Raw genomic sequence first — 51549 nt, 5'->3', positions numbered from 1 at the left:
TTCTACTGTGTCACTAAAGACGTTTGATGCTCGGATGCGCCATGCCGCAGCAAGGACATCGCGCCAACTGTCGTGCGATCAGGCGGGCGAGACGAAAGTGTACGGTCGCGATCGAGAGCGGTTGATGGCGCTGCATCGGCCCCAGCCCCACGCGGGCGGAAGCCTTCGGGTACGGCAGGCGCCTTGAATCGTGCACGGTTTTTTTTACTGCCACGCAAGCGCTCCAACGTCAGGAAGCCGTAGGCCGCGATACACAGGCTGGCGTGATGATGAAAGCCGCGCCAGTTGCGCCCCTCGTAGTGACCCAAGCCGAGTTCTTGCTTGAGTTCCAGGTAGTCCCGCTCGATGCGCCAACGGCCCTTGATGGTGCCGACAAGGGCCTTGAAGGTCGTCGCTTTCGGCAACGTCGACAACCAGTAGCGTAGCGGTTCGGCGTCGCCGCCAGGCCATTCGATGACCAGCCATTCGGGCGCGCGATCGCGGTCGTCGTGGGCGGCGACCACGCGTACGCGGGCGAAGCGGCCGGACAAGGGTTCGGCGGAGCCCTGCCGCCAGGTAATGGTGCGGTACGCCCGCGCCGGCAACGCCTGCGCCAGCGCACGCACACTGATCGGCCGGTGCGCCGCATCGCGGCATACCCGCACGCGGGGGCGTCCACCACCCGTCGCAGGCGGTGGTGGCGTGGCTGGTTGATGCTTGCCCCACCACACCGCCGTGAGCGGCCTGACGCCCAGCGCGTAGATCAGGTCTTGCGTGCTCAGCGCATCGCGAAGCGTGCTGTCATCGCCGTAGGCGGCATCGCCCAACACGACGCCTCGCGGCACGCCCGCCGCGACGGCGGCGCGGATCTGCGCCACCGCAATCTGGTTCTTGGTCAGAAAGCCGACTGATGCGGGCACCCCAACAGCGGCACATCGCTGCGGGTCGTCGGTCCATTCGGCCGGCAGGTATAGCTGATACGCCAACGGCAGGCTGTTGGAGTCCGTCGCCAGCGACAAGCTCACCGCCACCCGACAGTTGTCGGTCTTGCCGGTCTGCCCGCAGTACTGCCGGGCTACGCCCACCGAGTGCCTACCCTTCTTCGGAAAGCCGGTGTCATCAATGATCCAGAAGCACGGTGTGGTTCCGCCGTGCGTCAGCACGGGCAGCACCTGTTCGGCTACGGCGGCCAGCAAGGCATCGTCGTTCCATGCCGACGTCGACACCAGGTGATGCATCGACTGGTGGGTCGCCCGTACATCTTGCGGCCGCACCCGTGCCGCCATCGGCTCCACGCTCTTGCGGCCGCCAGGCAGCATCAAACCCTGCAGATACCAGCGCGTGGGCGCCACCCGATCCGCGTGCCCCATGGCGATGACCATCGCTTCGCCATACCGCTCAAAGCGGCCTTCCAGACCGATGCCCATGACCCACCTCCTCGCAGGTTGCTAGAAGATGCCGTGATCATGCCATATATTTATTGACACAGTAGAACTAAGAAATAGTCCTTGTACAGCAGCTCGGTCACCATCTGGTTAACCGTATCCGCCACCTTGGCGACGGCGTTGTCTGACAGATTACGCTGCGCAAACGCCCCGGCCACTGCGCCACTGCTCACGGAGGCAGTGGTGACCGCATTAGCTGCGTCTCGGGCCTGACGGATTTGCTCGGTGGTTTTGTGCATACGATCGAAATCGGCCGCAGCGCGGACGGCGTCCTGCGTGGCCTGCTGATAGGCCGCGTCTTTCGCGGTCACCGCCGCCTGCTCCGTCGGCCATGTTGCTTGATTCGGCGATGCCTTCTTTGCCGCCTCCAAAGCAGCGTTGGCAGTTTCCAACTCTGTCTTAGCCTCGTCGCGCGCCGTCACAGCACTATCACTCTTCGCCTTGTACGTCGCCTCGGCCGCTTCGGCGGCATTGAGCGCCTCGGTGTTGGCGGTCAGTGAGGCAAGGGCCGAGGAGCTACCACCGGTCGTAAGCATGACCGCAGGCGCTGCAACCGACCCGGTGAGCTGCTCGGTCGCCAGGATCACCGCGGTCAGATCCTGACTGCGCGACATCAGGACGGCGACCTGTTCGTCCGAGAGCGTGTTATTCAGCCGCTCCTCGCAAATCCGATAGAGCGTGTCGCGCATCAACGTAATCGACTGCGTCCGCAGCCCGATCGAGCCAGCGACGCTATTTAGCGCCCCAGACGCGGCAAGGGCCTTAGACGGCAGTTTCGGGGCGCTAAACCCAAGAGCTGCGGCGTAGGCGGCAAGGGCGTCCGGGCTGGGCTCCGCGCAGTAGCGGGTCGCGGTGAACACAACCAGGCGCTGCTGTGCGTCTAGATGAACCGCCTTGCCACCGGTACCGGTTGGCACCGAGGTTGAGCGGCTGATTGTTTCAAGATTGGCGCAGCCAACGATTCCGCACAGGACCGCAAGGAGTACCACTGCACACGCACCACGTGACATGTCCATCTCTGGCCCCCGTGTACGTCAAGCGACCGGCGAGATCTCGCCGCCCGCAGCCCCCCGCGCCTCCTCTACAAGAGTTCATCCGCTTTTGTGACGGCGCCGTGAAGGCTCCAGGGTCGGAGTTAGGGTCACGCACACCCGGAGCCACCGAGAGAACCACGGCACCGGATTGCCAGAATGGAAATAATCATTTCCATCCGGACAACTCCCATGGGTTCTACCCCGTTTCCATGGACGGTTTGAGTAATGCTTAAGACGCGCTCAGCAGTGAGCTGCACTGGCCTCTTTCATGCCAGAAGATTGGCCTTCACTACCTACTGCAACGGTTGTTGATCGCCCACCCTACCCCCGATAACCCCATCTAATCGTATACGAATGCAGTGGCGTGCCAGTGTTCCGATTTATGCGCAACGTCGTGGTATCGCTCTGATAGCCGGTTGCGGTCGAGGCAACGGTCCTAGTGGATCTTTCGCAGCGAGCCGGACGATAGCATGAAGATTTGAGGTGGCATCGCGAGGCCATCCGCAACGCCGAAATGAGCTGAGATTTTTCCCACAACCAGGACGGAAAGATCGGCCCCCTGCCCTGTTCCCTCGGATCCGGGGTGCGATTGTCGCCTGTGAGGATGTTGCCCCCTCCCCCGCGCGTCACGACGGGTGCATCCAGAAGAATTGTGCGGCTGGTAACTTGGTGGCCCTACTGCCCGCATACTGTGAATTCCATACAGCAGGTCATATGAGATGCCGATCCAGCGCCGCGTACTGAATGCCTACACGGGGACAACCTATTAAGAAGGCCTTGCTCGATATCCGCGACCGAGACGTCACGCTCGCCTCAGCATTCGGCGTGTCGCGCCTCGAGGTTGATCTGCTGCGAGAACTTGCCAACAGGAACCAAAAGGTAGTCTTCATCGTCGGCACCCAGGGGGGCTTTACCTCTCCCGACTTCATCAAAGCGGGCCGCGAACTGGCGCTCGAGCTCCCCAACTTGGAGTTCATTGTCGACTTCCAGCTCGGCGACAGCATCCACCACAAATGGGCGCTGGCCTCCCCAGACACTGTGCTCCTGGGCAGCTCCAACTTTACTAGGAAGGGACTTGATGGCACCTGCGACTTGATGGGCACTGTGGCCGACAAGGTCCTGTATCGCTCCATCCAGGCTGACCTAGCGAGGGTTCGTAACCTTAAGGGCGTCTTTGCCGCCGACGATCCGAGGTTCGTCGCGGCCCAAAAGGCCTACGAGCTTCGGGCAAATCGCCTCCAAGACATCGAGCTTCAGAAAATCGCCGCCGGCATCAAGCGCAATCCGTATAAGGTCAACTTGCAACTCCCGAGCCTCGCAGAGTGGCTCGATAGCGATGACGCTCAGTCGCTCCGAATATTCGGGTATGAGCGCCCCTTGAACAAGAAGGAGATCAGCGTCGATGCTGGCGTTCGGAAGGCTGCAGAGGAACAGAGCCTTCCTCTGGGGGGAGTCGCCTCATACTGTCCTGATCGCGCGTTCGGCGGCCCGTTCCTCGACGTCAACGGAATCACGAAGGCTCGCCAGTCGATTCATCCTGCCCAAGTGCTTACCTCTGGCAAGTCCCGCGGCGTCACAGTGGTTCTGGCGCGCCGAGTGCCCTGGAGGGATTTCGGCTTCCGCATGACACCCGCAGAGGTGAAGCTGATCGCAGCAATCGCGGTAGAGAAGTCCGAGGGCCGGCTTTCGGTCTCGGAGATGCGCGCGGCGCTAAAGCCGCTCGCTGCAGCCCGCAAGCGATGAGACGTGTTCCACCCACCGGTCAAGTTTGGTTAGCAAGCGGGCATACAACAAGATCGCGCCTTTGCCCCCAAAGGCAGCTTCGGGCTAGCCATGTCGCTCTTGGATGAAGCACGCATGGAGTCGAAAATTGCCTCCTCTATCCCCGATAACACCGACTAATCCCTGACCTTTTCTGACGGAACGCCCGTATATATGTTGCCGTCGTCTATGATTATCGCGCCTGAACCGCCACGAACTCAGAACAGTTGAATACGCACCGCTCTTACTTCCGTTAGCGGCTCTCGTGGATTCGCCAAACAGAATGCATGAATCATCCATTCGGTCTTAGCCTGAGCAAGGAGGATCATGGCTGGGCTCGGACAACGGGCTTCGGGACTTTCGGCAATAGTCCTCATTGTGCGTATATCGAGCGGGCTTAAGATAGGTGGACCTTGAGGGTGGGTATGCCAGTCTCCTAGATAGACGGTCCCTCCCTTTGATTCCAAAAAAATGCGGTGCATCTGCTCCGTTTGATAACTGTGATCAGGCAAAAACGTCTCGCGGTGATGCTGAGCCTGTGGGCCAGGCCCGACTATTTCTGTAACCACTGCTGACTCATTACTCAGGTAGCCAGCGAGGATACCTCCAACCTCAAGAGGAAAATACTCATCTGCCAGCTCTTTCAGCTTGCACCCAATCGTCCGAGATATCCAAACGCTGTTAATGATTGGGGCAGTTCGCATGCGGCGGCAACCTATAGGCCTTCCACGCCGGAAGCTGTGGAAAACCGCTCTTGTCGCGCAACTGCAGTGTCGCGATGCTCCATGTATATGCGGGCTGCCCGCCGCTTACGCTCGCCGTGACCTGATCCATGACCACCCTAGTAGCTTGCAATGCGGTCTCTGTGAGGTCCACCTGTGAGCCTGTAAACGTAGGATCCAAACAACCAGGCGGCTGAATAAGGTCATCTTCCGGCGCGAGCGACAATGCTTCGATCGTGCCGTCTTCCAAGTAATACAGGTGGCACATCCAGCAGCATTTGGCAGAATCGGGACTGGCTATTCCTACGAGTCCTCCCCACGCCCCGTTTGTGGCGTGCATCCATACATATGGAACATGGTGGATCTGCGCCATCTCTGCGAGATACTGATTGACGCGCGTGGACGCCGTAGCGTCAAGAATGCAGGTCGAACCTTTGAAGATCGCCGCGTCAAGGTGGGCGCTATTCGCCGAATCCTGGTTCGGGTCACCAATCTTCATGAATTGCGACTCGACCTTCGTGTACGGAAAGTTGTTGGCGATCATCGAGTGCAAGCCGTGGACCTTCGGGTACCCGGCAGCTGTGCGTCCAATCTCCCATCGGATGGTGTTGCCGGCCTCGAGAACGTCGCCATCAAATAGTCGTAATGTGCCCACGCCAGCCTGCGCCAGGAGCTTCGCGGCGGGTGAGCCTATGCTGCCGGTGCCGACAAGGGAAACCACCCCTTGATTCAAACTTCTTGAAGAGGGGTTGCGTAGAAAGTAGTTGTCGCGACTTTCCAATTCCGCACGAAGAAGGCGCTTCTCCACTTTGCCCCTCTTGCCATCTGCGCCCATCTCTTGCGTCTTGGCAACAACGATTACGTTTCCGGCAATGCCGCGCCAAGTCATTTCATCTTCAAACAGAAATGCGACCAGGTCAATGCGAGGTCCTTTCTCTCCCCAGGGCTTTTGCCAAGCTGGCTGCTCCAAATCGGGATACAACTCAACGGCCCGCTGGTAGTAGAACGCGGCATCACCACAGGTAGGGCGCTGAGGTAGTTTGATCCACCGCCCCTGAGCGACTAGCGGGCCAGGATAGGACGCGTGCTGACGTGCGTCCGAAAGCGCAACCAGTTGTCCATTGGCATTGGTGACCTCCAGTGTGGTCGCCCGAAATGGACGGAAACTCTCCATGCCAATACGCAAGATGCCGCGTGCGCCCAATGCATCAAGCGAGAATGCCGGAAAGCCCACGAACGAGCCGAGCTCAGGCGTGAGGTAGACGGTAATCGGCTCCCCTTCCTTGGCTTCGAAAAGCTGGTCGCCGTCGGGCTCAGCCGGCTGGGAGGCGAGTAGCTCAGGAAGCTTCTCAGCGAGAAGGCTCGCCAGGGTGTCGGTCGCCGGAAGCCAGCGGTCGCCGCCGCGGTCAAGAAGACAAAGTTGCTTAGTTCCTGGTGTCTGGTGCCTTCGGAGCTCAAGGTTCGGGGCCACCACCATGGGAGGAAAGTAAGGGTAATTTGCTGGGTAGGTGCAGCGCAGTTCTATGGGGCGTTCTGCAGGAAAGGCAGTGAGATGCAGAATCAATTGCCCGGCAGCGAAGGCTGCCGGGTCGCTCTCGAAGAAAATGCCTCGGTCGCGGAGCGCTTGCTGCTCTTGCTCCCATCGCACGGGGTAACGCTCCCACCAAGGTGCCATCGCCTTCAACCTACGGGTCGATGACCGGGAGGAGACGGAGGGTTATGCGGCGGCTTGCCATGATCGGGCGGTCCCGGCGGCTTTCCCGGGTGCGAGTGATCGGGGTGCTCGGGGTGTCCGGGATGTCCCGGATGCGGGTGTTCGTGCTCATTCGCCATTTGAACGATTCCTCAACCGATGACACCTCAAGCGGTCGGTTCCTCGGGCGAGGTGTGGACCCGATGTAATCAATATTACATGGCTGAGTCTCACCACTTGAGACCCTCGATCTTTAGCTTGTGGCCCCTGCCCTACCTTCGATAACTTGGCCTAATCACGAAGCTCACGCTGCGCCTCCGCTTTGGCTATCCGTCATCGCTGCATTTGACGAAAGGCGACACCGACCGTGCCGGCGCTCGTACCCGAACGGTAAGGTAGCTATACACAGAAAATGTGACACGCTGGACCGGATCACGATGCGTCTCTCTCTGACTTCTTTCCTGCGCTGGTTCCGTCAACGCCTTCATCGAACGCGTTGGCAATGAATCGGACGAGCCTATCAACCCGTCCTGAACGAACCATATCTTGGGGTGATATGTCGCCCAGCAGGGGATTGCTGACGCTGAACCACTTCGCTGCCTTATCGACATCTCCCCCAAAAAATTCGGCGACGAGGTTGCACGCATTGCCGAGTTCGTTGAGCTGGTCATAATCGACCACAAGAGGCGTGTCTTCAGTCGAAATCTGAAGGAACTGCAAGACTCGGTCGGGATGGAATTGAGCACCGCATCCGAAGCTAAGGTAGTCTCGTTTCGGAGTGTTGTGGACTCGATCAATATCCGCCATACGAAATCATCCTCCGAACCACTTAAACTGAATGGTCGACTGAATCACCCCGAAAATCACAGAGTGACGCGAAACCTGGACACGCACCTCGCTCGTACCTAACCTCGATGTACACCTCCGGAGAGCCAGCGATCCATGATGACGCGCCACCCGGCGGGCCATGAGTGTGACCGACCTTGAAGCCAATCCAAGGCTTTTTGAGGGAGGCATGGCAAAACTCGGTGCCAACCCCACGATGGTTGCCGCTTCAAACCCACGATGCGCTCACCAGAAACTTCGAACATTGCATCCATGGCCGCAATGAGGCAGACCCGCCGAGCCGAGGGATTGATCATGGTTCGAAATGCATGTAACTCGAGGTCCGGCTCGGCGCACGGCGGGACACTGTGGCAGCGAAAATAGGCGGACCCGGTGATCAAGGACGAGGGCAACGCCTGAGTGGCTACTGGCGGCGCCGTCACGGTGTCCCACGACGATGCACTGAACGCCAGCAAGTCCCGCCAGACAACTATAGAGCCGGACGCGTCGAGTCGGCCCTGTCCGTTGGAGTAGTGCTCGTGCCAGGCGTCCATGATCCGTACCTCGGCACCAAACACCGCCTCCCTCACATAGGCCGGTACCCTCTCCCAGTCCTCAATCAGACGAGCTACCTGACGATCGGGTCGCCTCATCAGGCTACCGTGTAGCTTTCGACTGGCCCGTGACAACAAGGCCCATGCCCCGCCGACCGCAGGCACCTCCAGGAGCGGTACCTGATGGACGGCACAGGTAGTTCTCCAACTTTGCAGCCAGTGCTCCTGCACACACTGGGCCGTGACGTAAGGCGCTTCGGACAGGCAGATGAGACAAGCGCTTCGCCGGCATCCTGGCATCAGAAACCACGGCGACGACGGCCACCCAACCGCCTGGAGTGCCATCGAAGAAACACCTGTCAGGTTTGCCATGGCGAGACGCCATGAGCGCCCCTCAGGGAAGTCCGGATCCTTGGCGAGGGCGGCCGCCACCTCGGGATAGCGGTGAGCCAGGGCATCATCAAATACGCGGCGCTCCATGCCCAGTTGGCTTAGTCGAAGAAACAGCCAGGATGAAAGCACCTCTCCTTTCCGTGGGAGACGATCAGTGGCGTTTTCATGCATGCCCCACTTCCTCAGCGGCCGGTGCGCTACTGTTCGTCGGCCCCGTCATCGTCGTTTCCACGTAATGGCTCGAAGTCCGACTGAGTTCCTGCAATGCCTGACGAAGGAGGTCGACCGTAATCTTCTCGATCCCCTCGACCACTGCCCACTCCGCAGCCTGTCGGATCAGGTTGATCATTCGGCGCATGTGTCCGTTGGAGAACCTAACCAGCAGAGGCAACAGATCCGGGCCGGCGAAATTCGACGGGAGTTTCAGCGGGAGACGTGATTCCAATGTAGCCAGGAAATTACGCAGTTCCTCCGTCTCCTCCCATGGCGTCAGCCAGTGCCGCGTGAAGCGCTGCTCCAACTGATCGTCGGCCAGGACGCAGGCCTCTACCGACTTGATTCCAGCGCCGATGACGGAAATGGGAATATTCGCGATATCCCGGATCGCCACCATGTGCTCGGAGAGGTGCGTCATCTTGGGACCAAGAAAGTTGTGAAATTCGTCGATCGCCAAAGCCCGCGTCTCGGAATCGCGCAACGCGTCGATAGTTTGCTCATGAAGGAACTCGGGCTTATCCGAGATGCAAAACGGGATACCTAGATACTTAAGAACGCGGACGTACAAGAGTCTTCTGTCACTCACGATCTGTGGCAGGTTAATTCGCACGAGGCCGCCTCGTCGGTAGCGCGCCTGCGACGCTTGCACGTAACGCCTTTCGGCGAAATCCAGAATGGATGTCTTCCCCATGCCGGGGGCCCCGACCATTAATAGGCACTTCGCCCTGACGCCTGCAGGGGTCTGCATGATCGTTTCGATCTCCGCAAGTACCGCCTCACCGCGAGCGTACGGGATAAAGCGATCACGTTGGATATAGCTGATGCGCTCCTCAGTCGTCGCATCAAGGCAATAACGGATTTTCGGATGAATGTGAGACGAGGCCATCACAAATCTCCTTCCGCCCAGTCGACAACTGCAGGCTTGTCGTAATTCACTCGGCGCGCTATCGATGACGGTGGGTGCGATGCCTTGCCGTCGTTCGGTGCGGCCGGATGTGATGCGGCGGTGGCTATCTGTGCCTGACGTAGCCGCTCTGCCCGGCGAACGTTCCGTGTGGTTCGCTTCGATGTCGCCCTTCGACCCTCTCGATCTCTCAATGCCTGGAAGTGTGCTTCATGCCCGAATTCGTCGCGATGAATACGCCTAGCTTCGCGGCGGCGGTACAGATGTTCGAATAAGGGCAAGGCTTCTTTCGATGGATCAGCAAACGGAACGTCGATGTAGGAGCTGTCTGCAATCTCCACATAGACACGTGAAATGTTGCGCGCGTCGTACTTCACCCGGAACTTGCGACCTGCCCCCACATGAGGGACCAATTCGCTCGTCCAGTAGCGCTCGGCAAAAATATGAATGCCGTTTGGACTAATGGCGCGCTCTTCGTACGGAAGGAAGTCAAGAAGTAGCTGACGCGCATCGGTCACTACGGACGGCAACACAATGCCAGCCTCAGTCGTGTGTGCGAGCTCCCAAGCTTTGTCCGGAGACATCTGTAGCGTTTCGTGCCACTCCTTATGAAAAAAGGAGATGATCTGCATCGCAACCCAGATCTCCGCCTCAGGCAGGGTCATTTGTGCGTCTTTGGTGGGGTCGTACTCCCTACGGTACTTAACGCTGCTGCCGCTTGCGCCCGCCTCGTCGGCCGCAGCGAATTGAATCTTCCCGATGCTACGCTCGATGATCCCACCTTCTTCCTTGTTTCCAGGATGACGGGCTTTGAGCTCGATGCCCCGGGCCTGACAACCGCTGTGAACGGCGGTGCCGGTCAATTCGCGGGCACCATCGACCTGCAGTTTTTCGAAGACACCGAACATGGGCCACGATAAATGCCCGAGGTTGCGCTCAGCCAGCCACTGGTCCTTCGGAAGGATTGCATGGTGCATTGCAAGCGCCACGCTCGTGGCGCAAGGCGGTTCCAGGGAGAGATAAAACCCAAGAACAGCCCGGGTGTGACAGTCGACGATAACCGTCAGGAACGCCCGTCCAATGTCCTGCCGTGTCTCCGAGTCGACGATGAAAATATCGAGCGGCGTGTGGTCACACTCGACAAGTGCCAAGGCGGTGGTGGTACGGATGACTCCCGCCTTGGCGGACGTACGCTCTCTAGCGCGTTTGAAGCCAAGTCGAGCCCTTAGCGCCAACTCGCGCGCGTATAGCTCAACGCGTTGGCGAATTGTTTCACGTGACGGCACTTCAAGCTTTGCTTCGTGACATGAGAGCTCGATGGCTACCCGAATGGGCTTGAGCCCGGAAGAACATTTGCTACGAACCCTCTTCTTTAGTTCTTTTTGCACAATGCTTTCGACGGCGGGATCAAGCTTAAACGTGCCCCTCTTGGGTCCGCGTGGGCGACTGGCAATGGCAGCGGGGCGGGGGCACTGTTTCAGTTGTCTTATAAGGCCTTGAATCCGTCGCGGTTTCAACGATAGCGTCTCGCACAGGCTATCCATCGCAACCTTTGTCAAACGCTCGATGCCCTGTACGTACGGGCGCAGAGTTCGTTCCCGAAGGACTGCCTGCTGCAAATAGTCTTTGGGAATGCGGTCCGCCGCACGAGGTTGGGTTACTCCTGGAAGGATCATCGGTACGATGTCACCAACCTTGGCCTGACTCTCGGCCCCCGTGACGACGTCGCGCAAGAGCAGGTGCTGCAATGAAAGGATGTGGACGATTTCATATGGCCGACCGGCCCAACGGACGTAATCGCCCGGTTCAAGCGTCACCTGGGTGGCGAACGCCGTGTTTGCTGCTTCGTTCATGAGTTACCTCCAGTGCTTTCTCGGCTGGAGGCCAGGCGCAAACCCCTCCCTCACGCTTGACAGGCGGCGCGAAAGGGGGAGAAGCTAGAGTCCGTCACGTGCTCACGTTGACGTTCTATGTGCTGGCCTCGGTGTTACCGCACCGAGGCCATGTCATATCTGCGCTAGGCCAAAAATCAGTACCTCTCCTCATCACTCTCAATGTGCTCTGAGGGTGAAGCGGTCAAAATGAAAAAGGAAGGCCCAGTTTTGTAGGAAAAAGTTGCATAACTCATTGATTGTTTACTTTTTATGGCGATGTCGCGATTTTCCGGCATAGTGGATAAAAAGACGGCAGAGCAGGGTCCCGCGTATGTCCGCGAGATTCGGCAAGTGCGTACTGCCCTTTGGGCCGCCGTCGCCCAAGCCGAGCACGTGGCCTGGCAAATTGCTCTTCGACGCAAGTTCTTGAGTTCCAACACGCGTTCCGAGAAGTTCTCACTCCCGTGCGAAGGGTGGTCGGCCATCTCCGAACTGCGACGGAAACCCTATCTTGAGGGAACACGTCATCCGCACGAACAGACCATTGAGGTGGTCGCCAACCACGCGCCCGTCAGTCGCAAAGCGTTTTACAGCGTCTTGTGGCAAGTGTTGTCGCCCCAGACGGACCTGCAAACGTGCATGAATACGGTTTTCGCGTTCGACGACGAGAAACTCGATGCGCTCGTGAGCAACCTTTTGTTGGGTCAAGCTCACAACGTTGCCGAACATCTTGTGGATCTCAGAGCCACCGGCGCCTTGGTGGCCTATATCCGCCTACTAGGTCATGAAAGAAACTACGTCCGTGCATTTGAAGTGGGATGCGCTCTAACCCAGTCGCTTTGCTACCACGCCGTGAATCCACTTTTCGTAACCGTAGCGCCAAGGCTATGGAACGTGGTTTCTAAAGGCGTTCTGGAGGGCCTGCAGAACAGCCAGTTTCGGTTTTCGCGGTGTAGCGATGGATTTCAGTACTTTTCGGACACGCTATGGGCGCGTCTGACGAGTGCCGAGGCCCTATATGGTGTCCATCGCCTCGCCGCAGGCCCCAAATTCAGATGGGAAACGATCGTGGATATGAACTGCGAATGCATTCGCGGCTTCGCAACGCCAGGGCATGATCGCCCGGACCTCCTGCAATCCTTCTTGGATGTTGGCTCCGCAAATCGTCATTTGGTGAGCGGTCTCGACAAGGACCCACTGTTCCGCTCCGTGGGACCCAAGCGTCTATAGAAAATTGCAATCTCGAAAGCCCGCGCACGAAATAGTGAAAATTTGGACGCGTTGGTGTTTAAGTGCAAGAAACGCATGGCGGAGGATAATTGCAGTGCCTTGTATTACATGAGAAATATGGGCAAACGTCATTGCCGCATCAAATGTTTATGCATGCAGATTGGCACATCAGCCCCGAGGGCTTCCGCACGCTCCACCACAGCTGCTTGCTGTCGCGCCCAGCGTGCGCGGACTTCCTCGGCGTCTGCCCGTGCACCGATCGCGTGCCCATGCATTGAGCTTGGCACGCCTGTTCCACGTTATGCCTTACGCAGACGGCCTCCTTGGGGAAGCCGCTCTGCGCAGGTCTGCTTGTGGCTGGGCTGGGGACCTGGCTGGCGAAGGCATCCCGGCCAATATCGGACTTTACGCGCCGGAGCCCCGATTCGGGGACGGGGAGCCCGGTAGGCGTGATGCCGGCGTTCTGTCGATCCGCGAAACGGGCGACGGGCCCGGATCGCTTCATCATCCGGAGCGGCATCGGTCGTCCGACAGCCTGGCGCGCCATACCCGGCCCGGGCGGGTGCATGCGGGCATGGAATGCCGGAGAGCGGCGCGACCATCGCGGAGCTTGCCGTCCATCAGCTCGGAGCCGGCGTCGCACACGCGCCAGACGGCTGGCGCAAATCGCTGCTCGTCGTGCGGCTGGCCTTGGGCTCTCGCCCCTGGCCTCTTGACGACTCAAATAGCAATGAGTAGCATTTACCAAACACGCGGGGATTTGCAGATGAAGTATTTTTTGATGCTGGCCGGGGTCATCCTGCTGGCTGCTGCCGGAAACGTAGTGGCCGGCGAGTTGCCGGAGTACACCTTGGTCATCAAGAACCATCGCTATCAGCCGAGCGAGATCAGGATGCCGGCCAATACCAAGGTGCGCATTGTGGTGAACAACCAGGATCCGACGCCCGAGGAATTCGAAAGCACTGATTTCAGTCGCGAGAAGCTGGTGCTGCCCAACGGCAGCGCCACGGTTTATGTCGGCCCCTTGCGCGCCGGTACCTATGCCTTTTTTGGCGACTTCCACCAGGACACGGCCCAGGGGCGCCTGATCGTGGAATAGCTGCCTGCCGTCGGATCGGCCTCCCCCACCGCCGCCATGGCGTGGATCCCTTCACACCTGTTCTCAATCAGTCGCGTATCGCCGTTGCTGCTGCGGCAGGTGGCTACCCGACCCGATGTTTTCCCAGGACTTTCCATGCAGGCAAACTACGCATTTACCGATCACTCCCGCCGTATTTTTCCGACAATCCTCGGCCTTGCCATGCTCGGAGGCAGCGGCCTCGTGCATGCCGACGATTTCATCGTCTACTCGCCGCATGTGATAGCCACCCAGACCGAAATCGAGCTGCGCGGCTACGGTTTCAGTGACGGGCGTGCGGACATCGGCGGCGAGCGGGCGGCCGAGCTTTCCGTCGCGCACGCAGTCACCAGTTGGTGGAAACCCGAACTCTACGTGGCAGAGTACAAGAAAGAGCCCGGCGGCCGGGGGAAACTGGTGGGCTATGAATTCGAGAACACGTTCCAATTCACCGAGCCGGGCCGTTATTGGGCCGACATCGGCCTGCTTGCCTCCTACGGTCATCCCAGGGGCGGTGGTCCGGGTGAACTCGAGCTTGGCGCACTGCTCGAGAAGGCGGCCGGTCGCTTCGATCATCGTGTCAACCTGATCTGGGAGCGTCATGTCGGCAGCGGCGCGTCGCATGGCACCGAGTTCCGCTACAGCTACGCGGGCACCTATGCATTGACGTCCGCATTTCGGCCAGGCATCGAGGCGTATGGCCGGCCGGACGACCATGCCTACCAGGCCGGTCCCGTGGCCACCGGTGAGTGGCACGTGCCGGGCACGCATGGCAACATCGAGTACCGTGTCGGACTGCTTCTGGGCATCAATCCCGCCGCTCCGCGGCGCACGGTGCTGGCCCAGGTCGAGTACGAGTTCTTTTGAGCGCACCGCGGTGGCGGTGAAGTGAACCCTGGCAACGTGGGCTACTGCCCTGCCCGCTGAGCGGCCCGGATCGGCTTGATCCGGCGCAACCAGTCGTAACCATCCGTGGGGCGCAAGCCGATGTCGGCGCCAGCGCGCCTGGCAGGGGCGCTGCGGCCCGTGACGTTCGGGTTACCGAATCGGCGTCGCGGATGTAGTGGCTGGCGGCTGAAGCTGGTCTTCATTCCCGGGTTCCTCGCGATGTGAGTTGATCGGCCCGATCCGTGTCGGTTCGTGCGTACACCTCGAAAGATCCGGCTCGCCGGGCCGCGGATCAGCGGCCTTGGCGGGATCGCACCGTTTCCGCCTGGGAACGATCTTGTTTCGGTCGATCGTTCGTCCATGGAGACTCACTGATCACCCACCAAGCGTTTTGCCGCGAACGGCCGACGCCATATCGCTGTGCACGAGTGCGTTCGGGTGTCGGATCATGGGCAAATCACTACTTTCGCGGCTGTTTCTCGTGCTCGGCATGATGAGCGTGGCGCTGCCGGGTGCTGGTGCGGCCACGCTGTACGGCGGCGACTACGCCAGGATCGGCGTGCCGGACTTGCAGCAGGCCGTGGCTTTTTTCCGAGATGTGCTGAACTGTCGCCCGCTCGACCCGGCCGCAGGTGCGGTCGACAGCCCGCGGCAATCCAGTCTGCTGGCCTGCGACGCGGGTTCGATCATTGAACTGTTCGATGAGCGGGATGCCACTCTTTCACCCGCACGGCCGTCGCCGGAACAGGTTGGCCGCACCTTGCGATTCGTGACGGATGACGTCGTCCATGCTGACCAATGGCTGCGCGACGAAGGCGTCGACGTGAGCGGAATGCCGCACCGGTTGAGTTCCGGACCGCTGACCGGCCGTCTGGTACTGGATTTCGTGTCGCCCTGGGGCTTGCGCCTGCAGCTGCTGGACAGCAAGGCGGCGGGTTCCGTCGACAGCCATCTGGCGGCGGTCGAGATGCCGCTCGGTGGCGATTGAGGCTCAACGGCGGGCGCGGAAGAACTCGCGCAACATGCCGGCGGATTCCTCGGCCAGCAAGCCGCCAACCACTTCGATGCGATGGTTGTGGCGCGCATCCTGCAGGGTGTCGAACACGCTGCCGGCGGCGCCGGTCTTCGGGTCGGCGGCGGCGTAGACTACTCGGCCGAGGCGAGCGTGGATCATCGCCATCGCACACATCGAGCATGGCTCCAGCGTGACGTACAGCGTGGCGCCGGACAGGCGGTGGTTGGCCAGCTTCTCGCCGGCGGCGCGCATGGCCATGATCTCGGCATGGGCAGTCGGGTCGTGCAGGGTGATGTTGCGGTTCCAGCCCAACCCGACGATTTTCCCGCCCTGCACCAGCACCGCGCCTACCGGTACTTCGTTCTCGGCATCGCGGGCGTGCTTGGCCAATTGCAACGCGCGCTGCATGTACTGCACGTCGGCGGCCGAGAATTCGCCTGAGCTTCCAATTACTTCGTCAGTCATTTCAATGCATTGTGGCTTGAACATGAGAAAGCCGGCAAGTTGCCGGCCTTCTCGGGTGCGTTCAAGTGGTTGATTTCCCTACTCCCACTCGATCGTGGCCGGTGGCTTGCCACTGATGTCATAAACGACACGAGAAACACCACGCAACTCATTGATAATACGGTTTGAAACCCTGCCAAGAAACTCGTAGGGTAGATGCGCCCAGTGTGCGGTCATGAAATCGACGGTTTCCACCGCGCGCAGCGCTATCACCCACTCGTAGGCGCGTGCGTCGCCCACCACACCGACCGACTTCACCGGCAGGAACACCGCGAACGCCTGGCTGGTTTTGTCGTAAAGGTCGGCCTTGCGCAGCTCGTCGATGAAGATCGCGTCGGCCTTGGCCAGCAATTCGGCGTATTCGCGCTTCACTTCGCCCAGGATGCGCACGCCGAGGCCGGGGCCAGGGAACGGGTGGCGGTAGACCATGGCGCGCGGCAGGCCGAGTTCCACGCCGATCCGGCGCACCTCGTCCTTGAACAGCTCGCGCAGCGGCTCGACCAGCTTCAGCTTCATGTGCGCCGGCAGGCCACCGACGTTGTGGTGGCTCTTGATGACGTGGGCCTTGCCGGTCCTGCTGCCGGCCGACTCGATCACGTCGGGGTAGATCGTGCCCTGCGCCAGCCATTTCACCTTGCCGCCGGCGGCGGTGATCTTGCTTGACTCCTCGTCGAAGATCTCCACGAACAGGCCGCCAATGATCTTGCGCTTGGTTTCCGGGTCGGTCACGCCTTCGAGCGCGTGGAAGTAGCGGTCGGCCGCGTTGACGCGAATCACCTTGACGCCCATGTGCTCGGCCATGGTGGCCATCACCTGATCGCCTTCCTGCCAGCGCAGCAGCCCGGTGTCGACGAACACGCAGGTCAGCCGGTCGCCGATCGCCTTGTGCAGCAGCGCGGCGACCACCGAGGAATCGACGCCGCCGGACAGGCCCAGCAGCACGTGGTCGTCGCCCACCAGGGCACGCACGCGGGCGATCTGGTCGTCGATGATGTTGGCGGCGGTCCACAGCGTCGCGCAGCCGCAGATCTCGGTGATGAAGCGCTTCAGCAGCGCCCCGCCCTGCTTGGTGTGGGTCACCTCGGGGTGGAACTGCACGCCGTACCAGCGCCGGGCCTCGTTCTCCATCACCGCCACCGGGATGCGATCGGTGCGACCGGTGACAGTGAAGCCCGGCGGCGCCTTCGAGACATGGTCGCCGTGGCTCATCCACACGTCGAGCTTGTGCTCGCCCGGATGATCGTTCAGGCCATCGAACAGGCGGCTCGGGGCCACGATGTCCACGCTGGCGTGGCCGAACTCGCGCGCGTCGGCCGCTTCCGTGGCGCCGCCCAGCTGGGCGGCCAGGGTCTGCATGCCGTAGCAGATGCCGAGGATCGGCAGGCTGCTGTCGAACACCTGCTGCGGGGCCTTCGGTGCATCCGCCAGCGTGGTGGATTCCGGGCCGCCGGACAGGATGAAGCCCTTCGCGCCAAACGCGGCGATCTCGGCGGGATCGTGGTCCCACGCCCAGATCTCGCAGTACACGCCCAGCTCACGCACGCGCCGCGCGATCAGCTGGGTGTATTGCGCACCGAAGTCGAGGATGAGGATCTTGTCGTCGTGGAGCCGGGATTGGGGATTCGGGATTCTGGATTCGGACATGCCGGCGGCAACGTGGCTGTGTGATGGGCGATGTGGATGGCGGTGAATCACGAGACGCGGAGGGGATTCGGCACCCTGCTTTGCCCAATCCCGAATCCCTTGTCCCGAACCCCGGCCTTCAGGAATTCAACCGGTAGTTCGGCGCTTCCTTGGTGATCTGGATGTCGTGCGGGTGCGCCTCGGTGACGCCGGCGGAGGTCACCTTGACGAACTGCGCCTTGTGCCGCACGTCCTCGACGGTGGCCGCGCCCAGGTAACCCATCGACGCGCGCAGGCCACCGATCAGCTGGTGGATGATGTTGCGCAGCGGGCCGCGGTACGGCACGCGGCCCTCGATGCCTTCGGGCACCAGCTTGTCGGCGTCGGCTTCGTCCTGGAAGTAGCGGTCCTTGGAGCCGAGCTGCATCGCGCCGATCGAGCCCATGCCGCGGTAGCTCTTGTAGGAGCGGCCCTGGAACAGTTCGACTTCACCGGGAGATTCCTCGGTGCCGGCGAACATCGAGCCGAGCATCACGCTGGACGCGCCGGCGGCCAGCGCCTTGGGGATATCGCCCGAGTAACGGATGCCGCCATCGGCGATCAGCGGGATCTCGTCCTTCAGCGCGGTGGCGACCAGGTCGATCGCGGTGATCTGCGGCACGCCGACGCCTGCGACCACGCGGGTGGTGCAGATCGAGCCGGGGCCCACGCCGACCTTGACCGCGTCCACGCCCACGTCGAGCAGCGCGCGCGCCGCCTCGCCGGTGACGATGTTGCCGGCGATCACCTGCACCTGCGGGTAGCGCTTCTTGACCCAGCCGGCGCGTTCGATCACGCCTTGCGAATGGCCATGCGCGGTATCCACCACCAGCACGTCGACGCCGGCGTCGACCAGCGCGGCCACGCGCTGCTCGGTGTCGCCGCCCACGCCGACCGCGGCACCGACCAGCAGCGCCTCGTGGCTGTCCTTGGCGGCATACGGGTTGTCGCGTGCCTTCTGGATGTCCTTCACGGTGATCAGCCCGCGCAACTGGAACGCGTCGTTGACCACCAGCACCTTCTCGATGCGGTGCCGGTGCAGCAGCTGCAGCACCTCGTCCTGGCTGGCGCCTTCCTTCACCGTGACCAGCTTGTCCTGGCGGGTCATGATGTTGCGCACCGGGTCGTCGGGCTTGCGCTCGAAGCGCATGTCGCGGCTGGTGACGATGCCGACCAGCTTGCTACCCTCGACCACCGGCACGCCGGAGATGTTGTGCGCATGGGTCAGCCGCAGCACTTCGCGGATCGAGGTGTCCGGGCCCACGGTGATCGGGTTGCGGATCACGCCCGCCTCGAACTTCTTCACCAGGCGCACTTCGGCGGCCTGCTGCTCGGCGGTCATGTTCTTGTGGATGATGCCGATGCCGCCGTTCTGTGCCATGGTGATGGCGAGCCGCGCCTCGGTGACGGTGTCCATCGCGGCCGACACGATCGGAATGTTCAAACGCAGGTTGCGGGTGAAGCGGGTGGAGGTGTCGACGTCGCGGGGAAGCACGACGGAATGGCCCGGAACGAGGTACACGTCGTCGTAGGTCAGGGCCTCGGCGAGGATGCGCATGCGAAAAGTCCCGCTGCAAAGAGGGAATTATACGCGCCCTGCCGGTGGGCTCGCCAGACGTGCTGCTTAATGCAGCAACAACCGACGCGTCAGGCGACCCGACGCGGTGTCGTGCGCGCTTCCGCCGCCTCCAGCGTGTTCTCCATCAGCGTGGCCACCGTCATCGGGCCGACGCCGCCGGGCACCGGGGTGATCCAGCTGGCGCGTTCGGCGGCCGGCGCGAATTCCACGTCGCCGACCAGGCGGCCGTCGTCGAGCCGGTTGATGCCCACGTCGATCACCACGGCGCCAGGCTTGATCCATTCGCCCTTCACCAGCCCCGGCTTGCCCGCGGCGACGATCATGATGTCGGCCTGGCGCACGTGGCTTTCCAGGTCACGGGTGAACTTGTGGCAGCAGGTGGTGGTGCAGCCGGCGATCAGCAGCTCCAGCACCAGCGGGCGGCCCACGTGGTTGGACACGCCGATCACCACCGCGTGCTGGCCGCGCACCGGGCGATCGGTGTGGCCGAGTAGGGTCATCACGCCCTTCGGCGTGCACGGGCGCAGGCCGAAACGGCGCAAGGCCAGCCGACCCACATTGATCGCCTGGAAGCCGTCGACGTCCTTGTTGGGGTCGATGCGATCGACCAGCGCATCCTCGTCGATGTGTTGCGGCAGCGGCGACTGCACCAGGATGCCGTGCACGTCTGGGTCGGCATTGAGCCGGTCGATCAGGGCGAACAGTTCGTCCTGGCTGGTCGTCGACGGCAGGTCGTAGCCGAACGAACGGAAGCCCACCTGCTGGCAGGCCCTGCGCTTGTTGCGGACATAGACCGCGGAGGCTGCGTCGTTGCCCACCAGCACCACCGCCAGTCCCGGCGGGGGCAGGCCCTGCGCGGTCCTGGCAGCGACGCGCAGGCCGACACGCTCCAGCAATTCCTGCGCGATGCGCTTGCCGTCGAGGATGCGTGCGTTCATGGGAGAGGCCTGGCTGCGAAGTCCGCCATTATCCGGGCTTGGCCCGGTGCGCACAAACGGCGCATGCACCCGAAGATCAGCGGGAAGCTCTTAGCGCGTGCGCTTGATCAGCTCGCTGAGCCGCCGCCTTGCCTTGTGCTGCTGTTCCTTGGTCAGCACCTTCTTGCGTCCGGCATACGGGTTCTCACCTTCGCGGAACACGATCCGGATCGGCGTGCCTTCCAGCTTGTAGCGCTTGCGGAAGAAGTTCTCGAGGTAACGCTGGTAGGCCGGTGCGATGTGCTTGGTGCGGCTGCCGTGGATGACGATGGTCGGCGGATTGGTGCCGCCCGGGTGCGCGAAACGCAGCTTCGGCGCATGACCGTTCACCAGTGGCGGCTGGTAGCTCTCGTAGGCTTTTTCCAGTGCCTTGGTGAGATCGGAGGAGACCAGCTCTTTGGTCGCCGACGCATGTGCGCGCACCACTGCACGCATCAGTTCGCGCAGGCCGGAGCCGTGCAGTGCGGAGATCTGCACCTGCTTGGCCCAGTCGACGAACACCAGTCGCCGGTCCAGCGCGCGGCGGCATTCGTCGCGCTGGTACGAGTCCATGTCGTCCCACTTGTTGATCGCGATGACCAGCGCCCTGCCCTCGTCGATCGCGTAGCCGATCAGGGTGAGATCCTGGTCGGCAAGGTTCTCGCGGGCATCGATCATCACCACCACGACCTGGGCGGCGGCGATCGATTGCAGCGTCTTGATGACGCTGAACTTCTCCACCGCCTCCTCGACCCGCGCCTTGCGCCGGATGCCGGCGGTGTCGATCAGCGTGTAGCGCTTGCCGTCGCGCTCCAGCGGCACCCGGATCGGATCGCGGGTGGTGCCGGCGACGTCGGAGACGATCAGCCGCTCCTCGCCCAGCAGGCGATTGATCAGGGTCGACTTGCCGGCGTTCGGACGGCCAACGATGGCCACGCGGATGCTGCCGTCCTCGCCCTCGGCTTCCGCCGCGGCTTCCCGGTCGGCCGGCAGCAGCGGCAGCAGTACCCGCAGAAAATCGTCGGTACCGCGGTTATGCGCTGCCGACAGCGGCAAGGTGGCACCGATGCCGAACGCGAAGAACTCGGCCATGACGGCCTGTTCGTCGAGGCCGTCGGTCTTGTTGACCGCCGCCACGATCGGTTTGCCGCTGCGCCGCAGTTCGGCCAGGATCGCGTCGTCCTGCGGCAGCAGGCCGTCGCGGGCGTCGACCACAAACACCAGCACGTCCGCTTCGGCGATCGCCAGCCGCACCTGCCTGGCGGTCAGCACGTCCATGGCCTCGTCGATGCCGGACAGACCACCGGTGTCGACCACCACGAAGGGCCGTTCGCCGGTACGGCAGATGCCGTAGTGGCGGTCGCGGGTGACGCCCGGCATGTCGGCCACCAGGGCGTCGCGGCTGCGCGTCAGCACGTTGAAAAGGGTCGACTTGCCGACATTCGGGCGACCAACCAGTGCGACGACGGGCAGCATGAGGAGCGCTTCGTTCCGGCGATCAGTGCGCGGACAGACGGTAGGCGCCGATGCGGCCCTCGACGTCCTCGACGTACACGATGTCGCCCACCACCAGCGGTTGTGCGCGGATCGCCTTCTTCGACAGGCGCTCGCGTGCGGCCAGCGCGCCGTCGCCGGTCTGCAGCCAGTGCACGTAGCCTTCCAGGTCGCCGACCACGACGTAGTTGCCCTGCACCGCCGGGCCGCTGAGCCAGCGGTATTTCAGTGCATCGTTCTTCCACATGTCGGCGCCGCCATTCTTGTCGAATGCCCACACCACCGAGGCGTCGTTGACGCCAAAGACCGCATGGTCGTTGACCGCCAGCGACTCGAAGCTGGAGAACGGATGCGTCCACAACGGGCGGCCGCTGGGGCCGTCGACCGCCGCCACGTTGCCGTGATAGGCGGTGCCGTAGAGCGTGCTGCCGTCCAGCAGGATCGCACCGTCCGCATCGTTCAGGCGGTCGATTTCGGTACGGCCTTCGCCGCTGGCCAGTTTCTGTTCCCACAGCTTCGCGCCATTGTCCTGGCGCAGGGCGACGAGCTTGCCGTCGTCGCTGCCGAAGAACAGCACGCCGTTGGCTGCCAGCAGCGCGCCGTTGCCGCGCAGGCTGAGCAGCGGCACGGTGCCCTGGTCGTAGACCCAGCGGCGCTGGCCGGTCGCGGCGTCCAGCGCGTAGACGCGGCCGTCGCCGGTACGCACCACGACCATGTCGCCGACGATCACCGGCGACGCCAGCACTTCGCTGCTCACCTCGACGTCCCAGCGCGGACTGCCGTCTTTCGCATTCACCGCGTAGACGTGGCCGTCCAGCGTGCCGACGGCGAGCAGGTCGCCATTGACGGCAGGCCCGCCGGCGTACTGGGCGTCCTTGCGCTTCTTGTCGCCCCAGCCGAACCAGCCGTGGGTGCGCGAGCTCTTCGACCACAGGCTCTTGCCGCTGGTGGCATCGATCGCGACCAGCTTGCCGTTCGTGCTGGCGGCGTAGAGCACGCCGTCGACCACGGTCGGGCGCAGGCGTGCGCCGCTCGTGCCGGCACCGTCACCCACGCTGGTTCGCCACAGGCGGGTGACCTGCAAGGTCGGCTTGAAGTCCTTGGCCAGCGGAGTCGGCGGCTGGACGTTTTCCTTCTTGAACGAATGGCACCCGGCGAGGGTTACCAGCGAAGCCAGCGCGATCAGCAAGGCACGTTTGATCATTTCAGGTTTCATGCACCCTGCTTCCCGGCCGTGGCCAAATCATCGAGTTTCATCTGCAAGGCGCCGCGTTGCGGCGCTTCCTCGCCCAGTGCCGTCAGGGCCGTCTGGTAGGCCTTGCGTGCTTCGTCCGAGCGTCCAAGCTTGACCAGCACATCACCGCGGAGTTCCTGCACCAGCCCCTGGTAGCTGTCAGCCGGGATGCGGTCCAGCGTGGCCAGCGCCTGCTTGCCGTGGTCGCGGGCCAGTTCCACCTGCGCGATACGCAGCAGCGTCAGCGACTTCAGCGGGGATGCACCGGCATGGCTCTCAGCCCACTCCAGCGACGACTCGGCCTTGTCCAGCTGGCCGGCCTGGACCTGCTGCTTGGCGCGCTCGCTGACCGCAAATACGGCAAATGGCGACTTCGCGTAATCCTTCATCAGTTGATCGGTCAGCTGCGAGGCGGTGTCCGCCTTGCCGGACGCCTGCGCAATCTGGATCTGCTGATAGAGCTGCGAAGCCTGCCCCTCGTTGCGCGCCTGATGGTTGCGCCATTGCTGCCAACCGAAGATGCCGACCAGGCCGATCGCGATGCCGACGACGATCGACATGCCATTGTCGCGCAGCCACTTCTGAACCAGCTCGCTCTGTTCGTACTTGTCGTATTCTTCAAATGCCATGCAATCACCATTCAAGAGGCCGCCCACACGCAGACGCGGGCACGGGCCGGTGCGGTAACCAAGGGAAAAAGCCGCTTGCGCCCGCTCGTTGCCGAGCGAACCGAGTGGGCAAGCATAACCGAAATGGGCCGCACGCATCGGCCCGAGCGGTGATCAAAGGCTGGTGGCTGAGGCCTTGCCGTCCTGCATCTGCAGGCGGAAATGGGCAACGTTGGCGCGCCGGAAATCGTCCAAGCCGATCGAGTTGCCATCGATGCTGACCCGCGCACCGCTGGCGTTGCCGATGCGCACGTCCAGCGGCTGATCGCTGTGCCAGGTCTTGCTGCTGCCGGCGGCGAGCAGGCCGTACTCCAGCCGTGTGCCGTCGGCCTGTGTCACTTCCACCCAACTGGCCGAAGACAGGCTGAGGCTCAGGCTGTGGCCGCCGGCACCGCTGTTCGCGACCGGCGCGACCTGCCGCGCCGGCGGCGGCAGGCTGGCGCTTTCCAGGTTCGGGAACGGTGCCATCGAGGCCAGCAGCGGTTGCTCCTGTCCCGGCGGCGGCGGCGTCCTGGGCGATGCCTGCGGAATCGGTGCGCTGGCCGGCGCGTCGGTCGCCACGGCATCCGTGGCGCGTGTTTCCATCTGGGCGACCGGTGCGGCATCGAGTGGCGCAAGGTGGCTGAGGTCACGATCCAGCGTGCCGCGTACGCCCAGCCAGATCATCGGCACCACGATCACCGCGGTCAGCACGACGTAGGTGGCGGCCGTGGCGTAGCGATCCAGCAGGAAGCGCGAATGAGAGATGCCGCCGGTGGCCACCAGCGGCGGTTCGATCTGCTTGATGCGATCGAGCTCGACCTGGATCGACGCCTCGTTGATACCCAGGTGGTGGCCGTACTTGCGGATATAGCTGGCCAGATAGATCTTGGAGTCGATGCCGTCGTACTGGTCGCGCTCGAGCTGGCGCAGCACCCGGGCCGGCAACTTCAGCCCGTGGGCGCAGGCTTCCAGATCCAGACCCTGGGCTTCACGTGCCGCATGCAGACGACTGCCGAAACTCACCGTGTGGGGGCCTGTCGAGGACACATCCATGTTGAGCAAATTGATACCGAACAGCCCGGGCTCGTCTGGACGCTGGTCGGTCGATGGAGACTGCATGGAGGTCATGGGCTGGCAGTGGTGTCTAGGGTGTGCGCCTGCTCCGAATCCGGGAACTGGCTGAGCAATCGCTTGCTGTAGGTACGGGCACCTTCCGGGTTGCCCAGACGGATTTCGATGTCGTGGCCGAGCTTGAGCGACGCGGCCGTCGGCTGGCCCAGCGCATCGAACCGCTGGAGGAAAGCCCTGGCGCGAAATGCATCCTTGTTCAGATAAAGCGTGTTTGCAAGCTGGAAGAGTGCCTCCGCATTCTTGGGATTTCTTGCGATGGCGTCACGAAAACTCGCTTCGGCCCCGCTGGCGTCGTCGGCGCGCAACTGGCAGACGCCGGCGTTGGTCAGCGCCACGTCGGGGGTCTGGTAGAACGGATCGGCGACGGCTTTCTGGAAATACTGCTTTGCCTCGGCGATTTTCCCGGTATGGCAAAGGAAGACGCCGAGGTTGTTGTTCGGTGCACCCCTGGCCGGTTCCAGCGCCACGGCCTTGCGGTAATGCTGCTCGGCTTCGGGCAGCTTGTTGATGCGCTCGTACAGCACCGCGATCACGGTGTGCGCCGGTGCGTAATTGGGGTCGAATTGCAGCGCCTTGGTCAGCTTTTCCAGCGCGGTCTGCAGGTCGCCGTTGGTCATGTAGCGCTGGCCCAGCTCGGTATGGATCCGGGCGGCGTCCTCGGCCTGCTCCGCCTTGCTGGTCTGCGGCATGCTCTTGCCCAGCGAGCTGCTGTCCGTATGTGTGGTGATGCAGCCGGCCAGCGGCAACAGCAGGCTGAAGATCACGACCCGGTCAAATCGCATGCGTTGCCCCCTCGTCCTGCCGTTTGCGGATATCGGCGCTGCGCCGGGTGCGGTCGGTGACCTGCCCGGCCAGCTGGCCGCAGGCAGCATCGATGTCGTCGCCGCGGGTACGCCGCAGCATGGTCAGCACGCCGGCATTCAGCAGCTGCGTCTGGAACGCGTGGATGTCGGCGGCGTCGGAGCGCTTGAACTGGGTGCCCGGGAAAGGATTGAACGGGATCAGGTTGACCTTGCACGTCGGCAGCTTGCGCATCAGCTTGATCAGCTGGCGGGCGTGCTCGGGCTGGTCGTTGACGCCCTGCATCAAGGTGTACTCGAAAGTGATCGAGGTGCGCGGCTTGCGCGCAATCCAGCGCTGGCAGGCTGCCAGCAGCTCGGCGATCGGATAGCGCTTGTTGATCGGCATCAGCTCGGTGCGCAGCTCGTCGTTGGCGGCGTGCAGCGACACCGCCAGCGACACGTCGATGGCCTCCGACAACTGGTCGATCAGCGGCACCAGGCCGGCGGTGGACAGCGTGACGCGCTTGGCCGCCAGACCGAAGCCCAGGTCGTCGCGCATCAACTTCATCGCCTTCAGCACGTTGTCGAAATTGGCCAGCGGCTCACCCATGCCCATCATCACCACATTGGTGATGCGCCGGTTCTGGTGGGTGACATTGCCCAGGTACTTCGCCGCCACCCACACCTGGCCGATGATCTCGGCGGTGGACAGGTTGCGGTTGAAGCCCTGCGCGCCGGTCGAGCAGAACTGGCAGTTCAGCGCGCAACCGATCTGCGAGGAGACGCACAGCGTGCCGCGGGTCGGCTCGGGGATGTACACCGTCTCGATCGCATTGCCGCTGTCCATGCCCAGCAGCCACTTGTGCGTGCCGTCGGTGGCCACCTTGTCCAGCAGCGTCTTCGGCGCGCCGATGTAGCAGGCCTCGGTGAGCTTGGCGCGCAGCGCCTTGCCCACGTCGGTCATGTTCTCGAAGTCGTCTTCCAGGTCGTGGTAGATCCACTTCATCACCTGCTCGGCGCGATACGGCTTCTCGCCGAGCTGCGTGAAGAAATCACGCAGCCCCTGGCGATCGAAGTCGAGCAGGTTGACCTTGTTCGAGCTGGCGACGACTTGTTGCATGGTTACCTTGAAACCACATCCGTCGCCGCGAAGAAATAGGCGATCTCCACCTTGGCGGTCTCGACCGCGTCGGAACCGTGCACGGCATTGGCGTCGATCGACTCGGCGAAGTCGGCGCGGATCGTGCCCTTGGCCGCTTCCTTCGGGTTGGTGGCGCCCATCAGGTCGCGGTGGGCGAGCACGGCGTTCTCGCCTTCCAGCACGCTGATCATCACCGGGCCGGAGATCATGAACTCGACCAGGGCCTTGAAGAACGGGCGCTCGCGATGCACGGCATAGAAGCCTTCGGCCTCGGCGCGCGACAGCTGCTTCATGCGCGCGGCGACGATCTTCAGGCCGGCCTTTTCAAAGCGTGCGTAGATTTCACCGATGACGTTCTTGGCAACGGCATCGGGCTTGATGATGGAAAGAGTGCGCTCCAGCGCCATACGGGTCTGCTCCGGAAAAACGGATGGAATGGGAAAAAGGCGTGGCCGCTCGGGCCGGAAAAATCGGCTAATTCCGACATGGATTGCGGATTTAGCTCAGGAAAGTTTGACAGATTCTAACTCATACGCAAGTCGGCGGACGTTTGCAACAAACGCCCGTTTGACGGCTGCCGAGCTGTCCGCGTATGCTCAAACGATCGTTTGAACCGGCCCGTGGCCGATGGATGATTCCGCCCGTGAACAGCTCCGGCTCAACCAAGGAACGGATACTCGGCGCCGCCGAGCTCCTGTTCGCCCAGCGCGGCTTCGACGGGGCTTCGCTGCGCCAGCTCACTGCCGCGGCCGGGGTCAATCTGGCCGCGGTCAATTACCACTTCGGTTCCAAGGACAAGCTGGTCGAGGAAGTGTTCCGGCGCCGGCTGGACGCGTTGAACGAACGCCGACTGACGGCACTCGCCAAGATCGCCGGTGCCGAAGACAGCACCCTCGAGGACGTGCTGGAAGCGTTCATCCGCCCCGCCCTGGACCTGTCGCACGACGACAGCGGCGCCTTGTTCATGCGCGTGCTGGCACGCGCGTTCGCCGAGCACGACGACACCCTGCGCCAGTTCCTTTCCGCGAACTACGGCCACGTGATGCGCCAGTTCACCGCCGAGTTCGCGCGCCTGCTGCCGCAGCTGAGCAAGGAAGAGCTGTACTGGCGCATCGACCTGGTCACCGGTGCACTGACCCACGCGATGTCCGGCTTCGGCATGATCCAGCGCAAGAGTGACGTCAGCGAACACGTCCATCGCGAACAGACCGCGCAGCACCTGATCCGCTTCGCCATCGCCGGCCTCAGCCATCCCTGATCCACTTGCCCCACCTCTTTTGCATCCTCGGAGAAGCCAATGACCGCTGCATCCTCACCCACTTCAGCGCTGCGCATCCGCAAGGCCGCCGTGCTGGGCGCCGGTGTCATGGGCGCGCAGATCGCCGCGCACCTGACCAACGCCGGCGTCGAAACCGTGCTGTTCGACCTGCCGGCGAAGGACGGCCCGAAGAGCGGCATCGCGCTGAAGGCGATCGCCAACCTGGCCAAGCTGTCGCCTGCCCCGCTGGCCGACAAGAACCTCGCCGGCGCGATCATCCCGGCCAACTACGACGACGATCTCGACCACCTGAAGGACGTCGACCTGGTGATCGAGGCGATCGCCGAGCGGATGGACTGGAAGCTGGATCTCTACAAGAAGATCGCCGGCCACCTGTCGAAGACCGCGATCATCGCCTCCAACACCTCCGGCCTGTCGATCAACACGCTGGCCGAGGCGCTGCCGGAAGAAATGCGCCATCGCTTCTCCGGCGTGCACTTCTTCAACCCGCCGCGCTACATGCACCTGGTCGAGCTGATCCCGACCCGGCTCACCGACCAGAACGTGATCGACGGCCTCGAAGCCTTCCTCGTCACCACCGTCGGCAAGGGTGTGGTGATCGCCCGCGACACCCCCAACTTCATCGGCAACCGCATCGGCGTGTTCTCGATGCTGGCCACCATGCACCACACCGAGCAGTTCAAGCTCGGCTTCGACACCGTCGATGCGCTGACCGGCCCGGCCGTGGGTCGCCCCAAGAGCGCCACCTACCGCACCGCCGACGTGGTCGGCCTGGACACCATGGCCCACGTCATCAAGACCATGGCCGACACCCTGCCCGACGATCCGTGGCACGCATACTTCAAGGCGCCGGTGTGGCTGGCCGGGCTCATTGAAAAGGGCGCACTGGGCCAGAAGAACGGCGCCGGCTTCTACAGGAAGGCCGGCAAGGACATCGTGGTGCTGGACGTGGCGAAGCAGGACTATCGCCCGTCCGAGCAGAAGCCGTCGGATGAAGTCGCCGCGCTCCTGGCGATCAAGGATCCGGCCGAGAAGTTCGGCAAGCTGCGCGCATCAAACGATCCGCAGGCACAGTTCCTGTGGGCCACCTTCCGCGATCTATTCCATTACACCGCCTACCACCTGGCCGACATCGCCGACACCGCGCGCGACGTGGACTTCGCGATCCGCTGGGGCTACGGCTGGAAGCTCGGCCCGTTCGAGACCTGGCAGGCCGCCGGCTGGCAGCAGGTCGCCGGCTGGATCGCCGAGGACATCGCCGCCGGCAAGGCGATGAGCAAGGCGCCGCTGCCCGCCTGGGTCACCGACGGCCGCAGCGGCGTGCATGGCAAGGCCGGCTCGTGGTCGGCCAGCGCCAACGCCGACAAGCCGCGCTCGCCGCATCCGGTCTATCGGCGCCAGCTGTTCCCCGATCCGATCCTCGGCGAGAAGTTCGATACCGGAAGCACGGTGTGGGAGAACGACGGCGTGCGCCTGTGGACGCTGGGCGACGACGGCATCGGCATCATCTCGTTCAAGACCAAGATGCACACGGTCAACGACCACGTGCTCGACGGCATCCAGCACGCCATCGGCATCGCCGAGGAGAAGCTCAAGGCGGTGGTGATCTGGCAAGACTCCGAGCCGTTCTCCGCCGGCGCCGACTTGAAGGGCGCGCTCGGCCTGCTGCAGGCCGGCAAGTTCGACGACTTCGAGAAGATGGTCGCCAACTTCCAGCGCACCAGCATGCGCATCAAGCACTCGCTGGTGCCGGTGGTCGCCGCCGTGCGCGGCTTGGCGCTGGGCGGCGGCTGCGAGTTCCAGATGCATTCGGCGCGCACCGTCGCGGCACTGGAAAGCTACATCGGCCTGGTCGAGGCCGGCGTCGGCCTGCTGCCCGCCGGCGGCGGCCTGCATGAACTGGCCGTGCGCGCCGCGAAAGCGGACCCGGCCGATCCGTTCGAGGAACTGAAGAAGGTGTTCGAAACCGTGGCGATGGCCAAGGTCTCCGCCAGCGCATTCGAGGCAAAGAACCTGGGCCTGCTGCGCGACAGCGACGTGGTCGTGTTCAACGCCTACGAGCTACTCTACGTGGCCAAGCAGGTCGCCAATGCCCTGGCCGAATCCGGCTATCGTCCGCCGCTGTACGCCCGCGCCATCCCGGTGGCCGGCGACGTCGGCACCGCCACCTTCAAGGCCTCGCTGGCCAACCTGCAGGCCGGCTACTTCGCCTCGGAACATGACGTGAACATCGCCACCCGCATCGCCGACACCCTGTGCGGCGGTGTGATCGAACGCGGCTCGGCGGTCGACGAAGAGTGGCTGCTGGCGCTGGAACGCAAGCATTTCGTGGAGCTGGCGCAGACCGAAAAAACCCAGGCCCGCATTGCGCACACCATGACCACCGGCAAACCGCTGAGGAATTGACGGAGACGGACGGCTAGACATCCATCCCGAACCACTTCGTCATTCCCAAGGATCAAATCCCATGACCAAGCAAGTGCAAGAAGCCTACATCGTCGCCGCCACCCGCACCCCGGTCGGCAAGGCGCCGCGCGGCGTATTCCGCAACACCCGCCCCGACGACATGCTCGCCCACGTGATCCGCGCCGTGATGGCGCAGGCACCCGGCATCGACCCGCACCAGATCGGCGACGTCATCATCGGCTGCGCCATGCCCGAGGCCGAGCAAGGCATGAACGTGGCGCGCATCGGCCTGCTCTTGGCCGGCTTGCCCGACACCGTGCCCGGCGTCACCGTCAACCGTTTTTGCTCCTCCGGCCTGCAGTCGGTGGCGATGGCCGCCGACCGCATCCGCCTGGGCCTGGACGACCTGATGCTCGCCGGCGGCACCGAGAGCATGAGCATGGTGCCGATGATGGGCCACAAGATCGCGATGAATCCGGCGATCTTCAACGACGAGAACATCGGCATCGCCTACGGCATGGGCATCACCGCCGAAAACGTGGCCAAGCAGTGGAAGGTCAGCCGCGAACAGCAGGATGCGTTCTCGGTGGAGAGTCATCGCCGGGCACTGGCCGCGCAGGCTGCCGGCGAGTTCAACGACGAGATCAGCCCGTTCGCGCTGGATGACCACTACCCGAACCTCGCCACCCGCGGCATCGTCACCGACAGCCGCCGCATCGACAGCGACGAAGGCCCGCGCGCCGGCACCACCATGGAAGTGCTGGCCAAGCTGAAGACCGTGTTCCGCAACGGCCAGTTCGGTGGCACCGTCACCGCCGGCAACTCCTCGCAGATGTCCGACGGCGCCGGCGCCGTGCTGCTGGCCAGCGAAAGAGCGGTCAAGGAATACAACCTGCAGCCGCTGGCCCGCTTCGTCGGCTTCTCCGTCGCCGGCGTGCCGCCGGAAGTGATGGGCATCGGTCCGAAGGAAGCGATTCCCAAGGCACTCAAGCAGGCCGGCCTCAACCGCGACCAGCTCGACTGGATCGAGCTCAACGAAGCGTTCGCCGCCCAGGCGCTCGCCGTGATGGGCGACCTCGGTCTCGACCCGGACAAGGTCAACCCGCTTGGCGGCGCCATCGCGCTGGGCCATCCGCTCGGTGCCACCGGCGCCGTGCGCATCGCCACGCTGGTGCACGGCATGCGCCGGCGCAAGCAGAAGTACGGCATGGTGACCATGTGCATCGGCACGGGCATGGGCGCGGCGGGCATCTTCGAAGCGCTCTGATTTTTCGCTCGTCATGTCGGCGAAGGCCGGCATCCAGTGCCTTTCGCTGAAACAACAACGGCGCCGTGTCGCTACGGCGCCGTTGCTCTTTCAGCAAGGCGAGGTCACGCAGGTTGGGGGCATCGCGAACCCAACAACCCGGCCAACCCGGCGCCTCGCCGGGATTCGCTTCGCTGGCCCCAGCCTAGCGGGCTGCGATCGCGTGAATCACGGCTTGCTTGCAAGCTCCGCGCATTGTCCCTGGGCGCAATCGAAGTCGACCTTGATGCCGCGGCCCACGACGACCGGCACGTTCACATGCTTGACGACGGGACGGCCGTCCTCTTCCAGCGTCACCGTGTAAACACCGACCGGCAGCGGGCCGATGCGGTAGCGGCCTTTGGCATCCACCTGGGCCTGGCGCTGGACTCCGGTCGCCGTGTTGTGCGCCGTGATGGTGTCGCCTGCCGGCGCCTTTCCGAAGACATTGCCCGCGGTGGCTTGTGCGTAGATCGAGGCCGATCCCGCCGCACCACACATGCCGATGACAGTCGCCATCGCCAGACTCCGGAGCGAGAAGCCGCGGCGATGCCGTGGACGGTTGCTTGAGAGGGAGCTGTTGTTGCTCATGGGATTTTCCTGATTCCGTTTGACTGTGGGGACATGAGCCCGCCAGACCGTTTGGCAGTCCGCTCATGGGGAAGTTCGGGACGGTTTTGTCCGCCCGCCGGGCCTGGGGATGGCTGACGGCAGGCATCGCTTCGCTCTCCGTCCTCGGCCACCCGGTAAATGACCGACGCCACAAACCGGATGGTCGGGCGCAGCCTACGCCGGCGTCAGGTGACCATTGAAGGGTCAGAGGTCATTGAAGGCCGGAAGTCACGGCCCCATGAAAGCCGGCGACAGTGCACATGCTTCTTCCCGCAGAACCAGGCGAACAGGTTCAGCCCTTCTTCGGCGACGGCTTGACCGGCCAGGGCGCTGCGCGCCAGCAGGCGTTGTAGAAGTCCTTGATGGCGTGCCGGGCGGGATAGAGCACGAAGGTGGCGCCGTAGCGGAACGCGCTGCGCCTGCCGCCGACCCAGGCGCCGAGGGAGTGTGACGAAAGCAGGTGCCCCAGCTCGGCCGGCGGATAGGGCCGGGTTATCACGACGGCGTCATCGACGGCGCGGGCTGCACCGCGCGGCTCGACCAGCACTTCCTGGCGATCGACCTCGAAATACGATCGCGTTTCGTGCGCCACGATCTGCCTGGCACGGGGTGCGCCCACCAGATCGTACGCGGTCAGCGTCACGCTGCCCGGCCGGCATTGCAGGACGAGCCGATGGCTGCCGTCGCGGTCATCCTGCTGGAGGTCCAGGAAAGGCGCCGGCGGCAGAAGCCAGCTTTTCGTCTTGAGGGGAAGTCGGCCATTGTTGGCCAGGCCGGCGACGGTCATCTGATCCGCGGTCAGCCAGGTCGGCGAGTCGCCCGGTGGCGTCGGCGCCAAAGCGAGCCCGTCGAGATCGATGCCCATGCTCTTCAGGTATGCATCCGCCTCGCCGCTCTCCGACTGGTTCGGTGCGGCGCCCGCCGCCTGGTGACGGATCAGGCTGATGCGGTCGCTGCCCGTGGGAGCCCACCGGTAAAGGCCGCCGAAATAGGCATAGGTACAGGCTCCGCTGCAGACGGCCGCCTTGATGCCTCGATACCCGGCACGGCCTTTGTGCCGCGGTGTTCCCAGATGCGTCGTCATCGCGCCGGCGCGAAACAGCCGTCCCAGCGCCATGCCGGCAGCCAGGTCGCCCTGCACGGAATTCAGGTAGACATCGGACCCGGGCGGAATCTTCCCCGACTTCACCAACGTCCCGAACCGTTGCGGCGCGTCGGCGTCGATCACGCCATACAGATAGATCTGCGGCGCCCCGGCGATCATTACCGTCATGCGGTCGTCGTTGACTTGGATGACCATCCGCGGCGGGGTTGCGTTCCCGCTGCCAGGTGCCGTGGTGCCGTGCGCAGGCACCGTGCCCGCCAGACCCGCGATGAGCAACAACAAACCCCGACATGCCATGTGGGTACGCGCCCTGCTCCAGCAGGCGGTGTTTTCGGATTTGCCGTATCGCACTACTGCTCCCGCGCTTCAAACGATGGAGTTTTAGGGGCTCAAGATGTCCTGCAGGTGAACACGGGATCGCGGCTCTCGTCGTTACCGCGAGGCGCCCAGGCAAGCGCCGCCCGTGTCGGGTTCACGGGTTCGCCCCGATCGTCCCCGCTGCCGCATCATCGGCCTCCCCCAGCAGCCTGCCCAGTGCTGCACCCAGGGCAAGATCATCCAGCACCCCGAAATGCTGCTCGCGCAATCTTCCCTGCGCATCGATCAGCATCAGCGTGGGCGTGCCTTGCATGGCGTAGGCGCGCATCGTCAGCGGCAACGGGTCGCCATCGGCGTACGCGTCCACGCCGACGGGGAACGCATAGCGGTATTCGTACAGAAACGCTTCCAACGCCGCCGGCCCCTGCGCCTCGTGATGCTCGAACACCGTATGCAGCCCGATCACCGCCACGCGGTCGGCAGGAAAGGTCTGCCGCACGCGCTGCATCTGCGGCAGCGCGTGCACGGCGCAACCCGGACACAGCATCTGGAAAGCGTGCGCGACGACCACGCGGCCGCGCAAATCGGCCAGGGTCAGCGGCGCGCTGTTGAACCAGCGCGACACCTGCCACGGTGGCGCAAGCTGCCCTGTCGTCATGGTCTGCCTCCCGGAATGGAATGCTTCGAGTTTGTGCGTTCTGCGGGTGGTTCACAAACGCGGGTGTCGTGCGCGGCGAAACTCGCTGCGGGCAGCGCAGCACGATGCGCAGGATCTGAAAAGTCTGGCCGGTTTCAGACCACTCGCGGCATTGCCAGCATGTTCATCACCAACCGGATCATGGTGTCCTTCTGTGCCGGGTCGGATTCGGCGACCAGCAAGGCCAGTGCAGCCAGACCGATGTCGTTGATCACCGGTATACCGACCGCATCCAGCAGGCGGCCATTGCGGTTGAGAAAGTCCACGAACAGAAATGCGCCGCTACGCTTGTTGCCATCGCTGAACGGGTGATTCTTGATCACGAAGTACAGAAGGTGCGCTGCCTTGGCCTCCACCGTGGGATAGGCTGGCTCACCAAACACGCTCTGGTCCAAGTTGCCCATCAGCGCGTCGAACGCGTCTCCGCGCTCCTGTGCGAACAGTGCGGTGGCTTCGCCGCGAGCTATGAGATTGGCCTTGAGGTCGGCCAGCGCAGCACGTGCTTCGGCCATGGATGGCAACGTGCCACCGGGTTGTGCGGCCGGCTCGGCCAGCAAGCCCTCGTCGTAGCGCTGCAATAGCAGAAAGGTCTGCGCGTAGCGGCTGACGATATTCAGCAGTCCGCGACTGGTATCCAGCCGCAGCTCCGGGCTCTGTGCGGCCCTGCCCACCAGCTGCAGCATGGCCGTCAACTCGCGCGCATTGGCCTCGAACCGCTCGTCATTGTGGCGGGCGTTCAGATGCTCGCGCAGCACCTTGGTGGCCCACTGACGAAAGCGCGTACCTTGCACCGAGTTGACCCGATAACCCACCGACAGGATCGCATCGAGGTTGAAATACTCGACCTGATAGGTCTTGCCATCGGCGGCAGTTGTTGCATTTTTTGCAACAACTGAAAATCGCTCCAACTCGCCATCCTTGAATACATTGCGAAGATGGCGAGAAATCACCGATTTGTCGCGGCCAAACAGTTCCGCAATCTGGTTCAAGGCCAGCCACAGCGTATCGCCGCGCAGCTGCACTTCGACGCGCTGGCCGTCGGCAGACTGATAAAGCAGGATCTCGTTGCTGGTCTCGTTCACAGCTGGCCTCCTCGGCGATGTATCCGAGGATAGCCGGGAGAACACCGCGAGTCTGCCACTGCGCAACGGCCGAGGCACGCCAAGACGCTTACCGACATCTGCGGTCGGTCAGGTCAGTTTGTGGCCCAGCCAGCTTGACGACACCAACGTGGAGCCGGAACATTTCCGGCCGACGGCTCGCCGCGTACCCCACAGCCAGGAAGCTCCGCTCATGCGCACCCATGGCACGTTGACCCAATGGAATGACGATCGCGGATTCGGTTTCATCGCGCCGGCGCAGGGCACCGAGGAGATTTTCGTGCATGTTTCCGCCTTTCCGCGGGACGGTATCCGCCCCCGCATTGGCGAACTCGTCTCCTTCGAGATCGACCTGCGCGGCGATGGCAAGAAGCGGGCGGTACGCATCATGCGCCCCGGCAGCAGAACAAGATCGCGTCCCGCACGCCGGATGCAATCAACGACAACCCGCCAAGGCACATTTGCCATGATTGCCGGCCTGCTGATGCTTGCTGCCAGCAGCTGGTACGGCTACTCGCGGTTCGCCACGGACCGCACTCAGCCACCTGCTCCGGCAGCACGCGCGATCCAGACACTGCCTATCGCGCCCGCGCAAGCCTTTACCTGCGACGGCCGCACCCAGTGTTCCCAGATGACCTCATGCGCCGAGGCCACCTTTTTCATCAAGCAGTGCCCGGGCACGCAGATGGACGGCGACGGCGATGGGAAGCCTTGCGAAAGTCAGTGGTGCGGGGGTAGTTGGGCCGATTGACGAACGCTACAGGATCACGACGCGGCTGCTGGATTAAGTGGCGCTGCCCCGGAAACGGGAACGACGCCGTTGTGATGCGGCGCCGTTCTCGTATCAGGAAGTAGCTCTGCCCCAGTTACGAGCCGTGGTGTGACGTCAAGTTGACATTCAGATCGGCAATGAGCTGACGCAGGATGTTGTCGACTGCGAGCTTGGTCGACTGTTGCACAGCGTTCTTCATGGCAAACGCGCCGCCCCAGAACATCTTGCCGCCCTGCGTAGTGCCATCGGCCTGGTATACCTTGCTGAAGACATCTTGGTTGCCGCGCCGATAGGTGACTTTGAGTGAGACGTGTGCTCCAAGCTCGACGTAGGTGTAACTCTGCAGGTCGAAAACGAGCAGGCCATCATTGGCGGTGCCGCCCTCAGATTTCGCGAGTTTGCCGAATGCGGCCTGCACATCATGTGACTGCAAGGTATCGTCCAGCACCTGGCCAAACTGCACGACCCACACGTTTGCATAGCCAGCCATCGCGGAGCGGAACTCATAATGATTCGCGACAGTTGCTGGCGAGATCGTGTATTCCGATGCCGCCTTGGTTGATGGAAGCTGTGACGCGCCCTGATTGTTGATCAGGTATTGCGAATAGTCCTTTGCCACATCGTGTCTGATCGAACATCCGGACAGCAGCAAAGCCGCTGCAAATACAGCAAGAAGTGTCTTCATGTTTCCTTGTTCCCCTGTCTTCGTTGTAACTTCAAGAACCGCAACAACACTAGTACTACTTACCGCTCGCGTTGCTGCGCCCGAAACACCCGCCTGACCTCCGGTTCCAGCACATCCACCTGCCGCTTCTGCTGAAACATCGCCCGCTCCCCTGCCCCGAGCTGGCAATTCCGCGACAACGTGTCTGCGCCTTCCGAAGTGGTAGCCAGGAGGTCCTGCACGTTGACGACCACGCTCAGCGTGTCGCCCAGCGGTTCCAGCGCGAGGCAGATGGTGTCGATGGTGGCCATGCTGCGGTACTGACTGCCGCCGACCAGCACCAGCAGGTTGGCGTTGTCGATCCAGACGGCGGACTGCACGCCTTGCAACGGGCGCACGGCGGCGCGGGCGGCTTCGTGGTCGATGCGGCGGGACGCGTCGGCCAGGTGCATGTCGCGCATCAGGTTCTGGTGCATCGCGTTGATGTGCGCCTGCATGGCGCGCTGGTCGCCGCTCAGGCCCGCCACCTCGACGCCGGCGAGATGGCCGGCGGTGATCAGCGGGTTCGTGCCCTGGCCGGCCTGTTGCGGTCGGCGTGTAGCGGTGGTCGCTTCCCCGTCTGCCTTGCTGCAGCCAGTCGTGGCGACACAGGTGATGGCGGCGGCGATCAGCCAGCGCTGCATGGTCATCCATTCCCCCCGGAATACCGGCCGAGCATAGCGCAGCGAAAAGGTGATGGCATGCTTTGCCGGCCCTGCGCGATGCTTCCGCTGCCATCGCGGCGCAAGAAATGGAGTGCGCGGCCGGCCACGAAAGGCCGATCCTGATGACTCCACCCTATTGTTGGCACGCCTTCCGGCACAGGCGCCGGAAGGCGCAATGGCGTGTGATGCACAGCCGGCAGGCGACTCCGCGGAAGGCACGGACCGTGGCCGGTACCGAACCGTTTTCAGACTGCGAAGCGAGACCGCCCATGACGATGCACCCGGCAGCACCTCGAACTCCGCACTGGCGCTGCTTGCACCGGCTGGCATGGAGCCTGTCCTGCGCTGCCCTGTTGCCGCTCGCTGCACTGGCGCAGGACGTACCGTCCCGCGCCGTCACGCCGGTGTCCGCAGCGTCGCCGCCGCGCCAGTCGCAGGACGACGCCTGGTGGACCGGGCCGATGCTGGCGAACTCCGCCGCCACCCTGCCGCGCGGCCACGTCCTGATCGAGCCTTACGTCTACGACGTGTCCTCGCCGCACGCCGACGGCTACGGTTCGCTCACCTACATGCTCTACGGCCTCACCGACCGGCTGACGGTCGGCCTGATGCCGGTGCTGGGCTACAACCGCATGGATGGCCCGGGCGACAGCAGCGGGATCGGGCTGGGCGACGTCAGCGTGCAGGCGCAGTACCGGCTGACCGATGTGCCGGCGGGCAGTTCGCGGCCCACGGTCTCGCTGCAACTGCAGGAAACCCTGCCGACCGGCAAGTACGACCGGCTGGGCCGGCGACCCGGCAACGGCCTGGGCAGCGGCGCCACCACCACTACGCTGCAGGTCAACACGCAGACGTATTTCTGGTTGTCCAACGGCCGCATCCTGCGCATGCGCTTCAACGTGGCGCAATCATTCTCGACGCGGGCACGGGTCGAGGACATCAGCGTCTACGGCACCCCGGACGGCTTTCGCGGGCACGCCCGGCCGGGGCGTTCGTTCTTCGTCAATGCGGCCTGGGAGTACAGCCTCAGCCAGCGCTGGGTGCTGGCGCTCGACCTCACCTACCGGCGCAGCCACGGTGCCCGCGTGCGCGACGACGACCTCAATGGCGTGCCTGCCTTGCGTCTGGACGGCCGCTCCAGCGAGGCGTTCGGCTTTGCCCCGGCCATCGAGTACAGCTGGAGTCCGCGGCTCGGCGTGCTGTTCGGCACCCGCGTGATCACCGGCGGGCACAACACCGCGACCACGATCACGCCGGCGGTGGCCTTCAACTACGTGCACTGAGGCCTGCATCGCTCGCTATCCGCCCTTGTCGACACGGTGGAAGCGAACACGTTCCCGGATACCGTTCGTGGTGAGCCGGTCGAACCATGGACGGTATCGGTGTCGGCCGTCCATCCTTCGCCAGACTCGGGGCGAACGGTCTTGCAGCGGTCCTTGAACTGCTTCGGCGGTCGGGCGGTGCGCGGCGGCGCGGCGCGCCGAAGAAAGACGACGGTGCGATTTTGCCCATGCACGCCTGCATCACGCCGTCTCGTGCGTACTGCCCGCCGCTGCACCCACATCCCTCCCCCCATGATCGCGATGAATGCATCAGGACGGACCCTTCGGCCAGCCGCGGCCATATCCGTTCCTACCAGGCCACCGCCTATCCGGGTTATGCGCCGGGACTGTGGTTCGCCAATGCGGCGCTGGTCTATGGGCTGGATGACTATTCCAGTTCGCGCCGGGTCGCGTTCCCGGGGATCGACGAGACGGCACGCGCCGACTACAGAGGTCATCGGTACACCGAGTTCGGTGCGACCGGGTATCACTTCTACGTAGGCGATGGACGCAGCGTGATCACGCCGACGGCCACCGTGCAGTACACCCGCATGAAGATGCCCGGCTACCGCGAGTTCGGCGGCAACTCGGTCAATCTGGCGGTCGATGCGCAGACGTACCGTTTCCTGCAGTCCGGCCTGGGCGTGAAGTTCTCCCGCGATCTGGCCACCTCCGGCGACCTGACCGTACGCCCCGAGATGCACGCCAACTGTTGCATTCGTTCAGCGGCCGCAGCGTGAGCGAGACCGCGCAGTTCGCCAGCGGCGGGCCGTCGTTCACCGCCACCGGAGTCAAGCCGGGCCGCGATCTGGCCGAGCTGGGCGCGGGCCTGCTGATCGCCGGCGGCAACCGCTGGTCGCTGGCCGGCACCTACGACTACCAGTTCAATCGCAGCTACAAGGCGGGCCAGGTTATGGTGAAGTTTGCCGTGGCGTAGTGAGGGCGACTCCTGTCCGGAGTGGCAGACTGATGGGGTGACGCGCCGCGCGTACGGCTCCGGCGTGCGCTGGCTGGCGTCGGCGAGCGGGATTTCCCTGCGTTCGTCCTCAGCTGGTCGAAGGATGGATGGGTGGAGCGTGAGGTGTTGGGCCGGCGTCGCGGGCCGGTCGCGTCGCGTTCACGGCGGTCTGCGCAGAGTGAGGCGTATCTGTGGGCGTCGAGGTCGGACCGAGGTGGCTCGCGGGTTACAGCAGACGGGCGGTGTGGACATGCGGCGTTTGATGACGACAGTTGCACTGGCGGTGCTGGGCCTGGCGCTGGGCGCCTGCTCGCCGCCGGCGGCGGTGGTCAAGCCGCCGTCGAAGGCGTTGCCGCCGACCACGGCCACGGCGGGCGCGCGCTACGTCCACGCCGAAGTGAAGCAGCACCAGGACAAGTCCGGCTTCCGTCTGCTCACGCGCAGCACCAACGCCCTGATGAGCCGGGTGGCGCTGGCCGACCATGCGCAGCACGCGCTCGACCTGCAGTACTACATCTTCGACAACGACGCGACCGGGCGGCTGGTGGCACAGCGGCTGCTGGCGGCGGCGGATCGCGGCGTGCGCGTGCGCCTGCTGGTGGACGACATCAAGGCGGGCGAGGCGATCGACATGTTCGACGCGCTGGATACCCACCCGAACATCGAGGTGCGGCTGTTCAACCCGTTCGCCACGAAAAAACCCTCCCTGTTCTCCCGGGCCACCCAGTTCCTGCTGGATGCGCACAGGCTCAACCGGCGCATGCACAACAAGTCGTTCATCATGGACGGCAACGTCGCCATCGTCGGCGGCCGCAATATCGGCGACGCCTATTTCGATGCCGGCGACACCAATTTCCGCGACCTCGACCTGATCGCGATCGGCCCGGTGGTGAAGCAGGCGTCGCAAGCCTTCGACGAGTACTGGAACTGCGACGCCGCCTACCCGGTGAAGGCCTTCAGCGGCAAGCATGCCGGCCATTACGACCTGGCCAGGCTGCGGGTGGACTTGGCGCACGACGCGCGCGTGTTCGCCCAGTCGGATTATGCGCAGGCGACGCTGGACGAACTGCCCAACGGCGCCTCCGCCGATCGTCCGGGCAAGTGGTTCTGGGGACCGGCCACCCTGGTCGCCGACCAGCCGGAAAAGATCGAGACCGGGCACGATCAGCCGCAGTTGCGCATCGGCCCGGACGTCAAGGCGCTCACCGATGGCGCGCAGCACGAGCTGCTGCTGATTTCGCCGTACTTCATCCCCGGCGACAATGGCACGCAGTATCTCGCGGCGCTCGCGGCGCGCGGCGTCACGGTGAAGGTGCTGACCAATTCGCTCGCCTCCAACGACGAGCCGGCAGTGTTCTCGGGCTATTCGCGCTACCGCCGTGCGCTGCTCGAAGGCGGCGTGCAGCTATACGAACTGCGTCCCGCCACCGGAGCCGCCCAACCCGCCACCGCACACGGCACCTCGTCCGGGGTGAGCCTGCATGCGAAGGCGATCGTGGTGGACCGGCAGCAGGTGTTCATCGGTTCGATGAACATGGACGCCCGTTCGAAGCTGCTGAACACCGAGATGGGCCTCATCGTCGATTGCCTGCCGCTGGCGGCGGCGGTGACCCAGTTTTTCGATACCGCCACCTTGCCTGCCAGCGCCTGGCACGTGACGCTGAAGACGGACGGCGGCGCCATGCAATGGCAGGCCAGCGACAACGGCAAGCCGGTGAGCTACGACCGCGACCCTGGCGCCACCACCCAGCGTCGCATCGAAGTGCAGATGCTCAAGCTGCTGCCGCTGGAAAGCCTGCTCTAGGGCCGCCGCGTGAGAGGACCCTGTCCCATGCTTCCTTCAATACGCCAGCTTCCCGCACGCCTGTCCAAGGCGCTGCTGGCGTGGCTGCTGTTCGCCCTGCTGCTGACGCCCGCACTCGCCCGACAGCCCATGTCGGCGCCGCCGACCGAGCAACAGAAAATCGACTACCTGATCAGCACCGTCGCCACGCTGCATGGCGCCAGTTTCATCCGCAACGGCAGCGCCTACGACGCGGAGCAGGCCGCCGCGCACATGCGCCTGAAGCTGCGCTTCGCCGGCAGCCGGGTGAAGACCGTGGACGACTTCATCGTGTATTGCGCCACCGGCTCGTCGGTATCCGGAACCCGTTACGCCATCCGCTTCGCCGATGGCCAAAGCATCGACGCCGCCACCTTCCTGCGCGGCAAGCTGGCCGTCTTTCGTACTCCGTGAATGCGGACACTTCCGTTCGTCCTGAGCCTGTCGAAGGATGAGCGGAAGGAGCGCGCTGTGTCTGCCGTCGCCGGGCGGATCAAGCTGCCGGAAATGCGAGCGCGGGATTCAGAGGACGCGGACGCCGCCACGCATCCGGCAGTTGCATCGACAACCGGCTGGTTCAGGAATGGGTCGACCGCACGTTCAGCCGAACGTGGCGAAGACCGGCACGGCCGGAACCGGGCGGGCACCCGGGCGCCGGCCGTCCACGAACATGTACAGGTGGCCGCCGACCACGGCCACCATCGGGCGACCGGACAGCTGCATCGCAGGGAATGCCGCGGGCGACTTGGCCAGGCCGATCTGGTGTTCGGCGCGCATCCGGGCGGTCTTGGCGGCAAACCAGGCTTTCGGGCCGGCCAGCAAGATGCCCGAGTCGGACTCCGCCTGGCGCGAGTTCTCGATGGTCTGGCGCAGGTGGGCGAGGTGGTGTGCGCTGAAGGCCTCGCTCAAGGCAGCGGACTTGAACGGCGAGGCGACGTATTCGTCGAGCAGGCCGCCCAGCGCCGCGGCCACCCGCAACGCGATCCGCCGGTTCGCACGCTCCACGCGCGAAGCACCGGCCGAGGCCTGCCAGACACCATCGAGGGCTTCGGCCAGGGCAAGGTATTCGGCCTGGTTGAGCGGGCGCCGGGCCAGCGGGGTGTCGCGACGAGCGATCAGCCACGCCTGGTCAGCGGCCGGCAGCGCGTGCGAGCGGCGTGCGACGCGCGAGCGTGCTTCCTTCATCGACAGGTCGCCGTCGGCCGCCAGTCGCAGCGAAAGCGCTTCCCGGGTCAGCGGCTGCGCACGCGGTGTGCCGTCGGTGCGGTACCAGCGGCGGTGCTCCAGCGTCGCTGGATGGAACAGGCCTTGCGGCGGTCGCAGCGTGACGCGCGCCTCCGCGGCGTAATCGAGCGAAGGGGCCATCGGTCGCAAGCCGGCAGCGCGGGCGGCGAGCACTCGGCCAAGCAGGATTTCGGCGACGACCAGATGCCGATGGCAGCTGGCCCGATGATCGCGCTCGGCCCGCGCGAAGTAGACGAAACGCACGCGAGCCGCTGGCGGGGTGCTGCCGGGCCGAACGGTGGCTTTGGTGCCGTGACAGCCCTGCCCGGCGATCCGGTGGCCGATCGGCAGCGCGCGATGCGCAGTAGGCAGGTCACCCAGCAGGGTATCGACGGAGGGCACAGGAACAGCGACGGATCTGGCCTTGGCGGCCTCTTTCACATGCACACTTGCGGGGATCGGCACACTCACAAAAAGCCTTCGTCGCTGGAAGGCAGTCACGACGCTCGACTCTGCCAGCACCGCACCTGCCTGGGTACCGCTCACGCCGTCCAGCCTGGACGGCCACGACACCACTCTTGCATCATGCGTGCCGCGAAAATGTGCGCTATCGCGCAATAATCGAACTTCGACTCTGCTTGGGTGCGCGCCGCGCAGCGGGGGGTGTTCCGCCGGCATTTCCCGGGGCCAGCCGGAAAGCAGGCAGAATGGGCGGCTGGCGACGCCCCGCCCGCCCCCTGTTCGACTACGGATGACCTCTTGACGATCACGCCCGCCCCCACGCCTCTGCCCGACCCTGCGGACGCCGCCCTGCTGGAGCGCCTGCGCGCCACCTCCGCACTGCTGGAAGCGGTGGCGGCCGATCGCCAGCTGCTGGACCGGCTTCCGGCCGAGGAGCGCCAGCGCCTGCACCGGGCGGTGGCGCAGCTCTACCATCCCGACCCGGCGGCCCGCCGGATCAAGCTGAAGGCGGCCGAGAAGGCGCGCCATGCCTCGAAGATCGAGGCCGAGGACACCGTGCTGAACCAGACCGGTATCCGCGCCTTGCGCCGCAAGCCGGTGTTCACCACGCCGAACGCGTTCGCGCCAGAAGGCTTCCTGCCGCACGACGTGCCGCCCGCGGCCGACGCCGCGCAGCCGCGCGAGTCGGTCGAGCCGAAGCACTGCTACGTGTGCAAGCGGAAATACACGGCCATCCACTTCTTCTACGACCAGCTGTGCCCGGAGTGTGCCGCGTTCAACTATGCCAAGCGCGGCGAACTGGCCGACCTGCGCGGGCGCGTGGCACTGCTCACCGGCGGCCGGGTGAAGATCGGTTACCAGGCCGGCCTGAAGCTGCTGCGCGCCGGCGCCGAGCTGATCGTCACCACGCGCTTCCCGCGCGACTCGGCGGCGCGCTACGCGGCCGAGCCGGACTTCGCCGACTGGGGTCACCGCCTGCAGGTCTACGGCCTGGACCTGCGCCACACGCCCAGCGTCGAGGCGTTCTGCCAGGAACTGGTGGCGACCCGGCCGCAGCTGGACTTCATCATCAACAACGCCTGCCAGACCGTGCGCCGCCCGCCGGATTTCTACGCGCACATGATGGAGGGCGAGACCGCCGCGCTGCACCAGCTGCCCGAGCACGTGCGCCGGCTGGTCGGCCATTACGAGGGCCTGCGCGGCGCGGAGATCCTGCCAGGCAGCAGCGCGCTGGCCAGCCGCGGCGCCGACCTGCCCGGGCTGAGCCGCGCCGCCGAGTTGTCGCAGCTGCCGCTGCTGCCGGAAGAACTGCTGGCGCAGAGCCACCTGTTCCCCGAGGGTCGACTGGATCAGGACCTGCAGCAGGTCGACCTGCGCCAGCGCAACTCGTGGCGGCTGCTGATGGCCGAGGTGCCGTCGGTGGAATTGCTGGAAGTGCAGCTGGTCAACGCGATCGCGCCGTTCATCATCAACGCGCGGCTGAAGCCGCTGATGCTGCGCACCGGCGAGCGCGACAAGCACATCGTCAACGTGTCGGCGATGGAGGGCCAGTTCTACCGCAGCTTCAAGACCACCCGCCACCCGCATACCAACATGGCCAAGGCCGCGCTGAACATGATGACGCGCACCGCGGCCACCGATTACCACAACGACGGCATCCATATGAACAGCGTCGACACCGGCTGGGTGACCGACGAAGACCCCGCCGAGTTGGCTGCGAAAAAGGTGCTGCAGGAACGCTTCCACCCGCCGCTGGACATCGTCGATGGCGCCGCGCGCATCGTCGACCCGATCATCCACGGCATCAATACCGGCGAGCACGTGTGGGGCCAGTTCCTGAAGGACTACCGCCCCACCGACTGGTGAGCCACTGGTGCCAGAGCGACGACAATCCGTTTCCTTCGCACCGGCTTCAGACGCCGCTGCGTAGCCTTATCTTGCGGACAGGCGCCATCCGGCGCGATCAAGCATGAGGAGCAACGCCGTGATTGAACGCAGACCCTTCGACCGCCTGGGCGGAGCCGACCACGGCTGGCTCAAGGCCAAACACCATTTCTCCTTCGCCGGCTACCACGACGCGAATCGCATGGGCTGGGGCGCGTTGCGCGTATGGAACGACGACACCATCGCGCCGCAGACCGGCTTCCCGCCGCACCCGCACGCGGACATGGAGATCATCACCTACGTGCGCGAAGGCGCGATCAGCCACCAGGACAGCCTGGGCAACGCCGGCCGCACCGAGGCCGGCGACGTGCAGGTGATGAGCGCCGGCAGCGGCATCACCCACAGCGAGTACAACCGGGAGGACGTGACCACGCGCATCTTCCAGATCTGGATCATCCCCGACGAGAACGGCCAGCCGCCGTCGTGGGGTGCGCGGCCGTTTCCCAGGGGCGATCGTTCCGGGCGTTTCGTGGCGCTGGCCAGCGGCTTCAAGGATGACGTCGAGGCGCTGCCGCTGCGCACCGATGCGCGCGTGCTGGGCGCCACGCTGAAGGCCGGCGAAAGCACGGAGTACATGCTGGCCCCCGGCCGCTACGCCTACCTGGTGCCGGCCACCGGCAAGGTGGACCTCAATGGCGTGCAACTGGACGCCCGCGACGGCGCCGCGATCCGCCAGGAGTCGACGCTGAAGGTCACTGCGCTGGAAGACGCCGAGCTGGTGCTGGTCGATACCGCGCCCTGAGCTGCGCGCATGCGGGCGCGTGCGGCGCCAGGCGCGGGCGCGGGCGCCCCGGCGGGAGCCAGCCCGGTGCGGCTCCAATTCGACCGCAAGACCCGGAGTGCCGCGGCGGGCGCCGGTCCGTAGATTGCGCCTTGAGCGATAATCCGACGGAAGGAACAGCCATGAAAACTCCGGAAAAACAGGCCGCACGTGCCGCCACCCTCGCCGACCCGCGCTGGGCCGCCGTGCAGGCGCGCGACGCGCATGCCGACGGCAGCTTCTTCTACTCGGTGCGCAGCACCGGCGTGTACTGTCGGCCGTCCTGCGCCGCGCGCGCCGCGCGGCCGGAAAATGTGGCGTTCCACGCCACCGCCGCCGAGGCGGAGCGCGCCGGCTTTCGCCCGTGCAGACGCTGCCGGCCCGACCAGCCATCGCTGGCGCAGCAGCAGGCGGCGATGGTCACCGCTGCCTGCCGGCTGATCGAGCAGGCCGAGACCGTACCCACGCTCGAACAGTTGGCGCAACCGAGCGGACTCAGCCCCTTCCACTTCCACCGCGTGTTCAAGGCGGTTGCCGGGGTGACCCCGAAGCAGTACGCCACGGCGCATCGCAACCGCCGCGTGCGTAGCGGCCTGGAGCGCAGCCACACGGTGACCGAGGCGATCTTCGATGCGGGCTACAACGCCAGCAGCCGCTTCTACGAAACGGCGAACGAGGTGCTGGGCATGACGCCCTCGCGCTATCGCGCCGGCGGTGCCGACAGCGAGATCCGCTTCGCCATCGGCGCCTGCTCGCTCGGCGCGATCCTGGTGGCGCAGAGCGCGCGCGGCGTCTGCGCGATCCTGCTCGGCGACGACCCCGACGCGCTCGCGCGCGAGCTGCAGGATCGCTTCCCCAGGGCCAGGCTGATCGGCGGCGACCGCGACTACGAGCACCTGGTGGCGCAGGTGGTCGGCTTTGTCGAAGCCCCTGCGCTGGGACTGGATCTGCCCTTGGACGTGCGCGGCACCGCGTTCCAGCAGCGCGTGTGGCAGGCGTTGCGCGAGATCCCGGTCGGCAGCACGGCCAGCTACAGCGAGATCGCGCGGCGCATCGGCGCGCCCAAGGCCGCGCGGGCGGTGGCGCAGGCATGTGCCGGCAACCTGCTGGCGGTGGCGATCCCCTGCCATCGCGTGGTGCGCAACGACGGCGACCTGTCCGGCTACCGCTGGGGCGTGCCGCGCAAACGCGCGCTGCTGGAGCGCGAGGCGCAGGCATGAACGCGCAACTGCGCCCTGGCCCCGACACCGGTGCGCGGCTGCAGGCATACGACTGGGCCGGCATCGGCGATGAACTCGATGCGCACGGCTGTGCGATGCTGGAAGCCCTGCTGTCGCCGCCGGAGTGCACGGCCCTGGCCGGCATGTACGCGGACGACGGACGCTTCCGCAGCCGCGTGCTGATGGCCCGCCACGGTTTCGGCCGCGGTGAATACCGCTACTTCAACTACCCGTTGCCGGAACAGGTGGCCGGGCTGCGCGGTGCGGTTTATCCGCGGTTGGCACCGATCGCGAACCGCTGGAACACGTCGATGGGATTGGCCGTGCGCTACCCCGCCGCGCATGCCGAGTTCATCGAACGCTGCCACGCCGCCGGCCAGCGCCGCCCTACCCCGTTGCTGCTGCAGTACGGCACCGGCGACTACAACTGCCTGCACCAGGACCTGTACGGCGAGCACGTGTTTCCGCTGTAGCTGGCGATCCTGCTGTCCGAGCCGGGACGCGATTTCAGTGGCGGCGAGTTCGTGCTGACCGAGCAGCGCCCGCGCATGCAGTCGCGTGCCGACGTGGTGCCGCTGCGCCAGGGCGACGCGGTGCTGTTCGCGGTGCACCAGCGGCCGGTGCAAGGCACGCGCGGCAGCTACCGGGTGAACATGCGCCACGGCGTCAGCCGCGTGCGCAATGGCCACCGCCACACGCTCGGCATCATCTTTCACGACGCCACATGATCACCACCGACCTGTTCGCCGCTGCACCCGCCCCTGTCCGCCAGGACCGGCCGCTGTGCGAGGGCGCGATGGTGTTGCGCGGCTTTGCCTTGGCCAGCGAGGCGGCGTTGCTGCAGGCGCTCGATGCGATCGTGACGCAGGCACCGTTCCGCCACCTGGTCACGCCCGGCGGCTTCCGCATGTCGGTGGCGATGACCAACGCGGGATCGCTGGGCTGGGTCAGCGATCGCCGCGGTTACCGCTACGACCCGATCGACCCGGACAGCGGCAAGCCATGGCCGCCGCTGCCGCCGGTCTTCCTGCAGCTGGCAGCTACCGCCGCCGCGCATGCGGGCTTTGCCGGTTTCGTGCCGGATGCCTGCCTGGTCAACCGCTACGAGGCGGGTACCCGGCTGAGCCTGCATCAGGACCGCGACGAGCACGACCTGGGCCAGCCGATCGTGTCGGTCTCGCTGGGCATCCCGGCGGTGTTCCTGTTCGGCGGCTTGCAGCGCTCGGACTACCCGCAACGCGTGCCGCTGGCGCATGGCGACGTGGTCGTGTGGGGCGGCCCCGCGCGGCTGCGCTATCACGGCGTGCTGCCGCTGAAGCCGAACCATCACGCCGTGCTGGGCGACTGCCGCATCAATCTGACGTTCCGGCGGGCCGGTTAGATGAAGCGAACTGTCGATGCGTCCACGTTCCTGGCCTCGATCGACGCCGATTGGGCAGGCCTGGTTGCGCAGGTCGGCCCCTGCGGCCACGGGCCGAAACCGGCGCGCGAGCCGTACGAGGCACTGGTGCGCGCGGTGGCCTACCAGCAACTGCATGTGAAGGCCGGCGACGCGATCCTGGCGCGGCTGCTGGCTTTGCATCCGCGGCGGGCGTTTCCGTCGCCGGCGCAATTGCGCGATGCCGGCTTCGACAGCATGCGCGCCTGCGGTTTTTCGGCGCGCAAGATCGAAACGATCCGCGGCATCGCCGCGGCCACGCTGGAAGGTGTGGTGCCGGACCTGTCCGCGGCCCTGGCGTTGCCGGACGAGGAACTGATCGCCCGGCTCAGCGTGCTGAAAGGGATCGGCCGCTGGACGGTGGAGATGTTCCTGATCTACAGCCTGGATCGGCCCGACATCCTGCCGGCGGACGACTTCGGCGTGCGCGAGGGTTACCGTCTGCTGAAGTCGCTGGAAACGGCGCCCACACCGAAGGCGCTGGCGGCGATCGGTGCGGCCTGGAGTCCGTATCGTACTGCCGCTGCCTGGTATCTGTGGCGCGTGCCGCGGCCGTCGAAGGCGAAGGCTAAGCAGGCGGCAGTGGGCTGACGCCGAGCCGGTGTCCGTACACCAGCTTGCCGCCGAGCCAGCCGGCCACGCCCAGGCACAGGAAGCCCAGCACGCTCAACCCGATCGCCAGCAGGCCCGGCTCGATGAAGTGCGTGCCGTGCAGGCGCAGGAACAGGCTGGCCACGTAGCAGCTCAGCGCGCCCATCACCATGAGCATGTGCCGGTTGACGTCCTTGATCGCCGGGTTGTCTTCGGTGACCTTGGTCAGCTCGAGCAAGCCGGCCAGCATGGCGGGGATCGAGAAGCCGATCCCCGCCAGCAGCAGGATGCCGGCAAAGCGCCATGCCGGTTCGCCCCAGGCCAGGCTGGCCAGATCCGCCGCGGTGGCCAGCGACCAGCAGGCGATCGGGAAATGCACCAGGGCCGGATGCAGCGGATGGCGCATGGCGGCGCCTCAGGCCAGCAGCAGGCTGAGCAGGGTCAGGAAACCCACCACCGCGACGCCGGCGTGCACGAACACCACGGCCTTCGGTGCGACCTGCTGGCGCAGGTGGAACGAGGTGAGGAAGAAGCCGCCCAGCGCGGCCAGCACCAGCAGGGCCAGCGCCGCGGTGAGCCGCCCCGGGGCCGCGCCCTGCAGCACCACGAGAATCAGCAACACCAGGCCGCTGGCGCCGAGCAGCGCGTGCAGCATGGAAATTGTCCACGGCGCCAGCTTGCCGCGCAACACGCTGGAGGCCAGCACCAGACCGCCGATGGCGGCCACCGCAAAAACCAGAATCGCATAGAGCAGCATGTCGTTTCCCCCGGGTAGCGCGTTGATGAGTGAGTCGCTGCCGATCGGATGCGGCAGCCCCTCCAAAGGTTCCCGCGACATGACGGCAGCCTCTGCAGGACGCGCTTTTCGGGCAGCCCGCGCTCGACCATGGTGCAAGTGCCCATCCTGCGGCGGCTTGCTACCCTCGCCGGATCGTCCGGTTCGCGAGGCAGGCATGGCAAACACCCACGGCATCCACACCATCGACACCGGCTTCGTGCGGCCGCGGTTCGACGCGGCCTACCTGGTCGTCGAGCACGGCCGCGGCGCGTTCATCGACTGCGGCACCAACTTCTCGGTGCCGCGCCTGCTGGCGGCACTGGACGAAGCCGGGATTTCCGCTGCCGCGGTGGACTGGCTGATACTCACCCACGTCCACCTGGACCATGCCGGCGGCGCCGGCGAGCTGATCGCGCGGCTGCCGAACGCGAAGCTGGTGGTGCATCCGCGCGGCGCCCGCCACATGATCGATCCCTCGGTGCTGTGGGCGGGCGCCAGCGCGGTATACGGCGAGGCGGTGATGGAGCAGACCTACGGCCGGCTGCGCCCGGTCCCCGCCCAGCGCGTCGTCGAGGCGCCGGACGGGCACGTGGTGGAACTGGCCGGCCGGCCGTTGCTGTGCATCGACACGCCCGGCCACGCGAGGCACCATCTCACCGTGTACGACGAGCGCGCCAACGTGTGTTTCACCGGCGACGTGTTCGGCCTGTCGTATCGCGATTTCGATACCGCGAACGGCCCGTTCATCCTGCCTACCACCTCGCCGGTGCAGTTCGATCCGGAGGCGTTGCATGCGTCGATCGGGCGACTGGTCGCCCTGGAACCTGCCGCGATGTACCTCACCCACTACGGCCGGGTCGAGCCGGTGGGGCGGCTGGCTGCCGACCTGCATGCGCAGGTCGACGCGATGGTCGCGCTGGCCCACGCCGCGCACGGCAGGCCCGACCGGCATGCCGTGCTGATGGAGTCGCTGACCGATCTCTACGCGACTCGTGCCGCGGCCCACGGCTGGGGCCAGGGACGCGACGTCCTGCGCCAGCTGCTGGGCATGGACATCGAGTTGAATGCGCAGGGGCTGGAGGTGTGGCTGGATCGCTGATCCACCATGCCGGCCGGAGCCGGCTCACTTGCCTGCCGCGCGCGCGTCCTGCCGCTCCTTCGCCAGCCGTGCCTCGAAGCGCGGCTGCGCCGCCGCGGCATAGGCGCGGCAAGCGCCGGTGTCGATCAAGGGGGCGGACGAATGCTCGCGATCGCGCGCGGCGATCTTCTGCATGAAGCCGCTGGCATCGGGATGCGGGGTGACCA

47 protein-coding genes and 1 pseudogene (1 of these 48 only partly in view) are annotated in these 51549 nt (G+C 64.7%); 21 read left to right on the top strand and 27 right to left on the bottom strand.

Translation table 11 applies throughout. From position 1 onward, the window contains the following. Positions 1-2: 2 nt before the first annotated feature. Both RHOOR92_RS0103040 and RHOOR92_RS0103035 read right to left on the bottom strand, forming a co-directional pair. A complete protein-coding gene (locus RHOOR92_RS0103040; RefSeq protein ID WP_155950204.1) occupies positions 3-1361 on the bottom strand; it encodes an IS701 family transposase in 1359 nt (452 codons plus the stop codon). A 95-nt stretch (positions 1362-1456) separates the two neighbouring features. After that, entirely contained in the window at positions 1457-2440 is a 984-nt protein-coding gene (locus RHOOR92_RS0103035; RefSeq protein WP_155950200.1) for a hypothetical protein, read from the bottom strand. 795 nt (positions 2441-3235) lie between these two features. Between RHOOR92_RS0103035 and RHOOR92_RS0103030 the strand changes: the two genes are divergently transcribed. Continuing rightward, complete coding sequence (locus RHOOR92_RS0103030; RefSeq protein WP_027489554.1) at positions 3236-4201, top strand: phospholipase D-like domain-containing protein; 966 nt, start codon at positions 3236-3238, stop codon at positions 4199-4201. Positions 4202-4900: 699 nt separating this feature from the next. Here the strand turns inward: RHOOR92_RS0103030 and RHOOR92_RS0103025 are convergent. The 4 genes from RHOOR92_RS0103025 to RHOOR92_RS19165 all read right to left on the bottom strand — a co-directional run bounded on the left by RHOOR92_RS0103025 (position 4901) and on the right by RHOOR92_RS19165 (position 11379). Further along, positions 4901-6616 carry a ThiF family adenylyltransferase gene (locus RHOOR92_RS0103025; RefSeq protein WP_081660208.1) on the bottom strand — a complete coding sequence of 572 codons (1716 nt, stop codon included), beginning with the start codon at positions 6614-6616 and terminating at the stop codon, positions 4901-4903. Between the two features lie 450 nt (positions 6617-7066). Then, positions 7067-7441 carry a hypothetical protein gene (locus RHOOR92_RS19525; RefSeq protein ID WP_155950199.1) on the bottom strand — a complete coding sequence of 125 codons (375 nt, stop codon included), beginning with the start codon at positions 7439-7441 and terminating at the stop codon, positions 7067-7069. Positions 7442-8569: 1128 nt separating this feature from the next. After that, a complete protein-coding gene (locus RHOOR92_RS0103010) occupies positions 8570-9508 on the bottom strand; it encodes a TniB family NTP-binding protein (RefSeq protein ID WP_027489552.1) in 939 nt (312 codons plus the stop codon). Beyond that, complete coding sequence (locus RHOOR92_RS19165; RefSeq protein WP_081660207.1) at positions 9508-11379, bottom strand: Mu transposase C-terminal domain-containing protein; 1872 nt, start codon at positions 11377-11379, stop codon at positions 9508-9510. Before RHOOR92_RS19165 ends, RHOOR92_RS0103010 begins: the two co-directional genes overlap by 1 nt. A gap of 291 nt (positions 11380-11670) precedes the next feature. Between RHOOR92_RS19165 and RHOOR92_RS19520 the strand changes: the two genes are divergently transcribed. From RHOOR92_RS19520 to RHOOR92_RS0102990, 4 genes are all read left to right on the top strand, one after another. Further along, a complete protein-coding gene (locus tag RHOOR92_RS19520; RefSeq protein ID WP_155950198.1) occupies positions 11671-12630 on the top strand; it encodes a hypothetical protein in 960 nt (319 codons plus the stop codon). Between the two features lie 766 nt (positions 12631-13396). Then, on the top strand, positions 13397-13729 hold the full coding sequence (locus tag RHOOR92_RS0103000; RefSeq protein ID WP_007508372.1) for a cupredoxin domain-containing protein: 333 nt from the start codon (positions 13397-13399) through the stop codon (positions 13727-13729). 135 nt (positions 13730-13864) lie between these two features. Then, positions 13865-14614, top strand: a complete 750-nt coding sequence (locus RHOOR92_RS0102995; protein ID WP_015447645.1) for a hypothetical protein — start codon at positions 13865-13867, stop codon at positions 14612-14614. A gap of 469 nt (positions 14615-15083) precedes the next feature. Beyond that, a complete protein-coding gene (locus tag RHOOR92_RS0102990) occupies positions 15084-15623 on the top strand; it encodes a VOC family protein (protein WP_015447646.1) in 540 nt (179 codons plus the stop codon). A 3-nt stretch (positions 15624-15626) separates the two neighbouring features. Here RHOOR92_RS0102990 and tadA read toward each other — a convergent pair whose 3' ends face one another. From tadA to ndk, 11 genes are all read right to left on the bottom strand, one after another. Beyond that, positions 15627-16115, bottom strand: a complete 489-nt coding sequence (gene tadA, locus RHOOR92_RS0102985; protein WP_027489550.1) for a tRNA adenosine(34) deaminase TadA — start codon at positions 16113-16115, stop codon at positions 15627-15629. Between the two features lie 78 nt (positions 16116-16193). After that, positions 16194-17798 carry a glutamine-hydrolyzing GMP synthase gene (guaA, locus tag RHOOR92_RS0102980; protein ID WP_027489549.1) on the bottom strand — a complete coding sequence of 535 codons (1605 nt, stop codon included), beginning with the start codon at positions 17796-17798 and terminating at the stop codon, positions 16194-16196. Between the two features lie 118 nt (positions 17799-17916). Beyond that, a complete protein-coding gene (gene guaB, locus RHOOR92_RS0102975; RefSeq protein ID WP_027489548.1) occupies positions 17917-19374 on the bottom strand; it encodes an IMP dehydrogenase in 1458 nt (485 codons plus the stop codon). An 89-nt stretch (positions 19375-19463) separates the two neighbouring features. Beyond that, complete coding sequence (folD, locus tag RHOOR92_RS0102970; protein ID WP_015447649.1) at positions 19464-20333, bottom strand: bifunctional methylenetetrahydrofolate dehydrogenase/methenyltetrahydrofolate cyclohydrolase FolD; 870 nt, start codon at positions 20331-20333, stop codon at positions 19464-19466. Positions 20334-20423: 90 nt separating this feature from the next. Then, positions 20424-21827 (bottom strand): ribosome biogenesis GTPase Der, encoded by a 1404-nt coding sequence (der, locus tag RHOOR92_RS0102965; RefSeq protein ID WP_007508358.1) that lies wholly within the window; start codon positions 21825-21827, stop codon positions 20424-20426. A gap of 22 nt (positions 21828-21849) precedes the next feature. Then, a complete protein-coding gene (gene bamB / locus RHOOR92_RS0102960; protein WP_037114728.1) occupies positions 21850-23049 on the bottom strand; it encodes an outer membrane protein assembly factor BamB in 1200 nt (399 codons plus the stop codon). Between the two features lie 8 nt (positions 23050-23057). Continuing rightward, positions 23058-23708: a tetratricopeptide repeat protein gene (locus RHOOR92_RS0102955; RefSeq protein WP_007508355.1), complete on the bottom strand. Its 651-nt coding sequence runs from the start codon at positions 23706-23708 to the stop codon at positions 23058-23060. Positions 23709-23861: 153 nt separating this feature from the next. Next, positions 23862-24857 (bottom strand): helix-turn-helix domain-containing protein, encoded by a 996-nt coding sequence (locus tag RHOOR92_RS0102950; RefSeq protein ID WP_027489546.1) that lies wholly within the window; start codon positions 24855-24857, stop codon positions 23862-23864. Next, positions 24854-25642 (bottom strand): type IV pilus biogenesis/stability protein PilW, encoded by a 789-nt coding sequence (pilW, locus tag RHOOR92_RS0102945; protein ID WP_007508350.1) that lies wholly within the window; start codon positions 25640-25642, stop codon positions 24854-24856. Before pilW ends, RHOOR92_RS0102950 begins: the two co-directional genes overlap by 4 nt. Next, positions 25632-26762, bottom strand: a complete 1131-nt coding sequence (rlmN, locus tag RHOOR92_RS0102940; RefSeq protein WP_007508349.1) for a 23S rRNA (adenine(2503)-C(2))-methyltransferase RlmN — start codon at positions 26760-26762, stop codon at positions 25632-25634. The genes pilW and rlmN overlap by 11 nt, the downstream gene beginning before the upstream one ends. A 2-nt stretch (positions 26763-26764) precedes the next feature. After that, entirely contained in the window at positions 26765-27190 is a 426-nt protein-coding gene (gene ndk / locus RHOOR92_RS0102935) for a nucleoside-diphosphate kinase (protein ID WP_007508348.1), read from the bottom strand. A gap of 224 nt (positions 27191-27414) precedes the next feature. On the opposite strand from ndk, the gene RHOOR92_RS0102930 reads away from it, so the two are divergent. From RHOOR92_RS0102930 to RHOOR92_RS0102920, 3 genes are all read left to right on the top strand, one after another. After that, positions 27415-28041 carry a TetR/AcrR family transcriptional regulator gene (locus tag RHOOR92_RS0102930; protein ID WP_037114726.1) on the top strand — a complete coding sequence of 209 codons (627 nt, stop codon included), beginning with the start codon at positions 27415-27417 and terminating at the stop codon, positions 28039-28041. Positions 28042-28080: 39 nt separating this feature from the next. Then, entirely contained in the window at positions 28081-30468 is a 2388-nt protein-coding gene (locus RHOOR92_RS0102925) for a 3-hydroxyacyl-CoA dehydrogenase/enoyl-CoA hydratase family protein (protein WP_027489545.1), read from the top strand. 61 nt (positions 30469-30529) lie between these two features. Beyond that, positions 30530-31735, top strand: coding sequence for an acetyl-CoA C-acyltransferase (locus tag RHOOR92_RS0102920; RefSeq protein WP_027489544.1), 1206 nt, complete (start codon positions 30530-30532; stop codon positions 31733-31735). A gap of 207 nt (positions 31736-31942) precedes the next feature. Here RHOOR92_RS0102920 and RHOOR92_RS0102915 read toward each other — a convergent pair whose 3' ends face one another. The 4 genes from RHOOR92_RS0102915 to RHOOR92_RS0102900 form a co-directional block, all read right to left on the bottom strand. Continuing rightward, positions 31943-32344, bottom strand: coding sequence for a carboxypeptidase-like regulatory domain-containing protein (locus RHOOR92_RS0102915; protein WP_231378303.1), 402 nt, complete (start codon positions 32342-32344; stop codon positions 31943-31945). Positions 32345-32657: 313 nt separating this feature from the next. Beyond that, on the bottom strand, positions 32658-33665 hold the full coding sequence (locus tag RHOOR92_RS0102910; RefSeq protein ID WP_037114724.1) for a hypothetical protein: 1008 nt from the start codon (positions 33663-33665) through the stop codon (positions 32658-32660). Between the two features lie 277 nt (positions 33666-33942). Beyond that, positions 33943-34446: a redoxin domain-containing protein gene (locus RHOOR92_RS0102905; protein WP_007508337.1), complete on the bottom strand. Its 504-nt coding sequence runs from the start codon at positions 34444-34446 to the stop codon at positions 33943-33945. Positions 34447-34580: 134 nt separating this feature from the next. Beyond that, the gene (locus tag RHOOR92_RS0102900) at positions 34581-35567 is read right to left on the bottom strand and encodes a Fic family protein (protein ID WP_015447658.1); all 987 of its coding nucleotides are present in this window, start codon (positions 35565-35567) and stop codon (positions 34581-34583) included. Positions 35568-35778: 211 nt separating this feature from the next. Here RHOOR92_RS0102900 and RHOOR92_RS0102895 point away from each other — a divergent pair, with 211 nt between their 5' ends. Continuing rightward, the gene (locus RHOOR92_RS0102895) at positions 35779-36336 is read left to right on the top strand and encodes a cold shock domain-containing protein (RefSeq protein WP_015447659.1); all 558 of its coding nucleotides are present in this window, start codon (positions 35779-35781) and stop codon (positions 36334-36336) included. 115 nt (positions 36337-36451) lie between these two features. Here RHOOR92_RS0102895 and RHOOR92_RS0102890 read toward each other — a convergent pair whose 3' ends face one another. After that, positions 36452-37042, bottom strand: coding sequence for a hypothetical protein (locus RHOOR92_RS0102890; RefSeq protein WP_015447660.1), 591 nt, complete (start codon positions 37040-37042; stop codon positions 36452-36454). 59 nt (positions 37043-37101) lie between these two features. Beyond that, complete coding sequence (locus RHOOR92_RS0102885) at positions 37102-37704, bottom strand: hypothetical protein (RefSeq protein WP_027489541.1); 603 nt, start codon at positions 37702-37704, stop codon at positions 37102-37104. Positions 37705-37994: 290 nt separating this feature from the next. Between RHOOR92_RS0102885 and RHOOR92_RS0102880 the strand changes: the two genes are divergently transcribed. The 5 genes from RHOOR92_RS0102880 to RHOOR92_RS0102860 all read left to right on the top strand — a co-directional run bounded on the left by RHOOR92_RS0102880 (position 37995) and on the right by RHOOR92_RS0102860 (position 42241). Then, entirely contained in the window at positions 37995-39008 is a 1014-nt protein-coding gene (locus tag RHOOR92_RS0102880) for a transporter (RefSeq protein WP_027489540.1), read from the top strand. Between the two features lie 86 nt (positions 39009-39094). Then, the gene (locus RHOOR92_RS20080; protein WP_081660206.1) at positions 39095-39787 is read left to right on the top strand and encodes an autotransporter outer membrane beta-barrel domain-containing protein; all 693 of its coding nucleotides are present in this window, start codon (positions 39095-39097) and stop codon (positions 39785-39787) included. Then, entirely contained in the window at positions 39784-39984 is a 201-nt protein-coding gene (locus tag RHOOR92_RS20075; protein WP_027489538.1) for an autotransporter domain-containing protein, read from the top strand. Before RHOOR92_RS20080 ends, RHOOR92_RS20075 begins: the two co-directional genes overlap by 4 nt. 283 nt (positions 39985-40267) lie before the next feature. Continuing rightward, positions 40268-41809, top strand: a complete 1542-nt coding sequence (locus RHOOR92_RS0102865; protein WP_231378302.1) for a phospholipase D family protein — start codon at positions 40268-40270, stop codon at positions 41807-41809. A gap of 27 nt (positions 41810-41836) precedes the next feature. Next, a complete protein-coding gene (locus RHOOR92_RS0102860) occupies positions 41837-42241 on the top strand; it encodes a DUF5329 family protein (RefSeq protein ID WP_007508318.1) in 405 nt (134 codons plus the stop codon). Between the two features lie 186 nt (positions 42242-42427). Here the strand turns inward: RHOOR92_RS0102860 and RHOOR92_RS0102855 are convergent, their stop codons facing one another. Further along, positions 42428-43597 (bottom strand): hypothetical protein, encoded by a 1170-nt coding sequence (locus RHOOR92_RS0102855; protein WP_231378301.1) that lies wholly within the window; start codon positions 43595-43597, stop codon positions 42428-42430. A gap of 213 nt (positions 43598-43810) precedes the next feature. Between RHOOR92_RS0102855 and RHOOR92_RS0102850 the strand changes: the two genes are divergently transcribed. The 6 genes and pseudogenes from RHOOR92_RS0102850 to RHOOR92_RS0102825 all read left to right on the top strand — a co-directional run bounded on the left by RHOOR92_RS0102850 (position 43811) and on the right by RHOOR92_RS0102825 (position 49466). Beyond that, a complete protein-coding gene (locus RHOOR92_RS0102850; protein ID WP_037114719.1) occupies positions 43811-45379 on the top strand; it encodes an SDR family oxidoreductase in 1569 nt (522 codons plus the stop codon). Positions 45380-45497: 118 nt separating this feature from the next. Next, complete coding sequence (locus RHOOR92_RS0102845) at positions 45498-46199, top strand: pirin family protein (protein WP_015447667.1); 702 nt, start codon at positions 45498-45500, stop codon at positions 46197-46199. A gap of 161 nt (positions 46200-46360) precedes the next feature. Continuing rightward, the gene (gene ada / locus RHOOR92_RS0102840; RefSeq protein WP_027489535.1) at positions 46361-47437 is read left to right on the top strand and encodes a bifunctional DNA-binding transcriptional regulator/O6-methylguanine-DNA methyltransferase Ada; all 1077 of its coding nucleotides are present in this window, start codon (positions 46361-46363) and stop codon (positions 47435-47437) included. Beyond that, positions 47434-48165: pseudogene (locus tag RHOOR92_RS18480) on the top strand (2OG-Fe(II) oxygenase). Before ada ends, RHOOR92_RS18480 begins: the two are co-directional and overlap by 4 nt. Then, complete coding sequence (gene alkB / locus RHOOR92_RS0102830) at positions 48162-48818, top strand: DNA oxidative demethylase AlkB (protein WP_007508305.1); 657 nt, start codon at positions 48162-48164, stop codon at positions 48816-48818. Before RHOOR92_RS18480 ends, alkB begins: the two are co-directional and overlap by 4 nt. Beyond that, positions 48819-49466: a DNA-3-methyladenine glycosylase gene (locus RHOOR92_RS0102825; RefSeq protein WP_027489534.1), complete on the top strand. Its 648-nt coding sequence runs from the start codon at positions 48819-48821 to the stop codon at positions 49464-49466. It abuts the gene before it with no gap. Here the strand turns inward: RHOOR92_RS0102825 and RHOOR92_RS0102820 are convergent. Further along, entirely contained in the window at positions 49444-49872 is a 429-nt protein-coding gene (locus RHOOR92_RS0102820; protein WP_027489533.1) for a DUF2231 domain-containing protein, read from the bottom strand. The two genes, RHOOR92_RS0102825 and RHOOR92_RS0102820, sit on opposite strands and share 23 nt — an antisense overlap. A gap of 9 nt (positions 49873-49881) precedes the next feature. Beyond that, complete coding sequence (locus tag RHOOR92_RS0102815; RefSeq protein WP_027489532.1) at positions 49882-50223, bottom strand: hypothetical protein; 342 nt, start codon at positions 50221-50223, stop codon at positions 49882-49884. A 196-nt stretch (positions 50224-50419) separates the two neighbouring features. On the opposite strand from RHOOR92_RS0102815, the gene RHOOR92_RS0102805 reads away from it, so the two are divergent. Beyond that, positions 50420-51343 carry an MBL fold metallo-hydrolase gene (locus RHOOR92_RS0102805; protein WP_027489531.1) on the top strand — a complete coding sequence of 308 codons (924 nt, stop codon included), beginning with the start codon at positions 50420-50422 and terminating at the stop codon, positions 51341-51343. Between the two features lie 24 nt (positions 51344-51367). On the opposite strand, the gene bla is transcribed toward RHOOR92_RS0102805, so the two are convergent. Then, positions 51368-51549, bottom strand: partial view of a subclass B3 metallo-beta-lactamase gene (bla, locus tag RHOOR92_RS0102800; protein WP_027489530.1) — the 3' end only. Its footprint extends 697 nt past the window's final position; the window shows 182 of its 879 coding nt (coding positions 698-879); its start codon lies off the right edge, out of view; its stop codon occupies positions 51368-51370.

Source organism: Rhodanobacter sp. OR92 (assembly GCF_000427545.1).
GTDB lineage: Bacteria > Pseudomonadota > Gammaproteobacteria > Xanthomonadales > Rhodanobacteraceae > Rhodanobacter > Rhodanobacter denitrificans.
The sequence above is the reverse complement of the archived record's forward strand: the minus strand, read 5'-3'. Positions and strand labels throughout refer to the sequence as shown.

Coding starts and splice junctions, on each gene's coding strand:
- RHOOR92_RS0103040 (WP_155950204.1), bottom strand. CDS start 1,361: ATGGTCATCGCCATGGGGCACGCGGATCGGGTGGCGCCCACGCGCTGG.
- RHOOR92_RS0103035 (WP_155950200.1), bottom strand. CDS start 2,440: ATGGACATGTCACGTGGTGCGTGTGCAGTGGTACTCCTTGCGGTCCTG.
- RHOOR92_RS0103025 (WP_081660208.1), bottom strand. CDS start 6,616: ATGGCACCTTGGTGGGAGCGTTACCCCGTGCGATGGGAGCAAGAGCAG.
- RHOOR92_RS19525 (WP_155950199.1), bottom strand. CDS start 7,441: ATGGCGGATATTGATCGAGTCCACAACACTCCGAAACGAGACTACCTT.
- RHOOR92_RS0103010 (WP_027489552.1), bottom strand. CDS start 9,508: ATGGCCTCGTCTCACATTCATCCGAAAATCCGTTATTGCCTTGATGCG.
- RHOOR92_RS19165 (WP_081660207.1), bottom strand. CDS start 11,379: ATGAACGAAGCAGCAAACACGGCGTTCGCCACCCAGGTGACGCTTGAA.
- RHOOR92_RS19520 (WP_155950198.1), top strand. CDS start 11,671: ATGGCGATGTCGCGATTTTCCGGCATAGTGGATAAAAAGACGGCAGAG.
- RHOOR92_RS0103000 (WP_007508372.1), top strand. CDS start 13,397: ATGAAGTATTTTTTGATGCTGGCCGGGGTCATCCTGCTGGCTGCTGCC.
- RHOOR92_RS0102995 (WP_015447645.1), top strand. CDS start 13,865: ATGCAGGCAAACTACGCATTTACCGATCACTCCCGCCGTATTTTTCCG.
- RHOOR92_RS0102990 (WP_015447646.1), top strand. CDS start 15,084: ATGGGCAAATCACTACTTTCGCGGCTGTTTCTCGTGCTCGGCATGATG.
- tadA (WP_027489550.1), bottom strand. CDS start 16,115: ATGACTGACGAAGTAATTGGAAGCTCAGGCGAATTCTCGGCCGCCGAC.
- guaA (WP_027489549.1), bottom strand. CDS start 17,798: ATGTCCGAATCCAGAATCCCGAATCCCCAATCCCGGCTCCACGACGAC.
- guaB (WP_027489548.1), bottom strand. CDS start 19,374: ATGCGCATCCTCGCCGAGGCCCTGACCTACGACGACGTGTACCTCGTT.
- folD (WP_015447649.1), bottom strand. CDS start 20,333: ATGAACGCACGCATCCTCGACGGCAAGCGCATCGCGCAGGAATTGCTG.
- der (WP_007508358.1), bottom strand. CDS start 21,827: ATGCTGCCCGTCGTCGCACTGGTTGGTCGCCCGAATGTCGGCAAGTCG.
- bamB (WP_037114728.1), bottom strand. CDS start 23,049: ATGATCAAACGTGCCTTGCTGATCGCGCTGGCTTCGCTGGTAACCCTC.
- RHOOR92_RS0102955 (WP_007508355.1), bottom strand. CDS start 23,708: ATGGCATTTGAAGAATACGACAAGTACGAACAGAGCGAGCTGGTTCAG.
- RHOOR92_RS0102950 (WP_027489546.1), bottom strand. CDS start 24,857: ATGACCTCCATGCAGTCTCCATCGACCGACCAGCGTCCAGACGAGCCC.
- pilW (WP_007508350.1), bottom strand. CDS start 25,642: ATGCGATTTGACCGGGTCGTGATCTTCAGCCTGCTGTTGCCGCTGGCC.
- rlmN (WP_007508349.1), bottom strand. CDS start 26,762: ATGCAACAAGTCGTCGCCAGCTCGAACAAGGTCAACCTGCTCGACTTC.
- ndk (WP_007508348.1), bottom strand. CDS start 27,190: ATGGCGCTGGAGCGCACTCTTTCCATCATCAAGCCCGATGCCGTTGCC.
- RHOOR92_RS0102930 (WP_037114726.1), top strand. CDS start 27,415: ATGATTCCGCCCGTGAACAGCTCCGGCTCAACCAAGGAACGGATACTC.
- RHOOR92_RS0102925 (WP_027489545.1), top strand. CDS start 28,081: ATGACCGCTGCATCCTCACCCACTTCAGCGCTGCGCATCCGCAAGGCC.
- RHOOR92_RS0102920 (WP_027489544.1), top strand. CDS start 30,530: ATGACCAAGCAAGTGCAAGAAGCCTACATCGTCGCCGCCACCCGCACC.
- RHOOR92_RS0102915 (WP_231378303.1), bottom strand. CDS start 32,344: ATGAGCAACAACAGCTCCCTCTCAAGCAACCGTCCACGGCATCGCCGC.
- RHOOR92_RS0102910 (WP_037114724.1), bottom strand. CDS start 33,665: ATGGTCATCCAAGTCAACGACGACCGCATGACGGTAATGATCGCCGGG.
- RHOOR92_RS0102905 (WP_007508337.1), bottom strand. CDS start 34,446: ATGACGACAGGGCAGCTTGCGCCACCGTGGCAGGTGTCGCGCTGGTTC.
- RHOOR92_RS0102895 (WP_015447659.1), top strand. CDS start 35,779: ATGCGCACCCATGGCACGTTGACCCAATGGAATGACGATCGCGGATTC.
- RHOOR92_RS0102890 (WP_015447660.1), bottom strand. CDS start 37,042: ATGAAGACACTTCTTGCTGTATTTGCAGCGGCTTTGCTGCTGTCCGGA.
- RHOOR92_RS0102885 (WP_027489541.1), bottom strand. CDS start 37,704: ATGCAGCGCTGGCTGATCGCCGCCGCCATCACCTGTGTCGCCACGACT.
- RHOOR92_RS0102880 (WP_027489540.1), top strand. CDS start 37,995: ATGACGATGCACCCGGCAGCACCTCGAACTCCGCACTGGCGCTGCTTG.
- RHOOR92_RS20080 (WP_081660206.1), top strand. CDS start 39,095: ATGGACGGTATCGGTGTCGGCCGTCCATCCTTCGCCAGACTCGGGGCG.
- RHOOR92_RS0102865 (WP_231378302.1), top strand. CDS start 40,268: ATGACGACAGTTGCACTGGCGGTGCTGGGCCTGGCGCTGGGCGCCTGC.
- RHOOR92_RS0102860 (WP_007508318.1), top strand. CDS start 41,837: ATGCTTCCTTCAATACGCCAGCTTCCCGCACGCCTGTCCAAGGCGCTG.
- ada (WP_027489535.1), top strand. CDS start 46,361: ATGAAAACTCCGGAAAAACAGGCCGCACGTGCCGCCACCCTCGCCGAC.
- alkB (WP_007508305.1), top strand. CDS start 48,162: ATGATCACCACCGACCTGTTCGCCGCTGCACCCGCCCCTGTCCGCCAG.
- RHOOR92_RS0102825 (WP_027489534.1), top strand. CDS start 48,819: ATGAAGCGAACTGTCGATGCGTCCACGTTCCTGGCCTCGATCGACGCC.
- RHOOR92_RS0102820 (WP_027489533.1), bottom strand. CDS start 49,872: ATGCGCCATCCGCTGCATCCGGCCCTGGTGCATTTCCCGATCGCCTGC.
- RHOOR92_RS0102815 (WP_027489532.1), bottom strand. CDS start 50,223: ATGCTGCTCTATGCGATTCTGGTTTTTGCGGTGGCCGCCATCGGCGGT.
- RHOOR92_RS0102805 (WP_027489531.1), top strand. CDS start 50,420: ATGGCAAACACCCACGGCATCCACACCATCGACACCGGCTTCGTGCGG.